A 55,683-nucleotide genomic window follows, 5' to 3' on the forward strand; every position below is an offset into this window, starting at 1 on the left:
TGTCGCGCACGCTCTCGATGCCCAGCAGGCAGGCCGCCTGCAGCTCGATCCGACCGCGCCACTTTTCGCGCATCGTCTCGAACACCGGCCAGGAGATTTCCTCCTGCGGCGCGACACTGTCGAGATGCGTGCGCAAGGCCCTGGTGCCGTGCGCGTAGGCGGAGCGCAGCGAGAAATCCATGCGCCGCGCCACATCCTCCGCGCTCCAGCGCGCGGCGCGGTCGGCGCCCGTGGCATTGAGCGCGCCCATGAAAGTGCCGTCGGGATTTGGCTTGCGCGGCCATATATGGCCCTTGTCGATATGGGTGTGGCAGTCGACGAAGCACGGCAGCACGATGCGGCCGGCAAGATCGATGGCATCGGCCGGCGTTTTCGAGCGACCGCGCGCGACGATGCTGGCGATCTTGCCGTCGGCGACGGCGATGTCGGCGAGCGCGAAGCCGTCGCTGTCCAATGTGGCAGTGAGGCCGGGCGTCAGCGACTGGTGAACGCGGACATTGGCGAGATGGTAAGAACCAGAGGCCGGTATCAAGCCGCAACTCCTCGGATTACGCGGACAGACACCACCCTACCGCTCCTGCTTCAGCGCGCTCTCGTGCCAGCGGCGCAGGATCAGATGCGACACCAGCGACAGCACCAGGAAAATCAGGATGCCGGTGAGCGAGATCAGGATGAGTGCCGCGAACAGGCGGGGCGCGTTGAGCCGATAGCCGGCCTCGATGATACGCGAGGCGAGCCCCGACGACTGCCCCTGCGCGCCGGCGACAAACTCCGCCACCACCGCGCCGATCAGCGACAGGCCGCCGGCGATCTTCAGCCCGCCAAGGAAATAGGGCATCGCCGCCGGCAGGCGCAGATAGCGCAATTGCTGCCAGCGGGTCGCGCCGTTGAGCTTGAACAGGTCGCGCAGGTTGCGGTCGACGGAATTCAGGCCAAGCGTGGTGTTGGAGAGGATCGGGAAGAAGGCGACGATCCAGGCGCAGAGCAGCAGCTTGGTCGTCTGGTTGTTGATGTAGATGTTGATCAGCGGGAAGATGGCGACGATCGGCGTCACCTGCAGCACGATGGCGAAGGGGAAGAACGACATCTCCACCCATTTCGACTGTGCGAACAGCACCGCCAGCCCGACGCCGCCGATGACCGCAAGGAGCAGGCTGAGGAAGGTGATCCTGAGCGTCACCAGCAGCGAGGAAAACAACAGACCGGCATCGTCATGCAGCGTCTGCAGGACCACGCCCGGGCGCGGCAGGATGTATTGCGGGATCTCGTTCCAGACGCAGATGCGGTCCCACAGCCAGATAGCCAGCACCATGATCGCCAGCGGCAGCACCCATCTGCCGATCCGTTCCAGCCGCTCCTGGCGGACACGGCGCGCCTCTTCGGGATCAAGCTTCAGGACTGTGTCTTCAATGGCCGTCATGGTGCGGTCCGGCGGTTGAATTGATGGCGTTGACCAGCACGTCGGACGCCTGGCGGCAAAGCGCGGCATAATCGGGCGAGGTTCGGAACACCTCGTCGCGCGGATAGGGAGCGTCGACGGCAAGCTCTCCGTGAACGCGGCCCGGCCGCGCCGCCATCACGACCACGCGACTGGACAAGAACACGCTCTCGAAAACGCTGTGGGTGACGAAGACGACGGTGAAGCGCTCGTCCTGCCACAGTTCCAGAAGGTCGTTGTTGAGTTTGAAGCGTGTGATCTCGTCGAGCGCCGCGAAGGGCTCGTCCATCAACAGGATGCGCGGTTTGGTCACCATGGCCCGCGCGATCGAGACGCGCATCTTCATGCCGCCGGAGAGCTCGCGCGGCACGGCATTTTCGAAGCCGTTGAGATGCACGCGCGCCAGCATGGCCATCACCGCGGGCTCGGCTTTTGCGCGCGACACGCCCTTCAGCCTGAGCGGCAGCCAGACATTGTCGAAGACATTCGCCCAGGGCAGCAGCGTCGGCTCCTGGAAGACGAAGCCGATGTTCGAGCGATCGATGCCGCCGCGCCAGTCGAGCAGCCCGGAGGTCGGCGTCGACAGGCCGGCGATCAGCCTGAGCGCCGTCGACTTGCCGCAGCCCGACGGTCCGAGAAGGCTGAGGAAATCGCCTTCGCGGATTGTCAGGTCGACGTCGCTCAGCGCCGTCACGCCGTTGGAAAAGACCTTGCCGACATTGCGGAGCGCCAACAGCATCGGGCCTTCACCCGATGCCGTTGCCGGCGCCTGCGCCACTTTCTCCAGCTTCACGGTTACTTCTTCAGGTCCAGCCCGACGCCCTTGTTGATGAAGGCCAGCGTATAGGCCTTCTTGATGTCGATGCCCGGCTGCGCCACCTTGGCCTTGACCATCTTGTCGTAGAAGCTCTGGATACGCGCTTCCGTCATGCCGCCGATGCCGAGCTTTTCGGTATCGCCGGAATCGACCACGCCGAACTTCTTCAGCTGCTCGATCGAGAAGGCGATCTGCTCGTCCGTCATATCCGGATTGTCCTTCTTGATCAGATCGTTGGCGGCCTTGTTGTCGCCGTACAGGTAGTTGTACCAGCCCTTGGCCGAGCCATCGACGAAGCACTGCACCACCTCCGGCCGCTTGTCGATCGTGTCCTGCATGACCTCGACGGTGGTCGCGTAGGTATCCCAGCCATAGTCGGCGAGCAGGAACTGGTTCGGAACGAAGCCGCCCGCCTTCTGCACCGCGAACGGTTCCGAGGTGACGTAGCCCTGCTGGATCGACTTCTTGTTGGCGATGAACGGCGCCGGGTTGAACGTGTAGGGGACGCGCTTGGCGGCATCGAAGCCGAGCTCGGTCACCATCCACTGGAAGAAGGTCTGCGCACCCTCGTCGCCGAGGATGTACTGGTCGGCGTTCTTCAGGTCTTCCCACTTGTCCAGCCCCTGCCCGGGCTGGGACATGATGACCTGCGGATCCTTCTGGAAGTCGGCGGCGACGACGCGCATCGGAATGCCCTGCTGCACGGCGTCGAAGGCCGACAGAAGGTTGCCGCCCATGTAGAAATCGATCTTGCCGGCCAGCAGCATCGGCCGGCCGCTGACCTGCGGGCCGCCCTGCATGATGGTGACGTCGAGGCCGCACGCGGCATAGGTGCCGTCGGCGACCGCCTGGTAGTAGCCGCCATGCTCAGGCTCGGCCAGCCAGTTGGTGCCGAAGGTGACTTTCTCGTTGGCGGCCGCGCCCAGCGTGCCTGCCGCAAGCAGGACGACTGCGCCCGCCAGGTTCTTCCGTTTTCCGACCATGAACATCACCCTCAATTTGCTCCGACGCGCTGCGCGCCGGGCTCGACACCATTGGTTCAAGAAGCAAGACACATGCCACCGCCTGGGCCGCCTGCTTGCGCGACAGTCGCTGCGAGGAGCGGACGGGTCATGCTGTACGAGAGGCATCGTGCCTATTTTTTGGACGCCTGTCCATAATCGCAAGGACGATGGGCACAGCCATCTTGAAGGCGTCTTTGATCGTGCCTTACCTAAAGCCCCTCGCGCCTGAACGGCACTTATGCGACGCGCCTTAGGTTGTTGTTTCATGCATGTCGTTATCCCAAAACCGCTGCACACTTTTGGGCGACATGCATTAGGCTGAGACAGGAGATTGCCATGTTCCGATTCCTCGCGCCGAAGTCGATCAAGCCGCCCTTTGCACGCTACAGCCACGGCGTCGAAGTGCCTCCCGGCAAGCGCCTGGTGCTGTGTTCGGGCCAGGTCGCCATGACCGCGGACGACCAGATTCCCGAAGATACCGGGGCGCAGGCCGAACTCTGCTTCGCAAACGTAGCGGCGATTCTCGGCGAGGCCGGACTTGGCCTTTCCGACATCGTGCGCATCAACACCTATGTCACCGACCGTGCCTTCCTCAGGCCCTATATGGAGGTGCGCGACCGGCTGTTCGCCAGCCCGGCGCCGGCCTCGACATTGATGATCGTCTCCGGTTTCGCCCGGCCGGAATTCAAGGTCGAGATCGAGGTGATCGCCGCCGGATGATCGACAGGCGATGCCAGCCGCGCTAGGTCTGGCGCGATGATTTGAAGAGGCACGACATGACCGTTGCGAACAGACGCGTGTGGTGGGGCGACTACCGGACCACCGAATACGCCTCGATCGACCCGGAAGCGACGATCGCCGTGCTGCCGGTGGCGGCGATCGAGCAGCACGGACCGCATCTGCCAGTGTCGACCGACACCTCGATCATGAACGGCATGCTGGACACCGTCATCGCCCGCCTGCCCGCCGATCTCGACATCCGTATCCTGCCCGTCCAGGCGGTCGGCAAATCCAACGAACATCTGCATGCGCCGGGCACCCTCACCCTGCCGGCAACGACCCTGGTCGATGCCTGGACCGAACTCGGCCTGTCCATCGCCAGGGCCGGGGTGAGAAAGCTGATCGTCGTCAACTCGCATGGCGGCAATGAGGAGATCATGGGCATCATCACGCGTGAGCTGCGCGTGCGAGCCAAAATGCTGGCGGTGAAGACGAGCTGGCAGCGTTTCGGCCGTCCGGCCGCCATGTACACCGAGCTCGAGGACCGCCACGGCATCCATGGCGGCGACGTCGAGACCTCGCTGATGCTGCATTTCCGGCCCGACCTCGTCGACATGGGCAAGGCCGACAATTTCGTTTCCAATGTCGGCCGCGCCGAGAAGGAATTCGCCCTGCTGCGCCAGACCGGCACACACGCCTTCGCCTGGATCGCCAGCGACCTCAACCCGAACGGCGTGGTCGGCGACGCCTCGATCGCAACGGCCGAGAAAGGCCGGCTGACCGCCGAGCATCAGGCCGACGGCTTCATCAGCCTGGTCAGGGATGTGCGCAAGGCAAAGCTCGCCGACTGGCTGTCGTAATCCGAAGGGGTTCAGGCTTCGATCTTCAACTCGAAAGGTATGCCCTCGAAAGCGTCGGCGCCGCGCCCGATCGCTTCGATCGCGGCGATCATGCGGCCATCACGGCCAAGCAAGGCATCGGCAACGGCGATCAGCCGCGGATTGGGGGTCGCCGAGGGCGAGAGCGCGCGCAGCGTCTGCGCCAGCTCGACCTCGTCGCGCTTCGGCGCCAGCGCCGCGGCAATGATATAGGCCGAGGCGGTCGAGCGGCTGATGCCGGCATAGCAATGCACGACCAGCGGCTTTGCCCGATCCCAGCGATAACCGAAATCGAGCAGCGCGCGGACATGCTCCTCGCCCGGCATGGTCATGCCTTCCTGGGCCACGGCGATATCGTGCATGACCAGATGCAAGTGGTTTTCCGCCACGATCGAGGCCGGGCGCATCACTTCGGTGCCAGCGGCAAGCAACGACAGCAGGCGCTGCGCGCCGGTTCTCGCCACAGTCTCCTCGACCTTCGACAGCGAACAGACATGGATCATGGGTTGGTTTCCTTCGTCTGATCCTCGCGCAATGAGGCCCAGTCGGCAAGCGCCGCTTCGAGCCGCTGCCATTCGGCCTCATCGCCCGGCAGTCCGGCGCGCAGGACCTGTGGCCGCAGGGCGAAATGCCGGAGCAGGATGCCGCGCTCACCCAGCGCCGAAAACAGGCCGGCGGCTTCGGGCAGGCGCAGATAGCGGAACAACGTGGTGCCGCCGGCCACGGTAGCGCCGAACCGGGCGAACAGCTTGTCGAGCCGCGCCGCGTCCTGCGCCAGCCGCCCACGCATGGCGGCCTGCCAATCGAGGTCGCCAAGCGCGCGGATGCCGTATTCAAGCGCCGGGCCTGCCACCGCCCAGGGTCCCAGTTGCGTCTCCAGCCGCTGGACCGTCAGCGTGTCGGCCAGCGCGAAGCCGAGCCTGACACCGGCAAGGCCGAAGAACTTGCCGAAGGAACGCAGCACGACGATGCCGCCCTGCCCGACATCGCCGGCCAGGCTTTCCCCTCCCGGCCCGACATCCATGAACGCCTCGTCGACGACCAGCAGGCCGCCCTTGGCGCGAAGGTGGGCGGCAAGCTGAAGCAGTCTTTCGCGCTCGACGACGCGACCGTCCGGATTGTTGGGGTTGACGACAACGGCGAGGTCGGCCTCGGCAAGCGCTTCGACATCATCGACGTCGGCCGCCGCATGGCCGGCGATGGCGGCGGCTCGGCTGTGCTCGGCATAGGTCGGCCCGAGCACCAGCGCCTTGCCGGGCTTCACCAGCGAGGCAACGCGCGGCAGCAGGATCTGCGTGCCGGGCGCGGCCGCCACATGCGCCGTCGACGGCGCGCCATAGGCGCCGGCCGCGACCGCTCGAAGTTCGCCGAGCCGCGCCGCTTCCGGCAATCGCGACAGGGTGGTGGCGGGCAATTCGAAAATTGGATAGGAGTGCGGATTGATACCCGTCGAGAGATCGACGAAAGGCCGTGGCGCGTGAGGGAAGAGCGCGCTCGCCCGGCCAAGGGATCCGCCGTGATCCACTGCCGCAATCGCTCCATCAAGAAGCTTCATGTCGATACTGATTGCCTTCCTGTCATTGGTCATTGAGCGGGCACTCGGCTACCCGGACTGGCTGTTCGGGGCCATCGGCCATCCCGTCACCTGGTTCGGCAGGCTGATATCCTTTCTCGATCGCGCGCTCAACCGCGCCACTGATTCCGACGCTCAGCGTCGCCGCCGGGGCGTCATGGCTCTGCTGGTCATTGTTCTGGTGCCGGCGGCCATCGCTTTTGCCGTGCAGCTCCTGCTCTGGCAGATGTTTCCGGTCGGCCTCATCATCACCGCGATCCTGGCGTCGACGCTCATGTCGCAGAAGAGCCTGGCCGATCATGTCGAGGCGGTGGCCGACGCGCTCGACACCGGCGGCCTTACGCTCGGCCGCATCGCCGTCTCGCGCATCGTCGGCCGCGATCCCGAAAAGCTCGACAAGGCAGGCGTTTCCCGCGCGGCGATCGAAAGCCTGGCCGAGAATTTCTCCGACGGCATCGTCGCTCCGGCCTTCTGGACCGGGGTCTGCGGCCTGGCCGGCGGCGTCGCCTACAAGGCCGCCAACACCGCCGATTCGATGATCGGCCACCGCACGCCGCGCCATGAGGCCTTCGGCTGGGCGGCGGCGCGCTTCGACGACTGGATCAACCTGCCGGCATCGCGGCTGACAGGGCTGCTGATCGTGCTGGCTGCCTTCTTCGTCAAAGGCGCGGACCCCCGCAACGCCTGGCAGGCCATGCGGCGCGACGCGAAAAAGCACCGTTCGCCCAATGCCGGCTGGCCGGAGGCGGCGATGGCCGGCGCGTTGGGTCTCGCCCTGGCCGGCCCGCGCAGCTACAGCGGCGTGGTCGTCGAGGATGCCTACATGGGCGAAGGCGGCCGGCGCGAGGCGGAAAGCCTCGACATCAGGCAGGCGCTGAAGCTCTACCAGGTGGCCGACTGGCTGCTGATCGCGCTGTTCGGCATGCTGTCGGCGCTGTTGATCTATCTGACGATGTGATCAGAACTCGATGCCTTGCTGGGCTTTCACGCCCGCCGAGAAATGGTGCTTGGTGAGGCCCATTTCGGTGACGAGATCGGCCGCCTCGACGAGCAGCGGCTTGGCGTTTCGGCCGGTGACGATGATATGCAGGTCAGCACGGCGCGCCTTCAGCGCGGCAACGACCTTTTCCAGATCGAGATAGTCGTAGCGCAGCGCGATGTTGAGCTCGTCGAGCACGACAAGGCTGATCGACGGATCCGCCATCAGCTCCAGTGCTTTTGCCCAGGCGGCCTCGGCGGCGGCGATATCGCGCTTCAGGTCCTGCGTCTCCCAGGTGAAGCCCTCGCCCATCGCATGCCAGACGACGCGGTCGCCGAAGGCGGCGAAGGCGTCCTTCTCGCCGGTATGCCATTTGCCCTTGATGAACTGCACGACGCCGACGCGCCTGCCGTAGCCGAGCATCCTGAGCGCCAGCCCGAAGGCGGCCGTGGTCTTGCCCTTGCCCGGGCCGGTGTTGACGATCAGCAGCCCCTTCTCGATCGTCTTTGCCGCCACCTCGGCATCCTGCACAGCCTTGCGCTTGGCCATCTTGGCGCGGTGGCGCTCGGCATCCTTGTCATCGGTCTCAGTCATCTCACTTCACCTTCAGCGGCAGACCGGCCACCATCAGCAGCACCGTATTGGCGACGGCGGCGACCTGCTGGTTGAGCCGGCCGGCCGCATCGCGAAACCGCCTCGCCAGCGCATTGTCGGGCACGATGCCCAGGCCGACCTCGTTGGACACCACGAACCACGGCCCGCGCGGCCGCGATAGAACATCCACAAGCCGCCGGCATTCCGCATCGAGGTCGCGCTCGGCCAGCATATGATTGGTCAGCCACAGAGTCAGGCAGTCGATCAAGACGGGTTGGTGGTCAGGCAGCGCCTCGATCGCGGCGGCAAGATCGAGCGGCGCGTCGACCGTCGCCCAGCCCTCGCCGCGACGCGCCCGATGCAGCGCGATGCGCTCGCGCATCTCATCGTCATAGGCTTCCGCGGTGGCGATGTAAGCCCATGGCGAGGGACTCGCCGTCACCAGGGTTTCGGCATGCGCACTCTTGCCGGAGCGCGCACCGCCGATGATGAAGGTCAGTCCCCTGCGATCAGGCAAAGCTGTCGCGCAGGCTGGTGGCCGTGCCGGTGAAGCGGCCGCGCACCACGCCGACGGCAGCGCCCAGCACCAGCCAGAACACCAGGTCGGTGACCGTCACCGCCACCACGAACTGGTGATGCAGGCCTTCGGGAATCGGCGTCTCGAAGCTTTCCGGCTGCGGCGCGCCGACGATGTGCGGCGCGACGATCAGGGCCACGGCCAGGATCGCCAGCGGCAGCGACTTGCGGAAAGCGATCAGGCCGAGTCCGGCGGCGGTCGCGACCGCTGTCGCCGTCCACCAGATCTGGCGCGGCAGGAGTTCGGCGGCCGGCATCGCCGGCAGTTCCGGCGGCAGGCCGAGGCCCGGCGCCAGCGTGAACACGGCAAAGCCGGCGAGACCCCAGAACACGCCCTGGCGCCAGTTGCCGATACCACCGGCGAATTCCGAAACCGCGACCAGGATCAGCGCGAAGCCGATGCCGGTGACGATGTTGGCGACGACGTTGAAGGCGAAACGCTCGAAGCCGTCGGCCGGTGCCCAGCCCTCGTCTTCCGCTGGCGCGGCCGCTTCGGCCGGAGCCGGCGCGGAACTCATGGCATTTCCGGCCGGAGCGGCGGAGCTCATGGCGTCGCCGGTCTCGGCAGGCGCCGCGGCATGATCATGATGATGGCCGCCGCCGGCCTGTTCGTAGACTTCCGCCTTGAGGATCAGCGGCACGGTTGCATAGGCCTGCAGGCAAGCGAGAACGACGCCGGCCACGAGCCCTGCAATCGCCGCGATGAACACGACGTTGCGAAACAGGTTCATGATGTCAGGCCCTTGTCAGTGGCAGGGAAACGCCATCGAGTGGCGGTAGTCGTGAGCGGCGTTGTGGACCGCATCGAGATGCGAGAAGCCGACAAAGCCGACGACGAAAATGCCGAGCAACGCGGCCATGGCCAGCTGCATGAAGCGCGACTGCGAGGAGACGGAGGTGCCGAGGGAGACGGAAGCGGTCGTCATGTCTTGTCCTTTCGCCCTCCACCCGAGGGCATAGAATTCAACGTTTCTGTCGCCGGCAGGTCTCCTGGCTCGCGGATCAGCGCCCTTCCCCACCTTCCCGAGGATTTTCCTCAGTGGTCTTGGAGAGGACTACCGCACACAGTTGCGGGGGCAGCCACGGCATTGGACGAATTCGCCCTCACCGCATTCCCTCTTGGCTCCAAAAACGGAACCGACGACGGCAGGACTATAGGCAGAATCGTCGCGCCCGGCAAACCAAATTCCGGCGGCCACCAGCGCAAATGCGCCACCGGGCCTAGCTGTCCGACGCGGCAATCCGCTCGGCAACCAGATGCTGCAGCCGCCACAGATGGCGGTCATGGATGCCGCGCTGCTCGAGGTTCTTCACCGTGTTGTAAAGATAGTCTGCGCCCGATCCCCAGTGCCCGCAGGATGTCGCCAGCCTTTCGACCACCACGCTTTCCTCGAGCGGGCCGGAATAGGTTGTGCCCTTGCGGTTGATGACGAATGCCAGCGCCCGCAACGTGCCGCCGTCGCTCGAAAGGTTGAGCAGGCGCGGATGGTAGCTGGTCGGCTTCAGCGTCACTTCGCGCCGCAGAACCTTGTCGAGCTGCCGGCGCCGGTCGGCGTCGCCAAGCCTGAAGGCGACGCCCTTGCACTGCCCGCCCCGGTCCAGCGCCATCATCAGGCCAGGCTGCTCCCTGGTGCCGCGCCAGCGCGTCATCTTCATGCAGAAGGACCTGTGCCAGCCGCGCGCGACCGCAACCCGTTCCTCGACATGATCGATCTCGGGCTTCCAGATCAGCGAGCCGTAGCCGAACAGCCAGAGCGGTTCGCTGCCAGGCAGCTCAGCCTCCAGCGTGTCCAGCATCGCTTCATAGTCGGCATCGTCCAGATGCATCGCGTTGGGATCAGGCCCGCTGTCCTCGACGACGCGAAAGCAGCGCGCGACCAGCTCCTCGGTGAGCGACATTGTCCTTGGCGGCATGAACTGTCCCTGGGCACCCGACTTGTGAAGCGCCGACCTTAGGGGCGGCGATTGCGTGCCACAATGGCCACGGCGCGAGCGATTGACAAACATCCTGGCCGGGTGTCGGCTGGACCATTCAGGGAGCCGCCTATGCAGCCCAAACCGAGCGACGACCTCTACACCGGCCTGACCAGGCTTGAGCCGACGCTGCCGTCGTCGGCCTATTGGGATGCCGGGGCTTACGGTCGTGACCTCGACGCGATCTGGTACAAAAGCTGGCTGCTGGTCTGCCGCGAGGCCGACCTTGCCCAGCCGCTGGCTTTCAGGACATTCCGCGTCGGCACGCAGGAGATCGTGGTGCTGCGCGACGAGGCCGGCGAATTGCGCGCCTTCCACAACACCTGCCGGCATCGCGGCTCGCAGCTTTGCCAGGAGAGCGAGGGAAGGCTGAAGGCCAGGCTGCTGACCTGCCCCTACCACGCCTGGTCCTATTCGCTGCGCGGCGACCTCGTGCGCGTGCCGTCGAAGTCGCTGCCCGAAGGCTTCGACAAGGCCGACTACCCGCTCTATGGCGTGGCGCTGTCGGTGTGGCGCGGCTTCGTCTTCATCAACCTCGCCGAAGATGCCGCCGGCTCGGCGGAAGCCTCGTTCGACCAGGCTTCCGGCAATCTCGCCAACTGGCCGCTGGAGACGCTGGTCACCGGCCATGCGCTGCGCAAGGTGATGAACTGCAACTGGAAGATCTTTTGGGAGAACTTCAACGAGTGCCTGCATTGCCCCGGCGTCCACAAGGACCTGTCGCGGCTGGTGCCGATCTATGGCCGAGGCCTGATGGCGAGGCACGACGATCCCGAATGGGCGCGCCACGCCGACAATGACGCGCCGGAATTCTCCGGCGGCCTGCGCGCCGGCGCCGAGACCTGGTCGCGCGACGGGCACGTGCACGGTCCGGTGTTTGCCGGCCTGACGCCGGCCGAATGCGCCGCCGGCCAGACCTACGCCACGAGCCTGCCGTCGATGTTCATCGTCGGCCATGTCGACTATGTGCGCACCGTGCGGCTTGTGCCGCTCGGCCCGGAGCAGACGGAACTGTCGGCCGAATGGCTGTTCCCGGCCGAAGCGCTCGCCTCGCCGGAAGCCGACATCGACAACATCGTCGCCTTCGGCAGGCAGGTGCTGGAAGAGGACGCGGCGATCTGCGAGGTCAACCAGAAGGGCCTGCGTTCGATGCGCCACGAGGCCGGCGTGCTGATGCCGGAGGAGTACGACCTGCACCGTTTCCACGAATGGGTGCGCGCGCGGCATCAGGCATTTTCGCCCAAACCCTAGAGCGACTTCGGCAGACGCCGTCAGGTGACAAAGCCACGGCCGCCGCCAGCAGCCCGCCCGTGGCGAACGCTGAACCCAGGCTCGGCCACCCTTCGAACCGCCCGGACGAAAACGGCGGGCAGATTGATGCATGTCACAGCAGCCCCGCCTTCTTTTGTCTGGCTGAACCATGATAGTCGTTTGGCATCACTGAATCGGAATGCGAGACACGATGAGCCTTCAAACGCCGGCCGAACCTGTTCAGGACACGCCGAAGCAAGGACGCATCGTCGCCATCGACATCGTGCGCGGCATCGCGCTGCTGGCGATGGCGAGCTACCATTTCACCTGGGACCTCGAGAATTTCGGCTACACCGATCCCGGCCTCACCGCCTTCGGCTGGTGGAAGATCTACGCGCGCTGCATCGCCTCGACCTTCTTGTTCCTGGTCGGCGTCAGCCTGTTCCTCGCCCATGGAAGGCAAATCCGCTGGCCGGGCTTCTGGAAGCGCTTCGCCATGGTAGCCGTGGCGGCGCTGGCCATATCGTTGATCACCCGCATCGCCACGCCCGATGGCTTCATCTTCTTCGGCATATTGCACGAGATCGCGCTCGCCTCCCTGCTCGGCCTCGCCTTCCTGCGATTGCCCTCGCTGCTGACCATCGCCGTCGCGGCGCTTGTGATCGCCGCCCCGCTCTATCTGCGCTCGCAAGCCTTCGACCACCCGGCGCTGTGGTGGGTCGGCCTGTCGGCGACCAATCCGCGCTCCAACGACTATGTGCCGCTCTTACCTTGGTTCGGCGCCGTGCTGCTGGGCATTGCCGCGGCGAAACTTGCCTCAACGTCCGGCGTGCTCGCCCGGCTGGCGAAGCTGGCGCCCGGCCGCTGGTCCAACCCGCTGGTCTTCATCGGCCGCCACAGCCTGGCCTTCTACCTGATCCACCAGCCGCTGCTGTTCGGTTCGGTCTGGCTGTTTTCGCAGGTGATGCCGGCGGCGCCGCTGGACCAGGACGCCAGCTTCCTCAAATCCTGCCAGATATCCTGCGAGCAGCAGCGCGACAGCAAATTCTGTACGAGCTATTGTGGCTGCATGCTCGATACGCTGCAGGGCGAAGGGACGCTGGACAGGCTCTACGACGGCGACCAGACACCGGAGTTCAAGGCGCATCTCGCCGATCTCGCCGGCGCCTGCACGGCGAGCACTGACGACGCGACGGAGGGAGGACAGCAATGACCGACAGTCAGCCGAAACCCGGGCTCATCCCGTGGCCGCCGCTGATCTATGTCATTGCCATCGCCGCCAGCGTCGCGCTTGGCCTCTTCTTTCCGCTGCCGTGGATCGGCGACCTGTTGGGCGACCTTATGTTTGCCGCCGGCTGGGTGGCGCTGTTCTTCGTCGCCGCGCTTTGGTTCACGGCGATCCGCGTCATGCTGCGGGCGAGGACGACCTTCAATCCCAACGCGGTGCCCGACCATCTCGTCACTTCGGGTCCGTTCTCGATCACCCGCAACCCGATGTACCTCGCCAACACGCTGCTGTTGATCGGCGTCGCCTTCATCACCGGGATCGCCTGGTTCCTGCTGTTTGCCTTCATCGCCGCCTTCGCCACGCAGAAGCTGGCGATCGAGAAGGAGGAGAAGGTGCTGGCGGCGAAATTCGGCAAGAAATACCGCGACTACGCCAAGCGGGTGCGGCGCTGGATTTGAGCCTCGCGGGCAAGCGCCGCCAGACTTGATCGGGTCCTCGTTTACATGACCGCCCTGGTCTCCCCAGGCCTGCTTTCGAAATCGAAAAGCCTCTGGGTAGCCAATGCGGCAGCGCCACGCGCCCAGGAATCGTCGGCCCAGTCAGGCGTGATCGGCGGCGGGTTCCACATCGCATAGCGCTTCAACGCGTCGCGCATCGGCTCGAACAGATAGTCGCCGAAGCTGACCGCTTCACCGCCGCCGACGATGACCTCCGGATCGATGATGTTGCAGAAGCCGCCAAGGAACCGGCCTATGCCTTCGCCGGCTTCGCGCAGGATCTCCACGGCGGTCTCGTCACCGGCCTGGGCCGCTTCGAACATGTCATGGCGGGAGGCCTCGCCCGGCAGGCCTTTCGCTTCACGCCACCGCCTCACCAGGGCCGGCTCCGAGAAGAAGGTCTGCAGGCAGCCGCGCCGGCCGCATTCGCATTGTGGCCCGTTCGGATTGTAGATGGAGTGCCCCATCTTGCCCGCGGCACCGCTTGCGCCGTGATGCACGGCGCCGTCGATCACCACGGCGCAGCTGATGCCGGCTCCGATCGCCAACGCGCCGACCGTGCGATGATGCCGGCCGAGGCCGAACAATTGCTGCGCCAGCGCGAAAGCATTGGTGTCGTCGTCAGCCCAGACCGGCACATGCACGAGTTCGGCGAGCATGGCCGCGATTGGTACGTCGATCCAGTTGAACCGGTGGCTGAGCCGGCAAACGCCATTGTCGATGACACCTGGCACCGCGATGCCTATGCCGCTTAGCTGCGCGCCGCTCGGCGCCTTGCGGTCCGCTAGCAATTCCTTGACGGCGGCCGCGCAGGCCTCGACAGTACTTTGAGGCGACGGGTCGGGCACCGCCACCTGCCTGGAGACAAGCGGGGTCGTCGCAAGATCGGTCAGCACGCAATCGATGGCGCCGGCCTTCAGCTTGAGCCCTACGACCAGGCGGCCCGCATAATTTATGCTGATCGGGATAGGCCGCCTCCCCGGCGCCCCCAGGCTGGCTTCTCCCTCGACGAGGATGTTCTCGTCCAAGAGTTCGGAAACCACGAAGGTCACCGCAGCCGGGCTCAGACCGCTGCGCGTCGCCATGTCCGCCCTGCTCATCGGTCCGTCGGCGCGGATCATGTTCAGGATCAATCGTCGGTTCATGGCGCGCGATGTCTGCTGATCACCCTTGAGTTTCATTTCTAGCCTCATTATTAATTTTGTAAATTAACTATTGACCGACTTCATCTGCATACGCTACGACTTGCCCCGGTTCAATCGGAATCCGGCTGCTCTCAGGGAGGAGAAAATAGCCATGGCCATCGACGTCACGACTCTGTCCACGACAAGGCGCCGTTTCCTGAAGGGCACCGGCGCAGCCCTCGCCGCTTCCGCCGCAAGCGGGCTTTGCTTGCCGGCCCTGGCGCAGGCGCAGGAAATCACCATCATCTCCAACCTCAGCAATGTCGGGCAACGCGACATCCTGCACAGGCTGGCGGCCGAATACGAGGCGAAATCCGGCGCCAAGGTCACCATCAACAACATGGATCACGAGGCGCACAAGACCGCGATCCGCAGCTATCTCGTCGTCGGCGCCCCCGATATCTGCTTCTGGTTCTCCGGCAACCGCATGAAGGCGTTCGTCAACAAGGGCCTGTTCGACGACATCTCCGATCTGTTTGCCCGCGAGAACTTCAAGAGCGTGCTCGGCGCCACGACCAGTGCCGTCACTGTCGGCGACAAGCAGTATGGCCTGCCGATGGGCGGCCTGCTCTGGGGCCTGTTCTACCGCAAGGACGTCTTTGCCGAACACAACTGGACCCCGCCGAAGACCTGGACCGACCTTCTCGCCTTCGGCGAGGCCGCGAAATCCGCTGGCATGATCCCGATGAGCATGGGCACCAAGGAGCTTTGGCCCGCAGGTGGCTGGTTCGACCACATGAACCTGCGCATCAACGGTCTCGACAAGCACATCGCGCTGATGGACGGCAAGGTCCAGTACACCGATCCGATGCTGACGCCCGTCTTCGACAAATGGAACGATCTGATCAAGGCCGGTTTCTTCTCGCCCAACCACAGTTCCTTCGGCTGGGAACAGGCAGGTGCGGCGCTGGCGCAAAAGAAGGCGGCCATGCTGGACCTCGGCGGTTTCGTCAGATCCGCCTTCCCGGAGGCCGACGTTCCGCAACTCGCCTATGCGCCGTTTCCCGAAGTCGTCCCCGGCGTCGCCCGGTATGAGGATTTCTCCGTCAACTCCATTCACGTGCCTGCCAACGCCAAGAACAAGCAAGGCGCGCGCGACTTCCTCGCCTATTTCTACAAGCCGGAGAACCTGGGCGCCTTCCTCGCCGCCGAGGGAGCCATCCCGCCGCGCAACGACTGCCCGCCCAGCAAGGATCCGCTGGTCAACGCCGCGGTCGAGGAACTGAAGAAGGTGGTCGGCACGTCGCAATATTACGATCGCGACACGGATCCGGACATGGCCCAGGAAGGCATGACCGGGCTCCAGGAATTCATGGTCAAGCCCGAACGGCGCGAGCAGATCCTCGAGCGGCTGGAAAAGACCCGCAAGAGAATCTTCGGTTAGTCCTCCCGGACCTGACGGGCCGCCGCCTCTCCCGGCGGTCCCGTCTCTCTTTTGGATGAATTCCCATGCCCCGCTTCTGGCGCAGAAATCGTCATTGGATGACACCGGCACTTCTCCTTCTGCCGGGTCTCATCCTGTTCAGCCTGGTGATTCTTGCCGCCTCCTTCGAGACGGTCTGGATTTCGCTGCTCGACTGGGACGGTATCGGCGCGAAGACCTGGGTCGGCCTCGCCAACTATGTCGAGCTGGCCGAAGACCCGCAATTCTACGTCTCGCTCAAGAACAATATCATCTGGCTGCTGATCTTCATGCTGGCGCCGCCGATCGGCCTCGCGCTGGCGCTGATCGTCAACCAGCAGATCGGCGGCATGCGCATCCTGAAATCGCTGTTCTTTGTCCCGCTGGTGCTGGCCACGGTGACCGTGGGCGTCGTTTTCGGTTGGGTCTACGATCCGACCTATGGTTTGCTGCAATTGATCTTCGGCCTGTTCGGCGGCACCGCGCCGGCGCTGCTTTCCGACGAGAATTTCGCCACCTTCGCGGTGGCCACCGCCGGTCTGTGGCCGCAGATCGCCTTCTGCATGGTGCTGTTCCTGGCCGGCCTGAACAACCTCAACGAGGACCTGATCGGCGCCGGTCGCGTCGACGGCGCGCGCGGCTGGCGCATGCTGCGCCATGTGGTCCTGCCGCAACTGTCGCAGGTCGGCTTCATCGCCATCGCGGTCACGGTGATCGGCGCGCTGCGCTCCTTCGACATGGTCGCGGTCATGACCACCGGCGGCCCCTATGGCTCGTCGACGGTGCTCGCCTACCAGATGTACGAGGAATCGATCTTTTCCTATCGCTTCGGCTACGGCGCAGCGATCGCCACGGTTCTCTTCGCCATCATGATCGTCTTCATCGCCTGGTACCTGCGAGGCCTCATCAAGGCCGAACGGAGCAATGCCTGATGTATCGGAAGACGCCAAGCTCCAGCGTGCGCTCTATGTCGGCGGCGTGACCCTGGTCGTCGCGCTGTGGCTGTTGCCGCTCTTCGCCGTGATGCTGACGTCGATCCGCTCCAACGAAGAGCTGATGGCGGGCAACTATTGGGGCTGGCCGCAGAAATTCAGCCTGATCGAGAATTACACGGCGGTCTTCGAACAGACCGCGATGCTGCGCTTCTTCCTCAACAGCCTGCTGATCACCGTTCCCTCGGTGATCGGCGTGCTGATCCTGTCGACGTTGACCGGCTTCGTCCTGTCCCGCTATCCGTTCCGCGGTTCAAACCTCATTTTCGCATTGTTTGTCGGCGGCAATTTTCTGCCGGCCCAGATCATGATGATCCCGGTGCGTGATCTGATGGTGAGGCTCGGCCTCTACGACACCGTCTACGCCCTGATCGTCTTCCACATCGCCTTCCAGACCGGCTTTGCGACGCTTTTCATGCGCAACTTCATCGCCGCCTTGCCCGGCGAATTGTTCCAGGCCGCGCGCGCCGAAGGGGCTTCGCCCTTCCAGGTGCTGCGTCATGTGGTGGTTCCGCTGGTGCGGCCCGCACTGGCGGCGCTCGCCATCCTCACCTTCACCTTCATCTGGAACGACTATTTCTGGGCGATCGTGCTGACCCAGAGCGACGCGGTCAAACCCGTAACTGCCGGGCTCAACAATCTGCGCGGCGAGTGGACGTCGGCCTGGAACATCATTTCGGCGGCAACGATCTTCGTCGCCCTGCCGCCGGTCGTCATGTTCTTCCTGATGCAGAAGCACTTCATCAGCGGCCTCACCATGGGGGCGGTCAAGGGATGATCTTCGCTTCAGGATTTCAGGTCGGACCATACGGACGCAACCGGCAGACACGGAAAGGCGCCTCGCGATGAGCAGCGTGGAATTGCGCAAGGTCGACAAGCACTACGCCGGCTATCATGCCCTGAAGGCGATCGACCTGAAGATCGAAAAGGGCGAATTCGTCGTCATGGTCGGGCCTTCGGGCTGCGGAAAGTCGACCTTGCTGAAGACAATCGCCGGGCTTGAGACCATCAATTCCGGCCAGGTCGTGATCAACGGCCACGATGTCACCCGGGAAGAACCCGGCGATCGCGGCATCGCCATGGTGTTCCAGTCCTACGCGCTTTACCCGCACATGACCGTGGCGGAAAACATGGGCTTCGGCTTGCGGATGGCGAAGCGGCCAAAGGCGGAGATCGATGCCGCCGTCAAGCGCGCCGCCAAAATCCTTCGCCTTGAGGAGCAGCTCGACAAACGACCCAAGCAATTGTCCGGCGGGCAGCGCCAGCGTGTCGCGATCGGCCGCGCCATCACCCGCTCGCCGGAGGTGTTTCTGTTCGACGAACCGCTGTCGAACCTCGACGCAGCGCTGCGTACGCAGATGCGGGTGGAGCTTTCGAGCCTGCATGCCCAGCTCGGCTCCACCATGGTCTACGTCACCCACGACCAGATCGAAGCCATGACCATGGCGGACCGGATCGTGGTGCTGAACAAAGGGCAGGTCGAGCAGGTCGGCTCCCCTCTCGAGCTCTACGCCAACCCGGCCAACATCTTCGTCGCCGGCTTTCTCGGCGCGCCGCGCATGAACTTCATCGAAGCGCGGGTGGAAACCGTCGGCGCGGCCAGCCTGACGCTGACGGCGGCGGGAATGCCGGCATTTGCCTTCGGCGACATTGATCCGGTCGGCATTTCGGCTGGCGACGCGGTGACCGTCGGAATCCGACCGGAAAACCTGCATGTGCTCGAGCGGGCAGACGCAGGCCAGGCATCGTTCCCTGGCCAGGTGCGGCTGGTCGAACATCTGGGACGGGAAACAGTTCTCTACCTCGACGCTTCCCCCCTCCAAGCAACCAATTCGGACAGCGGCACCGGCAATTTCACGGTGCAGCTCAACAAGGTGTCGCCCATCAGTGTCGGCGCCCGGCTGACGGCCGGCTTCGAGATCGCCGGCGCCTATCTGTTCGGACCCGATGGCCGCACGCTGACGTCGCGAAAACCCGTTCCCGCAACCTGACCCTCGCATCCAAGAGTATCATCCGCATGCACCGCAAGAAGCCCGCCCCGCTTTCGGTTTGGCGACCGCTCAATCTCGACCGCTTTCTTCTGGGAGCACCGCACTATCCCGAACATGTCGACGAGAGTTGCTGGCGACGCGATGCCGAGCGCATGCTTGCCGCCGGCGTCAACACGGTCCGGATGGGGGAGTTCGCCTGGCATATTTTCGAGCCCTATGAAGGCAAGTTCGACTTCGATCTGTTCGACCGGGCAATCGAGGTTCTCGGCGCGGTCGGAATCGACACGATCATCTGCACGCCGACAGCGACGCCGCCGCGCTGGCTGACCGTCAACTATCCCGAGGTGTTGCGCGTCGACGTCAACGGCCACCGCGCGAGCCATGGATCGCGTCAGCACGCCGACACCACCAGCCCCGTGTTTCGCGCTCACAGCCGCCGCATCACGCGCGCCATGGCCGAGCACTACAACAACAATCCTCGCGTCATCGGCTGGCAGACCGACAACGAGCTCAACACGACGGTTTCGGAGTCGTTCGCGCCTTCGACGCGGCTGGAATTCCAGAAATTCCTGCAGCACAAATACGGCGCGATCGGCGCGCTGAATTTCGCCTGGGGCGGCCATTTCTGGGCGACGGCCTACGACGATTTCTCGCAAATCGACCTGCCGCGGCCGCTGATGCCATCCTATCCGAGCCCCGGGCAGGTGCAGGACTACCATCGCTTCCTGGCCGCGGCGACGGCGGCTTTCCAGCACGACCAGGTCGAGATCCTGCGCGCCGCCAATCCGGACTGGTTCGTCTTCCACAATCTCGGCCAGCTCGCCGACATCGATTTCCGCGGCCAGTTCGGACAGGACCTCGATTTCATCGGCTTCGACATCTACCCGATGCTGTATGACGAAATGCGGCGCACGGGCGGACACGCGGCCACGCAGGCGCTGCATCTCGACATCTGCCGTGCATACTCCGGCAACTATATCGTGCCGGAGCAGGCCTCCGGCTTTGGCAGCCAGCCGGGCTTCTCGACCATGACACCGGAGCCGGGCGAGATGCGCCGCATGGCCATGACATCGGTGGCACGCGGCGCCGACGGCATCATGTTTTTCCGCTGGCGCCCCGCGCATTTTGGCGCAGAGATCTACTGGATGGGCGTCATCGATCACGACGACGTGCCCCGACGCCGCTACGACGAGGCGAGCCGGTTCTTCCACGACATCGCCGCTATCAAGGATCAGATCCTTGGCACGGTCGTGCGCATGGACATCGGCATCGCCGGCGCGGATTTCGACAACCAGGAAGCGCATAAGACCTATGCCATGGGGTTGCCGAGCCCACTCGACGATGCAACGCTGCTGCACCGGTACTGCTACCGGAACGGCATAGCCTGCGGCTTCATCCACCCCGAGGATGACCTGTCGCGACTTAAGGCGCTCTATGTTCCGCATTGGGTGATGTGGAAGCAGGAATGGAATGCTGCGGTCGAGGCTTTCGTCCGCAGCGGCGGCACGCTGATCCTGTCGGCGCTGACCGGCACAAGGGATGAGAACAACCACATCGTTCGCGAGCAGGCACCCGGGCGCGACCTTTCGGCACTGAGCGGCGTCAAGGTTGCCGAGTTCGGCCGCCTCGTTCCGCAAGGCGGCGCCGGACTGTTTCCCTTGTTCCGCCAGGCCGCGACTGGCGCCCATGTCCCGCCAGCGCCTCTCCCGGCCTCGTCGGCGGAGCGCAAGTATCATTTCACCTTCGGCAACAGGCAGTTTGAGGCCGCGCATCTCTACGAACTGCTCGAGGTCGAGCCGGATACCGAGGTGCTGGGCGCATGGTCGAGCCGCTTTTGCGCCGGGCAGCCGGCAATCACCTCACGCCAGCTCGGCAAAGGCCGCGTCGTCTATGTCGGCACCTATCTGACGCACGAGCTTGCGGAAGCCATCGCCGAGGGCGTTCTGACCAGGGCTGGCGTGGCGCCTCTGCTTCCTGAACTGCCTGATGGAGTGGAAGTGTCGATCCGCGAGGCCGAGGATCGCCAACTGATGTTCGTTCAAAATACCACGGAAGTACCGGTGGCAGTGCCGGGCGTGCCCCAAGGCCTAGACCTACTGACCGGTCGTCCGACCGCGGGGCCCATGCAACTCGAAGCCTATGGCAGCGCGGTGATCTTGCTCAGTTGAGGAGACACCGCCCGACAAGGGACAGCCACGTTCAGGTGTTGACGCCGAGCTCCACCAGGCGTTCGACGCAGGATTCCTCGGCCTGGTCGAGCTCGGCGAGCGTTTCTTCCAGGTCGCGCCGCTTCTGCCTGAGATCCTCGCGCTTTTCCTCGATGCGCTTGATCATCAGCTTGAGCTGGCCGACCTCGCCGGGCGGTTCCTTGTACATCTGGATGATTTCGCGGATCTCGTTGATCGAGAAGCCGAGCCTTTTTCCGCGCATAATCTGGCGGATCAGATGCCGATCGGACGGCCGAAACAGCCTTGTGCGGCCGCGCCGCACCGGCTGCACCAGCCCCTCGTCCTCGTAAAAGCGCAGCGTCCGGGTCGACACGTCGAATTCGCGGGTCAGTTCGGTGATCGTGTAGTATTCCCGCATTGTCGCTCCCGATGCCGATTCTGGGCGCCGTCCGTGGCGTCGCCCCTCCCCTCCGTTCCATGAGCGGAATCGAATGGAACCTGGCCGAACCTCGCACGGCATTTACGTAAAAGTCAATTGAAGACACGATCCCAAACTGGGATTGGGTTGTTGTGTAGGCCGAGCCGGAGTCGAAGACGGGCGCGAAGCGAGCAAAATGGTGGTCTCCGAGAATCGGAGCGGAGCGTACTTAAAGGTACGTGAGCACCGGAAGCGCAGGAGACCGCCATTTGCAGGCCGGCATCACCGGAATATCAACAATGCTCAGGGGACGGCGAACCACCAGGTAGCGAGGCCGAGGAAAGCGAAGAAGCCGACGCAGTCGGTGACCGTGGTGACGAAGACTGCCGACGCCACCGCCGGATCGATCTTGAAGCGGTCGAGCAGCAGCGGGATCAGGATCCCGGCGAGCGCCGCCGCGAACATGTTGATGATCATCGCCGCCGCGATGATGCCGCCCAGGTTGGGATCGCGAAACCAAGCCGCCGCGACGATGCCGATCAGCACGGCGAACACGGCACCGTTGATGAAGCCGACGCCGACCTCGCGGCGGATGATGCGGGCGGCATTGTAGATGTCGATATCTTTCGTCGCCAGCGCGCGCACGGTGACGGTCATGGTCTGGGAGCCGGCATTGCCACCCATGCCGGCGACAATCGGCATCAGCACGGCCAGCGCCACGATATGCTCGATCGTGTGGTCGAACAGGCCGATCACCGAGGCCGCGAGGAAGGCCGTCAACAGGTTGACCAGAAGCCACGGCACACGCGAGCGCGAGGTCGCGAGCACCGTGTCGGACAGTTCCTCGTCGCCGACGCCGCCCATGCGCAGGAGATCCTCCTCTGCCTCCTGCTGGATGACGTCGACGACGTCGTCGATGGTCAGCACGCCGACCAGCCGCTCGTTCTCGTCGACCACGGCCGCCGACAGGAGGTCGTATTGCTCGAAATCGCGCGCCGCTTCTTCCTGGTCCATGGTGGCCGGGATGGCGTGCCTCGTCTCGTGCATCACATCCTCGACCTTCACCGCCCGCTTGGTGCGCAGGATCTGGTCGAGATCGATGGCGCCAAGCAGCTTGAAGCTCGGATCGATGACGAAGATCTGGCTGAAGCGGTCGGGAAGGTTTTTGTCCTCGCGCATGTAGTCGATGGTCTGGCCGATGGTCCAGAACGGCGGCACGGCGACGAATTCCGTCTGCATGCGCCGGCCGGCCGACTCCTCCGGATAGTCGAGCGACCGCCTCAGCCTGATCCGCTCGGTGAACGGCAGCTGCGACAGGATCTCGTCCTGGTCCTCCTGGTCGAGGTCCTCAAGAATGTAGACGGCGTCGTCGGAATCGAGCTCCTGCACCGCCTGCGCGATCTGCTCGTTCGGCAGATTGTCGACGATGTCGAGACGGATCGCCTCGTCGACCTCGGTCAGCGCGGAAAAGTCGAAATCGGAGCCGAGCAGCTCGACCAGCGCCCGGCGCTGCTCGGGATGCAAGGCCTCGAGCAGATCGCCGAGCTCCGACTGGTGCAGGTCGCCGACGTCACGCTTGAGCGTGAGCGTGTCGCGGTCGGCGATCGCCGCGCCGACATGGGCCAGGAAAGACGACAGGACGGCGCCGTCCTCGCCATAGATGTCGGCGTGGGCCTCCTCATGCGGCCTGGCGTCGGTCGTCTGATTGTCCTGGCCTTCCACCAGCGCCTCCCGCCGTCAGGATTCCGGAAAAGCTAGAGCAATTCCAGGAAAAGTGTGTAACGGTTTTCCGTTCGGAATTGCGCAGAAGCAAATAGTCTAGAGTTCAGGTCTAGAGCATCGAACCCAAAGGGGAAACCGCATTTGGGAAATCCGAAGCTCGAAGGAATGATGGTTCGGCAGCACGATTCGATTTGCGAACCTATCGCTCTAACGCTCAGGAATATCAAACGAAATACGCCCTTCCCGCCCGATCAATTCCGTTGGCAGGAGACATCGTCCGGTAAGCCACCGGGAATGGCGATACCATCAAAAAGGAACGCCGGTCCGGCTTCAGGCGACGCGACAGCGCATGTCGCTGGGGAAAGAGCACGCCCGCGCGGTTGCGGCAGAATTGTCAGCATAGAGGACCACGGCCGGGCTCGCCCGGCCGCAAAGAGAAAAACCGGGAACCCTTGACGACGAAGCCGGAGAGAGGAAACGGGTCAATTGAGGAACGACGCGTTCGCGTGATCGTTGCCGAACGCAATCCGCTCGTCATCTCGGCCCTTCGCGAAATGCTGGAATGCGACGGGCGCTTCGAGCTTCTGGCCACCGTGCAAAGCGGCAAGCAATTCCTGGAATTCGCGGCGGAGCCTGACTTCGACGTCGCCCTCATCGGCTGGAAGCTCGCCGACATGGATGGCGCCGACATCCTGGCCGAGGTCCAGAACCGTGGGCTCGACGTCCGCATCACCGTCTTTTCCAACGACCACGACATCGGCATCCTGAAGCAGTGCGTGCGGCTTGGAGCCCAAGGCTATTGCTTCCAGTTCGACGACCCGCCGATCATCTTCGAGACCATCCTGGCGGTCGCGCACGGCCGCATCTGCATCCCCTATATCGACATCAACAAGGTCAACGACACGCCCTTGTCGCAGCTCACCGTGCGCGAGCGCGAGCTGCTGGCGGTGCTTTCCGACGGCTGGACCAACCTGCAGATCGCGACACGGACCGGGATTTCCGAGAATACGGTGAAGTACCACCTCAAGAATCTTTACGACAAGCTCGACGTCCGCAACCGCGCCATGGCGGTCGCGCTCTATTCGAGCGAGAAGCGCCGTACGCCCAAATCACCTATCGGGTAGGACGGCCGGGTAGGCGGAACCTACCCGCGCGCGGCGACAACTTACCCGCCAGAGTGTTGTCGCTCAGGCTCATCGAAACGAAACTTCCTCCACCATCCCAAATGACCGGAGGAGTTCGCGCATGGCTGGGTTCACCCATCTTTTCATCCCAGGGCCCACCAACATTCCGGAGCAGGTCCGGCAGGCCATGAACCTGCCGATGGAGGACATGCGCGCCTCCTCCTTCCCGGATCTGACCTTGCCGCTGTTCGAGGACATCAAGAAGGTGTTCAAGAACGAGACCGGCCGCGTCTTCATCTACCCTTCGTCCGGCACCGGCGCCTGGGAATCGGCGATGACCAACGTGCTTAGCCCCGGTGACCGGGTGCTGATGTCGCGCTTCGGCCAGTTCTCGCATCTGTGGGTCGACATGGCCGAGCGTCTCGGCTTCGAGGTCGACGTCATCGACTGCGAATGGGGAACCGGCGTCCCGCTCGATCTCTATGCCGAGAAGCTGCAGGCCGACAAGGCGCACCGCATCAAAGCCGTCTTCTGCACCCAGAACGAGACCGCGACCGGCGTCACCAGCGACGTCGCCGGCTGCCGCGCCGCGCTCGACGCGGCGAACCACCCGGCGCTCCTCTTTGTCGACGGCGTCTCGTCGATCGGCTCGATCGACTTCCGTCAGGAAGAATGGGGCGTCGACTGCGCCGTCAGCGGCTCGCAGAAGGGATTCATGCTGCCCGCCGGCCTCGGCTTCCTGTCGGTCAGCAAGAAGGCGCTTGCCGCGTCGCGGGTCGCGACCCACCGGCGCTGCTACTTCTCCTTCGAGGACATGATCCGCGTCAATGATACCGGCTACTTCCCCTATACGCCGGCCACCCAGCTGCTGCGGGGTCTGCGCGCCTCGCTTGACCTGATCGCTCAGGAAGGGCTGGAGAACATCTTCGCCCGCCACCATCGCCTAGCCGAAGGCGTGCGCAAGGCGGTCGAGGCCTGGGGCCTGAAGCTGTGCGCCAGGACACCGCAATGGCACTCCGACACGGTCAGCGCCATCCTGGTGCCCGACGGCATCGACAGCGCCAACGTCGTCAAGCGCGCCTACGGGACCTACCAGACATCGCTCGGCGGCGGCCTCAACAAGGTGGCCGGCAAGGTGTTCCGCATCGGCCATCTCGGCTGGCTGAACGAGGTGATGGTGCTGGCCTCGCTGTCGGCCGCCGAGCTGGCGCTGCTCGACTGCGGGGTCAAGCTGGCGCCGGGCTCCGGCGTCGGCGCCGCCATCCAGCACTTCCGCGCCTCGGCCGCCGTGCCGGTCGCCGAAGCGGCCTGAGGAGGACCGACCATGAGCCACACCATCAACCACCTGAAGAAGCTCAGGCTGCAGCGCAGCGAGCTGGCGGTTCCCGGCTCGAGCCCGGAGATGATCGACAAGGCCGCGAACAGCGCCGCCGACTTCGTCTTCCTCGACATCGAGGACGCGGTCGCGCCGCCGGACAAGGAACGCGCCCGCAAGAACATCATCCAGGCGCTGAACGACATCGACTGGCGCGCCAAGGGCAAGACCGTCTCGGTGCGCATCAACGGCCTCGACACCCACTACATGTACCGCGACGTGGTCGACGTCATGGAACAGGCCGGCGACCGGCTGGACACCATCCTGGTGCCGAAGGTCGGCGTGCCGGCCGACCTCTATATGGTCGAGGCCATGGTCAACCAGATCGAGATGGCCAAGGGTTACAAGACCCGCGTCGGCCTCGAGGCGCTGATCGAGACCGCGCTCGGCATGGCCAATGTCGAGGCGATCGCCGCCACGCCGGGCCGGCTGGAAGCGATGCATTTCGGCGTTGCCGACTATGCCGCCAGCAACAAGGCGCGCACCGTCAACATCGGCGGCCTCAACCCCGACTATCCCGGCGACCAGTGGCATTTCGCTCTGTCGCGGATGACGGTCGCCTGCCGCGCCTACGGCTTGCGCGCCATCGACGGACCGTTCGGCGATTTCTCCGACCCCGAAGGCTATAATGCGGCCGCAAGGCGTGCCGCGGCACTCGGCATCGAAGGCAAATGGGCGATCCACCCGTCGCAGATCGCGCTCGCCAACGACGTGTTCTCGCCGCCAGAGAAAGAGGTCACGCGCGCCAGGCGCATCCTCGAGGTGCTGAAGGAGGCCGAGGCGCTCGGCAAGGGCGCGGCAGCACTCGACGGCAAGATGATCGACGCCGCGTCGGAACGCATGGCGCGCAACGTGCTGGTGGTCAGCGAGGCCATCGAGCGCGCCGGCCAGGCTGCGACGCACTGAGAATTACCGGAGGACAAAATGGACATTCACGAATACCAGGCCAAGGAACTGCTCGCCCGCCACGGCGTGCATGTGCCGCGCGGCGGCCTCGCCTACAGCCCCGAGCAGGCGACCTACCGGGCGCGCGAGATCGGCGGTTCGAAATGGGTGCTGAAGGCGCAGGTTCATTCGGGCGCGCGCGGCAAGGCCGGCGGCATCAAGCTCTGCTCCAACGACGAGGAGATCTCCAACGCGGCGGAGGCCATGCTCGGCCGCAAGCTGGTGACTCACCAGACCGGGCCGCGCGGCAAGCTGATATCGCGCCTCTATCTCGAGGAAGCGGTCGACATCGCCCAGGAACTCTATCTCGGCTTCGTGCTCGACCGTAAGGAAGAGCGCGTCATGATCGTGGCGTCGGCCGCCGGCGGCATGGAGATCGAGGATATCTCCGAAAAGAAACCGGATTCGATCATCCGCGCCACGGTCGATCCCGGTGTCGGCATGCAGGGGTTCCAGGCGCGCGAGATCGCCTTCGGCCTCGGGCTCGAGAGCAATCTGATCGGCAAGGCCACCGAAACCATCCTCGGCTGCTACCAGGTGTTCCGCGACTACGACGCCTCGATGCTGGAGATCAATCCGCTGGTGGTGACCCGCGACGGCAGCCTGGTCGCGCTCGACGCCAAGATGTCGTTCGACGAGAACGCCCTGTTCCGCCGCCCGGAGATCTCCGAATTGCGCGACAAGAGCCAGGAAGACCCGCGCGAAACCTTCGCCAGTGACCGCGGCCTTTCCTATGTCGGCCTGGAGGGCAATATCGGCTGCATCATCAATGGCGCCGGCCTCGCCATGGCGACGATGGACATGATCAAGATCGCCGGCGGCGAGCCGGCCAACTTCCTCGATATCGGCGGCGGCGCCTCTCCGGAGCGGGTGGCGAAATCCTTCCGCGCCGTGCTCGGCGACAAGAATGTCGAGACCATCCTGGTCAACATCTTCGCCGGCATCAACCGCTGCGACTGGGTCGCCGAAGGCGTCATCAAGGCGATCCGCGAAGTCGGCGTCGACGTGCCGCTGGTGGTGCGGCTCTCCGGCACCAAGGTCGAGGAAGGACGCAAGATCCTGGCCGATTCCGGCGAGGCGGTGATCGTCGCCGAGACGCTGGCCGAAGCCGCCGAAAAGGCCGTCGCCGCCTGGCGCGCGGCCGCCAAGAAGAAAAAAGCAGCCTGAGGGAGGTCTAAAAAATGGCAATCCTGCTCAATCGCAGCACCCGCGTCATCGTCCAGGGCTTCACCGGCAAGATCGGCAGCTTCCACGCCGAGGACATGAAGCGCTACGGCACCAAGCTCGTCGGCGGCGTCACCCCCGGCAAGGGCGGCCAGACCCATCTCGGCCTGCCCATCTTCAACACCGTCAAGGGTGCGGTTCGCGAGACCCGCGCCGAGGCCAGCATCGTTTTCGTGCCGCCGCCCTTCGCGGCCGATTCGATCATGGAAGCGGCGGACGCCGGCATCAAGCTCTGCGTCTGCATCACCGACGGCATCCCGTCGCAGGACATGATGCAGGTCAAGCGCTACATGCGCCGCTACCGCTTCGAGGACCGCATGCGCCTCGTCGGTCCCAACTGCGCCGGCGTCATCACGCCGGGACAGGCGCTGATGGGCATCATGCCCGGCAGCATCTACCTGCCCGGCCGGGTCGGCATCGTCGGCCGCTCCGGCACGCTGGGCTACGAGGCTGCCTCGCAGATGAAGGCGCTCGGCATCGGCGTGTCGACCAGCGTCGGCATCGGCGGCGACCCGATCAACGGCTCGTCGTTCAAGGACATCCTGCAGCTCTTCGAACGCGACGAGGATACCGATGCCGTGGTGATGATCGGCGAGATCGGCGGCCCGCAGGAAGCCGAAGCCGCGATCTGGGCGCGCGACAACATGCGCAAGCCGCTGATCGCCTACATTGCCGGCCTTTCCGCGCCGAAGGGCCGCCGCATGGGCCACGCCGGGGCCATTATCTCCGCCTTTGGCGAGTCGGCGCAGGAAAAGGTCGAGATTCTCAAGGAAGCCGGCGTCGTCATCGTGCCGACTCCCGCCTCGTTCGGCGAGGTCGTGGCCGAGACACTGGCGCGGTCCAAGAAGGCGGCGTGACGCCGGCGAAGGCCGCATAGCAAATGTGAAATCTGGGCCGGCGCAGGCATCGCGGCGGCCCGTCGATCGGCAGGAAATTCGATGAAACCGCGTTTGATTGTCACCCGCAAATGGCCGGCCGCCGTCGAGGCGATCCTCGCAGAGCGCTTCGACGCGACGCTCAACGCAGACGATACGCCGCTGAGCGCTGCCGCGATGACGTCCGCCTTCGCGGATTTTGACGCGATCCTGGCGACGGTCAGCGACCGCTTGCCGGTCGCGGTGTTTCCCGAGAGCGCCCCCCGTACCCGCATCATCGCCAATTTCGGCGTCGGCTTCAGCCATATCGATGTCGCGGCGGCCCGCGACCGCGACATCGTGGTGACCAACACGCCTGGCGTGCTGACCGATTGCACCGCCGACCTTGCGCTGAGCCTGATGTTGGCGGTCGCGCGCCGGACCGGTGAAGGCGAGCGGCAGCTGCGAGCCGGAGAGTGGCACGGCTGGTCGCCGACCCACATGGCCGGCGCGAAGGTTTCGGGCAAGACCTTGGGTATTGTCGGCATGGGGCGCATCGGCAAGGCGACGGCCAGGCGCGCGCATTTCGGCTTCGGCATGAAGATCGTGTTCTTCAACCGGTCGCCGGTCGATGATGAGGAAACGCGCGCCATGGGCGCGGTGCAGATGCAGACTCTGGAAGGTGTGCTCACGGCATCCGATTTCGTGTCGCTGCACTGCCCGGGCGGCGCGGAAAACCGCCACCTGATCGATGCCCGAAGCCTGCGGTTGATGAAGGGTAGCGCGTTCCTGATCAACACCGCGCGCGGCGACGTCGTCGACCAGGACGCCCTGATCGGCGCGCTGCAAAGGCGCGAGATCGCCGGCGCTGGCCTAGACGTCTTTGCCGAGGAGCCGGCCGTTCCGGAGGCGCTGAAGCAGTTGGAGAATGTCGTGCTGCTGCCGCATCTCGGCAGCGCGACCGAGGAAACGCGGGTGGCAATGGGCATGAAGGTGGTGGAGAACCTGACCGCCTTCTTCGAGGGGCGTCCGGTTCCCGACCGGGTCGCCTGACAGCCGGCGCCACCCTCGATTCAGGGCGCGGCTACAGCGGCGGTCGATGCCGACGGATCAGGAGAGCGCCTTGGAACAGAGCAGACGCATCAAGTTTCGCGAGGACGAGCGCAGCCTTTTGTTGCGCCTGCTGCTGCAGGTCGCAAGCGCCCGCGAGCCGGAGATCGCCGCCGTTCTGAGCGGACGCAGGTCGCTTGGCTCCCTCGCCCCTGGCCAGCGCATCCCGGCGCTTCAGGCGACAGGCGTGTGGTTCCAGCTGCTGACGATCGCCGACGAGTTGCTTGCCATGCGGGCGCGACGCGAACTCGAACAGGGCGCCGGCGTCGACGAAGTGCCCGGCTCCTTCGCCAGCGTGATCGCGCAGATGGCGGCCAACGGCCACTCGGCGCAGGAGGCCCAGGCCGCGCTCAATGAGCTTTGCGTCGGCCCGACCATGACCGCTCACCCGACGGAGGCCAAGCGCGTCACGGTGCTGGAGATCCACCGCCGCATATATCGCAAGCTGACCGAGCTCGACCAGCCGCGCTGGGCGCCGCGCGAACGCGACCTGCTGGTCGCCGATCTGGAAAGCGAGATCGAGCTTCTGTGGATGACCGGCGAGCTGCGGCTGGAGCGCCCGACGGTCGAGCGCGAGATCGCCTGGGGCCTGCATTTCTTTCGCGAAGTCATCTTCGAGGCGACGCCGCAGCTCTATGGCAAGCTTCAGGGCGCCTTTGAGCGTCACTATCCGGGCGAGCCGATAAGAATTCCCTCCTTCATGCGTTATGCCTCGTGGATCGGCGGCGACCGCGATGGCAATCCCAACGTGACGGCCGCGGTCACGGCCCATGCCATGGCCGAGTACCGCAACACCGCCATAGGCTGGTATCTGGCGCAGATGCAGCGGCTGGTGTCGGTGCTCAGTGCCAGTTCGAACGTCATCGACCTGCCGGCCAGCTTCGAGCCGGTGCTGCAAACGGCGCTCGATAGAAGCGGACAGGCCGACGAGATCGCCGCCCGCAACCCTGACGAACCGCTTCGCCAGTTCGCCTCGGCCCTGCTTGCCCGGCTGGACGCGACGCGGGATGGCAGTACGGCGGCGTACCCCTCGGCGGAGGCGTTTCGGGCCGATCTCAACGCCCTATCTTCGGTCCTCGAAGCAATCGGAGGGCGCGCGGTGGCCAGGCGTTTCGTCCAGCCGCTGCTTTGGCAGGTCGGAAGCTTCGGCTTCCGCACGGTTTCGCTCGACGTCAGGCAGAACTCCACCGTCGTCAACCGCGTGCTGGCCGAGCTGTTTGCCCTGGCAAATCCCGCCGATCCGGTGGCAGCCGGCACGCCGCAATGGTCGGCGCGCATTCGCGCTGCCTTGAGCCAGGGCGAGCAGCTGGAGATCGACGCAGGCCGGCTCTCGCCTGAAGCAGGCGAACTGCTTTCGACATTCTCGGTCATCGCCAGGCACATCTCCGGATCGGATGGCGATGCTGTCGGCGCTTTCGTTCTCAGCATGACCCGCTCGGCAGACGATCTGCTCGCGGTCTATCTGCTGGCGCAATATTGCGGACTTTCGACCGCGCCCAGTGGCGGCGGCACAATCCGGCTGCGGATCGTGCCCTTGTTCGAGACCATCGCCGATCTGCAGGCCGCCCCCGCCATCCTGGACGGGTTGCTCGGCGTTTCGCTGGTCAGGCGCACGGTGCGGGATTTCGGCGCGCGCCAGGAAATCATGCTCGGCTATTCGGACTCCAACAAGGATGGCGGTTTCCTCGCGTCCAATTGGGAACTGGCGAAAGCGCAAAAGCGCCTCGCTGCCGTCGGCCGCAAGCACAAGGTCAGGATCAGCTTCTTCCACGGCCGCGGCGGCTCCGTCAGCCGTGGCGGCGCGCCGACCGGCCGGGCGATCGCCGCACAGCCGCAAGGCACCGTCGCGGGAACCATGCGGGTGACCGAGCAGGGCGAGGTCGTCTCGTCGAAATTCGCCAATCGCGGCACCGGCCTCAACCAGCTCGAGATACTCGCCGCCGGCGTGCTGGCCCATAGTGTCGGATCGCCCGGCGATGTCGAGAAGAAGGAAACGCCGGAATTCGACGAAGCGCTGGAAGCGCTGGCAGGCATGTCGCAGGCATCCTATGCCGGGCTGATGGCCGAGCCCGGCTTCCTCGCCTATTTCAACCAGGCGAGCCCGGTCGCGGAGCTGGCGCTCCTGAAAATGGGCTCACGACCGGATCGCCGTTTCGGCGCCAGCGGCATTGCCGACCTGCGCGCCATTCCATGGGTGTTCGCCTGGAGCCAGAACCGTCATCTGTTGACCGGCTGGTATGGCATCGGCAGCGCGATGAGTTCCTTCGTCACCGTGCGCGGCGAGGCCGGGCGCGACCTTCTGGCCCGCATGTTCGAGCATTCGCGCTTCTTCCGCCTGATCGTCGACGAGGCCGAGAAGACGCTTTACCAGTCCGACATGGAGATCGCGCGCCTCTACGCCGGCCTAGTGTCCGACAGCGATGCGGCCGGCCGAATCCACGCCCGCATCGGTGCCGAATACGAGTTGACGCGACGCCTGATCGGCGACCTCACGGGAGGCGACCTTTCCGCGCGCTTTCCGATGTTCAAGCGGCGTTTCGACAATCTGCGACGACAGATGGACGACATCCACCGGCTGCAGGTCGATCTGCTGCGGGAAGTCCGGGCAACTACCGGCACAGCGGATCAAAAGCGAGCGACCGACGCCCTGCTCGTCTCGATCAACTGCATCTCGGCCGGCCTTGGCTGGACGGGATAGCGCCGGCGACGGTCCCAGTCGGGGCAGATCTGCAAAATCAGCCTACAACGACGCGATGTCGCAGACGAAGCGCCCTCATCGGGATCTCGACGAGACTGTGCGTCAGCACGGCGAGAGCCATCGACAGGACAGCCGTTACGAACAGGGTTGGAGCCCAGCCATAGGACTGCTTCATGACGTTGGCGATCGGGTAATGCCAAAGGTAGATCGAATAGGAAAGGACCCCGACCCGCACCAGCATGGGGTGGGACAAGAGGCGATGAATTTCACTCCTGCTGTCCGTCGCCACGACAACCAGGGCCGCTGCCGAAACCTCGACCAGAGGCTGCATGATCAGCAGCGAGACCGGCGTGAATATCTGCGTGCCTACCATGAACGGCAGGATTGTGCCCGCGGCCGTTCTGCCGATGCTGTCCAGTTGGGATAGGTCTTTGAACTCCGGCTTTGCCAAAGCCACGATCGCACCCGCAAGCAAGCCTGTCAGGCGGGCGTCGGGACGATAGTAGACCCATTCGCTCGGCAATTCCTGCAGCAGCACGATCCTCCAGGTTGTCGCGATGCAAAACATGGCGACAACCACGGCAGCCGGTCGAGGCAGGCGCAATATGCCCACCAACAGCAACGGCCATACCAGGTAGAATTGCTCTTCCACGGCCAGCGACCAGGTGTGCCGCAGGACACCGTAGAAGTGCTCATAGGGCGCGAAGAAATCGGTCAGGTAGACGGCTGCGATGAAGATTTTTCGAGGCGTCTCCAGACCGATGAGCAGGATTGCCGCCAGCATCAGATAAAGGGGCGGAGTGAGGCGTACCAGCCGGTTCCAGTAAAAGCGGCCGAGATCGATGCTGTTGGTCTCGTCAAGTTCGTTGCGCAGCATGGTGGTGATCAGAAAGCCGCTAAGTACAAAAAACAGATCGACCCCGAAGAAGCCGCCATGCAGCAGCGGCACCTCGCAGTGGAAAGCCAAAACAGCCAGGATGCTGATGGCGCGCAATCCATCCAGCGCAGGATTGTAAGGCAAAGGAACCTCCCCCGGAACAGCTGGCGAAGGTACTTTGGCATTCTTTAAATTGGGTTTCCTTGTGGTTGCATTTTGCTTGCAATGACAACCTTTGCTCGCGGGTTGCCGCGCCTGACATAGCAACGCAGGAGCTTAGCCGCCAAACCGGCGCGCACGCCTCAAACAGCGGCCTGACCGGGCAGGCTACCCGACGTCCCGGCGGCTGGTTGGGCTCTTTGCCGCAACCGTTGAAAATTCAACAGGGAGATTTTGGTGCGGTCGAGAAGACTCGCAAAAGTCCCGCGAACGGCAGAAAACAAGGGGCAAGGTGTCCCATGCTCTGCAACGAACGGGCGTTCTTGGTCAATAGGTTACAGGATGGGTGTCCCACGACTTCATCCACAGAAACCGTCGCCTGTGGGTTCCCCTCTTCTCGTACAAAGGAGCTAGGAAATGGCTGAGACGTACCCGAAGGTGAAAGAGAATGCCGTGATTGAGTGGAAGGTCGCGGCGACCCACCGGGAGCCAACGTGGCCGCTGGCGGGATATGCACCGGGCGGCTATATGGGCAAATGCGTGCGCTGCCAGGGGCACTTCCTGGATATGGATAAGCGCGCCATCCACTGCCTCCCCTGCGCCGTGGATGCCGTCAAGGAGAGCCTGGAACAATATCGCCTTGAGACCCGGCGCATTGAGGAGGAGAACAAGACACTGAGGGCAGCGATCGCCATCGTTCAGCCTCCAGTCGCCAGCCAGGATAGCCCCGCATGATCTCGCACCCTCAAGCCCGCTTCACTTTCTTGCTGGTGAAATACATTGGACTGCCATTGGTGGTGGTTGGGGTTGTTTATAGGGTGGGGGAATGGGTTGGTGTGTGGTAGGAGATGAGGCGGGCCGGGTGCTCCCGACTGGCGGCACGTTTAAGCCGCTGTACTGCGATGCTATCGAAGCCACCGCCTCCAAGACGCTCCGGCCATTGATGGGCATATCGCGTTATGCAGCCCAGTGCATGGTTTTTCCGGCACACCGTCCCGCCGAAATATGTAGCAGATTCAACGGGAAAATGCTAGGGTTTCCGCATGAAAACGAACGTTGTTGCCTTCCCAAAATTCACCAAATTTGGCCCGAGTCCTCATACAAAAAATGGTCGTGATCACCGCGCAAGGTTGGCGAGACTTTTCGCGGGGAAAACCATCGCTGATATGCGCCGCCTATGGGACGCCATTGATGATGAAACGTCTTTCAGCGGTCCATACGATTGCGCCGACATTCACTCATACATGAACATGCTCGGCGACGGCCGCTACTGTGCGGTCTAATATGGGAAAGGCGAGGCGAACAGTGAGAGAATTGCTACTGTTTTGGATGGCATTCTGGTCTTTGGCCGGGCCGATATCGTTCTTAGTGTGGACGGATTTCGTCCATAATTGGAGCGGAACAAATCCTGCTGCCACTGCCGCCGCCGCTCTCTCCCCCTCTCCCCAGATAGATGGAGACGCGAAATGAAGCCTGGCACATACATGGTGGCTGGTGGCGCGTTCGGTATGGCGATCTCGCTCATATGCGCGCTGCTACCACAGGTCGCCCCCAGCGCCGTCGTCTGCATCTTCGCTTGCGGCGCTCTCTTCGGCAAGGGGTACGGCATCTGGGAAGAGCGCTCTCGACGGCCTACCGCTTCCTCGGCAGAAACACGGTAACCTTCGCATTCACGCCGTCTTGCCTCAAGGCCTCGATCAGCATATTCGCTTCCTCTACATCCGTTGTCTTCAGCAATACCCGGATGAGGTTGGAGCCGTTGGGCTGCTTTTCGACTATGGAGACTTCGTAGAGGGGCATGCGGAGGGTATAACACGGAAATGAAGATGGACACGCTAGGCGACTACCTGAAGAGCATCGAGGGTGCTGAGACCAGCAGGCGCGGGTTGCCCGGTCAGGCCGTCTATATCCGCATCGACGGCAACCGCTTCTCCAAGTTCACCAAGGGCATGGAGCGGCCATTTGACCGGCGCATGTCGGCCGCCATGATCGAGACCGCGAAAGGGCTGGTGACTGAGTTCGGCGCGGCTCTTGGTTATACCCAGTCCGATGAGATATCGCTAGTGCTTTGGGAGCCGGTGCCGACCAGCGAGCTTGCGCATGGCGGGAAGTTCCAGAAACTTGCCAGCCGAACCGCCTCCAAGGCCACACATCTGTTCTACAGGGCAGCGATGGCCAACGGGCTTGAGGCGTTCGTGGAGCGGCAGTTTCCCGAGTTCGACTCCAGAGCCTTCGCTGTAAGCCTGGAGGACGCCGCAAAGGCCATTTACTGGCGCGAGATGGACGCGAGGAAGAACGCCATTCAGATGGCGGCGCGTCATCACTTCTCGGCCAAGGCTCTGCATGAGAAGCATGCCGATGACCAGTTGGCGATGCTGGCTGGCGCTGGCGTTGACTTCGATGCATTCCCGACTTTCTTCAAGCGCGGGACGCTCATCAAGCGCGTGAAGGTGCTGCGCGAGATGACGGAGGCAGAGCTTGCCAGGATACCGGAGCAGTATCGGCCGACTGGCCCGATAGACAGGACCGATGTCGTTGAGGTTCCGATGCCAGAGCTTCGGGGCGTCGATGATCGAGCCGGCTTGCTGTTCGCCTGATGGGGCATGGGAAGGGATATAGCGCGGGGAGAGGTGGAGTGCGAGGCAGGGCGGCAACTTCCTGCATCTCTTGGTGCCTGGGTCTAGATCAGACCATATTCACGACGCTGCAGCGCCGGACACTTACTAACCGGACGAACCGGTGCGGCGGAAGCCCGTTCCGCCCTCTCGCATCTGATTGCCAGGGAGACGAGAGCAGCCCAGCGAAAATTTGAAAGAACCTGACCGTTCCAGAATTACCTAGCATTTCCAGCGCTCAAACGCAAATCCCCCTCACCCAGCAGGCCAGATAGAGCGGGGCAAGGAGCGGTCAGCCGTTAGCTTCTGCTGGGCTTGGCGGCGGAAATGCAGGCGAGTGGATTCGTCCTCGGCGGCCCAGATGCCAGATGGGTCAGCGAGGTTGAATAGCCATCTCGCCAGCTCGTCCGTCTGGTCGAAGGCTACTTCCTGGGTAGGGCTTCCGTGATCCATCGCAAGCTGCTCATGATTTGCAGGCCAAGCTCCAGCGTCTCGATGTAGGTGAGATCGCAGACCTTGAGGTTATCGACCAAAAGCTCCCAGCAGGGTTGCTTACCATCGGTGGAGACACGGACCCGAACTCTTTCGCTCATAGAACACCTGTCCAGCGCCCGCGTTCATCAAGTGACATTGCTACCGGCACCACGCGGCCATGAACCAGGACAACGGTCCCGAGCTTTTCGGTGCCCTTGGAATAGGAGAAGAACGGATGCCGGGGATCGACAAGGCAGCCGGTGAACGCACCCCAGAAGAACTTCTCACCGATCTTGATATCCGGGGTCGCAACACCAATGCGCGAATGGAAATGCCCGATCAGCAGGGAAAGGTGCCTACCGTGCTCTGCGGGGATTTCCTCAACGATGACGCGCTTGAGGCCAGCGGTGTCTCTGTGGCCGTGGCGGATGAGGATGTCGCCCATCCTGATGGAACTGTGCCAGCTCCAGCCGACCGGCGCGTCCAGAAGATCCTCAACCGGCCGAAGGAAGGCAGGAGGTATGCGCCCGCGTGTTCTGGCTTTAGCCAGGCGGCCCTCAACGTGGTTCGACACGCATGAGACGCCCTCGGGAAACTCCGCATAGAACGCTCGCATGAAGGCTTGCGCGGCGGCCCATTCGCTATGCGATTGATCGACCTCGGGGAGCTTGGCGAAGTCGGAGAGCCAGTTCAGATCGACCTCATCGCCGATGCAGACGGTGTTGAGGGGCTTGAACTTGTCCCGCACCGCGCAGAGGAAGGCCAGCGCGTCTGGATGATGTGCGGGCGCCTGGAGATCGGGAACGATGAGGGTTATCCCCTCTGGGATGGTCCTTGACGTGAAGCTGCCGCGGCCTGGGTCGAAGGTGGCGGCTTGGATGAAATTGCCTTTGATGAGGCGTTCATAGACGGCGTTGTATTTGACTTTCAATCGTCGGGCCGTCTCGCGGATATTGCCGGTCTGCTCCCAATGAAGAAGCAAGTCGGCATCGGAAAACTTGGGTGGAGCACCCATGCGGTTTGGTCCCTATGCTGTTGACGGGAGGGTCTACGGAATAGAGAGGGCCGGAGCCTCTGGCACCTTGGGGGCTTCGTCGGCCGTAGGCGGCGGCTCGCCGTCATACGCGACACCGCCCTCGCCATCGACGGTAGCTTGCACGCCTTGGCCGCCCTCTGCGCCGTCTTGGGCGGCTTGGAGCGCGTTAGCCTGGCTGGTGGAGTACGGCAGCCGATAGTATCGCGGCTCGCCCTTGCCATCGTCTAGAAGGGCATAGATAGCCACGTCAACGTCGATGTGAGCGCCAAGAACTGTGTACTTGCCGGCAGGCGGCGGCGTGAAGCGCGGGCTTCCTGTAGGCACCCAGAGAGCAAAAGCGGCGATGAGGACGGAGAGAGGCAAGAACAGAGCCGCTAGACGTTTTCCCGCGAGCCATGAGTAGAAACAGAGCAGAAGCGACAGGCCTAGCCAGACCGATGCGTGGATCATTGGGCCGACCTCAACGGGACGAAAACTTCGTTGACCGATCCCGGCACAACCTTGCCGCCAGCCAAACGGAACTGCGCTATGGTGCGTTCCTGGCGCTGCTTGATGGTTAGATCGCGTTCGAGAAGCAGGCTAAAGCCGAACTCCCCGCCAAGCCGGATTTCGGCGTGCACCATGACTTCCGGCTGAGTGATGGAAAAACCGTGGATGTTGAACACCCAGCGGCCATCGGGAAGGCCGCGTGCGAACTGGCATTCGGTGCGCGGGCGGGTCAAGGCGTCCTTGCCGATATCATCGCGCACAAGGTCTAGAACCTCGCCGTTCTTGTTCGAGTAGCCTACAGCCTTCTTGTCTTTCGGATCGCCGCCCCATAGATCGACATCATGGCCGCCCTGCCAGAAGATGCAGACCATGATATCGCCGGGCGGCTTGGTGCTGTCAGGGTTGTTCTTGGCGATCGGGTTGATCTGCGCGAGGACCAGCACGACGAGCGCCGTGAGGCCCAAAAGCATGTTCATGAGCAAGTCACGAACGAGAATCGGCGTCATTTGCCGATCACCCAGGCATTGACGCTAATCCAGAGCGCCGAGACGGCCCCTACAAGCGTGCTACAGAAGGCAACGCCCATGCCAGCCAGAAGAGACGCGGCAACCTTCTGGACGCCCTCAGCGGTCCCAAGCGAGCCGGTGTCGATGTTCTGAAGAGCGATGATGAAGCCGACGACGTTGCCGATGAGGCCGAGCGTCACCAGCCAGACCTCTGTGCGCTCCAGATGGCCGGTCTTGCCGAGGAAGACGCCCACCATGGCGGCAGCGAACACCGCCGAGATCAGGTAGCTGATGTGTGACACGTCATGGGTGAAGACGAACTGGACGTAGCCGAGGGAAGCAGCCCATGCCAATCCGCAGAGGCCGGCGAAATTTAGCACAAAAAGTCTGATCATTGCGCTGCCACCGTCATTGGGCATTTCGGAAGCAGCATCTCGGCCGGGATGATTAACATGGTGTTTGTCTCGTCGCCCGCCGTTGGGGATGGGACGCGGACGCGCTTCAGGTATTGGCGCAGGAGGGGCGGCAAACTTTCGAGATAGAGGCTCCATATCTGACGAGCGGACCTTACGGCGGCCTTGGTGCGCAGGACGGTCTTGCGGTCGGCCTTCATCTGGAATGGCTTGTGGAAGCCGAACATCGCGCCAGGATCGGCGCAGGCCTTGATGCCGGTGAATTCCGTAAACAGAAACATGGTACACGCGGACATGCACCAGCCATGGAAATGGATCTCGGTTCCGGCGTTCGAAAGCGCCTTGTAGCGCTGATAGTATTCCGTGACGGAACCGCCGCCGTCGTTGGTGATGTGAACAATGGGCGGGGAAGGCATCGGCGCAGCGTGCGCACGAATGGTCAGGACTACAGACATGAACATGGCCAAGGCCAACGAAGCCAGCAGAATCGAAAACGCAACCCAGAAGCGCGGATGTTCACCCACGGCGGTATTCCTTCGATTTGAGGAGGGTAGGCTTAGTCCCGGTCGCGATCCCGGCCGGAGATTTTCCAGTAGAGCTGGACGAGCAGATACAGGCAGCCTAGGATCGGGAGCATGAGCGCGGCGGCTTGCGACACCTCTGCGAGCGAAGGCAGCCAGAGCGGCGAGATGACGGAGGCGGCGGCTACAGTATTGGTCACTTTTTCCACCGTCATTTTCCCTCCAAAACGGAGGCTGCTTTCGTCAGCGCTCCATGGCGCCGCGAGCAGATTAGCAATGAGGTTCTGTCCTTCGCCCACAGCCGCGCGATTTCGCCCTCTGTGAGGTCGCGCTCAGGGATGGCGACGACGCCGGAGCAGGCTTGCTTGAGCGATTGCGGGATTTTCGCGGTGACGGGCGGCAGGACAGAATGCCTATCCGTCATGCAGCCAGAGAGCGCCAGCGCGCCGCACAGGAGAAGGATTTTCATGGGCGGCCCGTCCTGTTCACAGCTTTGGCAACGCCCTTCGACATCGCCGGCTTCTGGTCCGCGCCTTCGGTGTGGATGGCGGTTTCAAGCGCGGCTTGCGTCTCGGCAAGCTGGCCCTGAAGCGCTAGATTGTCGGCCTCGATCTGGTCTATCTTGCGCTGATCGGCGGCGACCTTAGCGAGCTGCTTAGCCTGGTCCTCTTCGCGCTGCGCTACCCATGCGGCGCGTTCATGAGACGAGCCATCGGCGTAGCCGCTATTGTATTTATGGGCGCTCCAGAGCAAGAAACCGCCACCAGCGGCCAAAGCTATGACCGCATAGACGATTAGGCTGTCTATGCCGAGCGCGCGCGCTATGGCGGCAATCATTTTATCCCCCAGAAGAAGCCCGCAAGAACCCACAGGACGATGAGCAGGCAGACGATGGAGCCTATGGTCGCGAGGCCGGCATAGAGGACGGTTGCGATCATCATCAGCGGAGGCCCTTCCGGCAGAGCGCCGCCTCTTGCAGTCGGCGCGTCACAAGGCCCTTGATGACCCTGCCGCCAGCCTTCACGAACGAACCGAACGTGTTGCAGGCCGCCACATAGTTCCTGGCATTGAGCTTTGCCGGCATGGATGACTTGCAGAAACCACCGACGCCGATGTTGTAGGTGAGCGAGAGTTCCGCGACGTAGATTTCGGCCGGGATGCCATCCGGGTCTTTGAGGCAGGCCCGCATGCCAGCCTCATGCTTGGTCAGGGAATCGATGAACATCACGTCGCACTGCTCGCGGGTGAAGCGCATGCCCTTCTTGATGCCGGCTGTCTCGCCCCTGCAGGCCGTCCAAACCCCGATCACGTCTTGATAGGCCACAAGGCGAAGGCCCTCATAGCCGCCAACCGTGTTGAAGGCGAGCGTGCCAAGCGCCGTCAGCGCCCCGGCCGCGCCAACCAGGCGTGTTCTCGTTCCCATGGGAACCTCTTGAGATCGATGTGAATTGATGCGAGAAAGGCTGATGACAGAAAAAGACACTCTCGAGCCCCGCCCCTCAGTTGACGCTGAGACGTTGAAAAAGATCAGAGAGGGTCGAAAGGCTCCAGCCGAAGGCTCTGGCGCTTGGGGCGATCTGGCTGGATACCCGGAGTACAAGCCAGCAGTCGGTTAAGCCGCCACGCCCTTGATGACGTTGAAGTTGATCACAGGGGTGTCGGACGACGTTCCGCCAGTCGTCCAGAACGTGATGACGAAACTGCCCGCCGCCACGGTGGTCACGAAATAGAAGTACGTATTGGTCGCGCCGGACTTGATGTTGAGAATGATGGTGTCCGTCGCAGCAACCGCAGAATTCGTTACCGTGAACGACGCTGGAGTGGCGGAGCCGGCAGCGGTGAACATGGTAATGGCGCCGCTCACCTTGTTGAGAGTGACACCCGTTGTGCGGGAAGTACCTTGAGTGACAGTGCCACCAGCACCAGTCGCGTAGCCGATGCCGCTAGTAGCGCCTGCCGAAAGCACCGAGCCAGAGAAAGTCAGCACGCCAGAGGTATGGGTGACCGTGTAATTGCCGTTGTTCCAGTTGATCACGCCGCCAGAGGCAAGGAACAGATCCGACCATGATACCGTGGCCGAGCCGAGAGCAAAGGCGTCGTTCGACGGCGGCATGACACCACCCGTCCCCTTGGCGCCGAGCATCAGGTTGATGTTGGTATCGCCGCCAGCCGCAACAAGCTGGACTGCTGCGCCGGGGTTCGAGGCGATCGTGTGGACGTAGTTGCCGGAAGCGCTGGTGTTCGTAGAGATGCGGCTGTAGATGCCGCCACTCACGTTATACATGAAGAAGCCGCCATCCTGCGCGATCCAGTAATGGGAATTGGCGGAGTTGCTGACTTCAGAATGTTGTGTCCATGCATAGTTGCCGAGCGCGTCCGACGTGTACCATTCGACGCGCCCCTTCGTCGGCAGAAGGATTGCGTGCTGGTAGTTGGTCGAAGCGTCCTTGGTGAGGCCATTGCTATAGAACGTCAGGCCGGTGCGGAACTTCGCCCCGTTGTTCCCGATGAAAAATGCCGAGTCAGCATCAGACGGGGAGGCATTGCTACCACCGGATGCCATGAAGATGCCGAAGGTGCGGCCCTGAACATAGGTACTCTCCGGAGAGATGACCGGGTTGACAGGCGTCGAATTGAGGTTCGTAATCTCGACCTCAAGGCCCTGCATAGTGGTGTTCGAACCGGATCGCTTTACCCCTTCGAAATATCCGCCCCAGCCGACCGAACTGCCCGATGTCGCATGACCTGACGAGAAGCCCGCCACACCCCAATAACTGGTCTGACTATCGGCGCCATCAAGCGAACGTGTCGCACCGAGGATGCCGCCATGGGGGAACCCGGCGACAGGGTTTGTCACAGACGACAGTGCCGAGCCGACAAGCAGATACGACATATTGAAGGCCGAACCTGAGCCCTGCTCGTCAAGTAGCCAAGAGCCAGCGCCAGACGATCCCATGCCGGATGAATCACCCATCCAGCCGGTAGCCCCAAGCCCGAGCAAAAGGCGGTCATTGAAACGGTGGAAGTTCGGCGTGCTGATACCGAGGTCCTGCGCTCCTTGCGCCTTGACCCATGCGCCAGCCGTGCCGTCCAGTTGCCCGCCGGTCTTGATGACATAGACGCGCTGGAGCGGATCACGGACCTGCTTCATCGTGAAGTTGGTCGTGCCCGTCAGATTCACTGCCGTGCCAGCAATTGCATCCGTGGGGCTGGCGGCCAGTTTGAAGGTATTCGCATCGATCACGATGGCGTAATAGACGGTGTTCAAAGTCAGGCCGTTGACTGTCGTGGTCGGGACGACGCCTGAGCCGGTCGAGAGCAGATGCCCTGCTTTGGTGATGATCTCCGTACCGCTATCGACTGAGGTCGATGTCACACTTTGGATGACGGTGCGCGTGGACAGGTCAGAGCCATCCCACTTGAACCAGCCCTCCTGCCCGAAGTCGGTCACATAGGCTAGGGCGTCCTTAGTGGTGTCCAGGCCTGGAAGAAGGGCCAGCGTGGTATAGGTCGGGAGGACAAGGTTCAGCCGTGCCGCATCAGCGGCGGTCGCGTTCGTTCCGCCGTTTGCTATTGGCAGCGTGCCGGTGACACCAGTTGTCAGCGGCAGACCGGTCAGATTGGTAGCGACACCAGCCGAGGGCGTTCCAAGATCTCCGTTCTGGAAATAGGCGAGGCCTGTGCCGCTCTCGTCCGTCATCAGTGCGCGGAGGTTGGCGCTCGACGGCGTTGCGGTGAAGGTATCGAAGCCGGCGGCGCGCGTGACGAGCGCCCAACTCGCCAGGTCGGCATCGTATGGCTGAAGCACCTGCGCGAACGCTATACTTGTTGTCCCGATGGTGATCGGGTCGGAAGTCGTAACCTGCCACCAGCCAGAACCAACGGTGCCGCCGACGACATTGACCATCGTCCCAGTCTTGACATCGCGATTGCCGGAGAAATCCTTGGTGCGCGACCAGACGCCAGTCGAGACTTTCCAGATGCCGTTGTCTACGCCCGCCGTCTGGTTCTTCACCAGCACGCGGTCATCCGTGACCACTGCCACCCCGTCGATGGTCTGCTCACCGGAAAGCGTGATGTTCGCGGTCGTCGCGACGAGGCACGGGCCTTTGATCGCGGTCGAGCTGGAGAGCCCGTCAGTGCGGTCGATCTGGATGCTGGTCACTGGGCAGGCTCCATGAATAAACCGCTCCGAGAGAAGCGGCCTTGCGAAATTCTGGGTTTTGGAGTTGAGTGCGCGGCAATGCAGAAATCGGCCGCTTTAGACTTTGTGATCGCCTCGGCTATCGGGGCGGTGCTTCTGGTGATCGTGGGCTTCTTCGCCCAAGGTGATGGACTGTCGTTTTCCTACTGGCTCGCAAGAACGCGAGAGCCGTGGGCCTGGTGCCTTGTCGGCATCCTGATCGGTTCCGGCCTACGGTTTCTGCGCCGTTGAACCAGTTCGTCGCGTTCATATCCTTCGCCGTGGCGTGGTCGCTTGCCGCCAGCCTCTTGATCGGCTCCGTCAATCCGGCTGTGCTATTCGCCGTCTGGCTTCTCGGCTTCCTGTGGGGAACCGGCTATATCGCCGCCGGTCTCCGAGAGGCTGACTTGCTCCTGAAGCGATGGCTCCAGATGATGGCCGGTGTTGCCGTGCTTGCGGTGATAGGTGCCGGCCTGCTCAGTTGAACGGCGTCAGTGGCTTGGGCATGATGCTGCGCTGCCCATATTGCGTGCGCCGCTTGCTTTCAGTCTTGCGCATGAAGCCGGGGCTTGCTGCTTCCCGCATTGAGTTCAGGAACAGAAAATCCAACGCCGGCCGCACATAGAACAGGTTCGCAAACGGCGTGTTCTGTGTCGTGAAGTTCAGCCAGTCGGCGAGCTTCACCTGTTCATCCGCGCTTATGCTGGCGTCCCTCGCCTTCAGGATCAGATCCATCGCATCGAATGCCGTGCCGAGCGCTGGCCCCATGGCGGTCTCTGCGATACCGGAGCCGAAGCGATTGACGCGGCCGAAGAGGTAGTCGCCATAGATGCCGGCTGCGCCGCCTTGAACGAAGGCCGCCTCCCACGTCTTGATGTCGGTCGGGTCTCGCGGTGGCCAATATCCCCTGGTCAAATCCTTCATTGTCATCGCGGCATAGCCGGCCATCGTCAGACCGGCGATGAGCGTGCCGATATGGGCGGTTTGCTCCAATTTTGCGCCTTGCCTGAAGCCGAAGGCGGCGCGGCCGATTACCCGCTGGGAAAAAGCGATCGGAAAGCCCTTGAACTGCATGATGAAGCGGATGCCTTCGCCTGCCAGCGTGCCGGGACGGGTGCCCCACGTCGTCGTGCGGCGAGAGCGCGCATCGGTCTCGATCACGCCATACGATGTCTCATCCGCGACGAAGCGGTGCAGCGCCATTTCCAGATCGTGCCTGGCAGTGTCGGCATCCTTACCCAGACCGGCCACCGCCTCATCGGGCAGATTGCGAACCTGATCCGGCGTGATGTAGGCTTTGCCGCCGATGTCCCGCCCTTCGATCTTGCGGATGGCCTCCCACTGCTTTTCGCCGATGCCATGCAGGCCAAGCACATGGCGATAGTTCGCCGGCAGATCGGCAAAGGCTGCCTTTGCCCTCATGCCCATCTCTGCCGAGATCATACGACCAGCCGAAGCGCGTTGGATGTCGGTCCACCAGGATAGGCCGTTCCAACGGAAGAACGTCTCTTGCGCTTTCGAGAGGCGACCAACTGGGCCGTCCACCGCCGCTGCCGGCGAAACGATGTGGCCAATGATGCCGTCGAAGCCCTCGCCCAGCAGGTAGGATATCTCCGCCATCTCGCCCTTCGGCCTACCATGGCGAAGTCCGTCAAGCTGGGCAACGAAGCCCTTGAAGAAGCCGGAGCCACGGAACTGCGAGGCAAGCCCCGCCGTCACGGTATCCGACATCGAAGACCAGATGGCGGCCCCAAGCTTAGCCATCGACTGGACGGCGCGGATATCGCCGCCGATCTTGGCTGCCGTAACATCAACCGGGCGAGAGATCATGCCGGTTGAGATGTCGATCGCATGCCGCAACTGGCCTGCGTCCGTCGTCAGGCCCTTCATGCGCTTGATCTTCTCGGCCGGCGAGAGGCTTGCGTCTTCCTTGATCGAGCGCTTCAGGCCATCCACCAGTGAGCCGAACATCAATTCCGGATTTGGCCCGAGCGCTTCCATGTTGGCTGCCATCCGGGAGGCAGAGCGCAGATGCGCCACCATGCCAGACGTCGTGGTGCCGAAGCCGAATTCATCGCGGTAGGACAGGGCCGCATCTGCATCCTTGAAATGCAGGACGCGAGACTTACCGAGCGATTTCGCCAGATTGGCCGGGTTGACGCGCTGTCCCAATTCCTTCGGCGTCGGCTTGTTCGGCATGCCGGTAACGAGCGTGTCATAGATGCCGGAAAGCGCCTCTTCTATCTCGCCGGCCGAGCTCACATCGGGAAACGTGCGAGCAAGATCAAGCTTAGGCAGGATGGAAGAAATCCACGCTTCCTTACCAGCTGCGATCATCTTCATGTCGTCATGCGTCTGCGCACCGGCCCAGCCGTCCAGTTTGCCGATCGATGCCCCAAGCTTGTTCAGATCGGTGCGGCTCATCTCGGCATAGGTGGCGAATGTCTTGGCGACGAGCTGCGCGTCCTTGTTGCCGGTGATGCCAGGCTTGCCGCCCTCCTTCAGTTCCGCCATCTCGCGCATGATGTCGGCGTCAAGCTTCGGATCACGCAAGGCATGCATGAGATGCGGCGACTTGGCCTGCAATTCACCGAACAACCCGCCGATATAGCGGGCCTCATAGGCCATGTTCAGCGCGCCGACCGAGTTGCGTCCGCCCTCGATGCCCCGCTGCGTGCCCTCCAGAACGGCAAGGAGCGCCTTGCGCGGCGACATGCCAGCATTGATGAAACCGGTGACGGTCTGGTCAAGACGGTCGCGAACAAGGATGTTCAGGGCGGCGTGACGGCGCTGCATGGCCGCCGCAATCTTGGTGCGCTCTGCTTCCCGTTCGGCAAAGGACTCCAGCTTGTCGGCCATGCCGTCGATGTTGCCGCTGGCCTGTAGCGTCTGCTTGTATTCGGCCATGCGCTGGAAGGCGGCTTCGATCTCTTCGCGGTTGAGCTTTTGGCCCGAAGCTGCGTTGGCCGCATTGAAACAGGCATCGCCGATCTTGTAGCGGATTTTCATGCGGCGGCCATTTCTCGCGGAACAGGTTGGAACCGATGCATCTTGGCTTTTGCTGCGAGATAAGCGGTATGCGCGTCTTGTGGCGTTGGGTAATGTCCGAGGAAGGTGCGCTTTCCTTCCACCGTAATGGTCGCCACCCAAGGCTTCGTTTTATGCTGCTTCCAGTAGACACCCACGTAACCGCTGGTGCAGTTTGTGGGTATTTTCATGTTCTGGAGGTTTTCCGCGTGCGTACATTCGCGAAGGTTACCCCACGCGTTGTTGGCGAAGTCTCCGTCGCTATGGTCCACGCTATCCTTGGGCCACTCGCCCGTCATGTATAGGACGGCCAGCCGGTGGGCCGAATAGGAGTACCCGTCAATTCGGATGGCGATATAGCCTCGATTGGTGATTGACCCGGCGATCTGTCCGGGTTGCCATTTGGAAACATTCTTCCCCGAAGAGCCGCCACGCTTCAAGCGGGTGAAGTGGCCCGTCTCTGGGTCGTAGGAAAACAGTTCCTTCAGCTTTGCTGCTGTCAGAACTTGTTCTTTTTTGTTGGTCATTTTGTGCCTCACAAACAATGAGGAAATCTAGCAGAAATTCGCTGCTATATCAAACAGTTGGCTACCGACTTGAGCGCTTCGGCATAGCCTTCTGCCACCTCGTAATCCATGTGCGCCTGGGCCATTGTCGCCACGTCCTGCTCTGTCAGCCGGCCTTCGTCCGCAAGCTGCGTGATGTCGGCTTCTTCCTTGAAGGCGCCGGTGTTGGCATCGACGCCGTACTGAGCGGCGAGAGTCTTGGCGTCTTCTGGCTTGGCGATGGATGCTTGGGCCTTGGCGTGGCCCTCGGGCAGCGGTTCGGGCGCAGCCTTGGCGGTATCTACGCGCGCTTGGCCTGCATTGCTGCTAGAACGCGCAAATTGCTCGCTATCCGGCGCATTTGTTCCGCGTCGTCCTTGTGCGCCGTTGCTGCCCTGCGCTCCAACATCTTGGCCTGCTCTAGATGCTGAGCCGGGTTCATCGAAGAAGGGGATGTTGAAGGCTGGTTCATTGGAAAATCCTTGGCCGCGCTCATCCATGGCGTCGGCAAATTTACGATAATCCTCATAGATCGCATGTTCAAGTGCGGTCGCTGGATCAAGGTTATCTTGGCCGGTCAGTTGAGCCGCCCGGCGAATTATGTTGTCGTCAACCTTGTGCTCGATGCCGAGCGTATCCAGTGCGCCGTTTACCTCATCAAGCACGCGGCGGTAACTGTCCTGCGCGCCTTGGTCGTGAGCGAACTGTTCATGAGCAAGTTTTCGGCCGCCATCCAGGCGGTTGGAGAAACCGGGCTGTCCGTCACGTTCCGCAGACAGCATGTCCAGAAGGTCGCGGGTCGTTGACTTCGCTACCGCCGTCTCTGGGTCGCCATAGATGTGGTCGAAGAACCCGGCTTCCGCAGCGGCTTCACGCGCATAATCGAGGCCCTTGCCGCGCTTCGTTACGAGCGCGCCACCGCCCGGAACGAACTTGCGGGACAGCCCCATCGTGGCCAACTCGCCGCCATCATCCTTGATGCCGCCCACGCTTTTCGAGGCAAGGAATTGCATAAGGCTGACAGGCTGCGGAGGAGCGGCCCCCACAGGCATGTCCTCGTTGACGATCCGATCAATGGCCGCCTGCCGGCTTTCTGGCGAACTGGGCTCGAACAGCGCTGAAGGCTCTACCGGCCCAAGGCTGTCAGCAACGCGCTGAAGCGGCTCCGTCGCGTTCGGCGACAGATTGACATCCTCGCCTCGGACAACCGCATCAATGCCCTCGTTCAGGGCAATGCGGGCCTCCTGCGTGGTCTTCAGGTCGGACAGGCGCGCATCTGCCTCCGATAGCGCCCTTGCCTCTGCGCGCCCGCCTATGACCCCGTGCAGCGCTCCGAAAGCACCCCCCAGCAATGCAGCCGTGGCAATCTGCGAAATCGTCGTCTGCCAGGATACATCGTCGCCGAACTTGGCGCGCTCGCCGGCCGTGGCAATGCTGGCGACACCAGTATTGATCGCGGCATCGGCCGCCGTCGTCAGTAGCCGGCCGCCGACATAGCCAAACCGCGCCACCTGTGCAGACTGGACTGCCTCACCAAAGACCGGGATATAATTGATCGGGTCAAGGGCCTGCCCGCCAAGTCCGCCGACGAAGGACCAGAAAGGCCGCTTCTGCGAGAAATAGTCGCGCGCCTTCTTTGCATCGTCGGAAGCGGCAAGGGCCTGCGCCCGCGCTTCGGTCATGCCGGGATCGTAGGGGATGTCGTTGCGAAAGTAGGGCGAGGCCTTGTACTGGTCCTCGCTCAAGGCTCCCATTGATTGCCTGCGCGCGGCCAACTCTTCCGGCGTCTCCCAGCGGCTCTTGAGAAAGTCCCGCTCGCCTGGATCGGCTGTAATGCCCGGAGTGGTCGGAGCCTCCTCCGGCATGGTGAAATGCCGAATGGCGGTGCCAAGCCCGAAGGATTCCAGCACACCGGTCTTGGCGCTCTGCTCCAGCGTCGAATAGAGGCTCAACGGCGTGTCGAGCGCATCCTGCATCCATTCTCCGCCAGTGGCGCCGGTATAGGTCGGCCCGCCTGTCATCGAATAGACGCCACTCATTGCGCCATCATCCCGTCACGCAGGCTGGTATCGGGCGAGACATAGGCGTCACCCGTATTGCCGAGGAAGTCGGAAAGCGAGCCGCCCGACTGTGGCTGTGCCGCCTGCAGCGCCTTCGGCTTGAAGATGATCGGGTTGCCAGACTGGTCCGCAACCGCAAGGCTGGTCTTCGGATCGATGAACACATAGCCATCGCCAGAGTTACGGAAGTAGCCGTTCGCCATGATGTCGTCGGTCTTCTGCTGGGCGGCGGCGGTGAGAATGGCTTTGGTGCCATCGGTTGCCTTGGCGTCGGCCGGGACCGCCAGCGCGGTCGTGATGGCCGCGCGCACATCGGGCAGCGCGGCGGTCAATCCAGCGCTCACGGTCGCTGCATCCTCGCTCTTCGGCACAAGGATCTGCATGTTGGCGTCGTCCACCACGGACACATCGCCGTACAGGTCTTTTGACACACCCGCGATTGCTTGGTCCATCGTCTCGCCATTGCGCAGGCGAAGGTTGACGGCGTTGTTGATCAGTTTCGAATCCCGCAAGGCGCGGGTGTAGTTGTCTGCCGTGCCGTTGGACAGGCCGTAGTAGATGTCGCCGATCTGGCCTTGATCCATGACGGAGGCTTGCACGGCTTCATCGATATTCGCCGGCTTGATGTCGCCGGGGATATTGCCCGCCAGTTTGGTCGGATCGACCATGGCAGCTTGGAACAAACGCTGAGCCGCGCCCTGATCGCCGCGCGAAAGCGCCTCGAATGCGCCCTGCGTGATGTCGGGCAGCCCTTCCGCGACCATCTGGTTGAACAACATTTGGCGCTGTGCCGGGTCGTTGGTGGCCATGACGATGCTCGCCACGGCGCCGATGCGATTGGCCTGCGGCTGGGCTTCGTCCTTGAACACGCCGACTGCGCTGGTAGCGATGGCCTTGGGCAGTGGCTGGGGGTCTTTGATGCCGATCTGCTGCTGCGCTGCTATCGAAGCGGCAACCGCCGATTGATAGTTGCCGGCACTCTGCGCGTTGTTCCACTGTTCGTTGACGGCGGGGAAGGCATTGCGCACATAGCTTGCCGGGTCGGCATCCCGCGCCTTGATGGTGGCTTCCTGAGCGCTCGCCAGAGTGTCATAACGCTTGGCCTGCAACGCAGCATCGTCGCCCGAGGAAGTCGGCCTGGCCGCGCTCACCATCGACTGGATGTCTTCTGCCGACATCGTGCGCATGGAGTAGGCTTGCTCGCTCGTCTGCATAGAGGCGACGAACGAGTCATAGCGAGATGCGCCTTCCTGTGGCCCGTAGGCTTGGAAGAACTGCTCCTGGCTCGGCATGGTGCCGGTGTACTGCCCCGTCGAGAGCATCGCGGCCGGGCCGTTGGTGGTCGCGACATCGATGTTGGCGCGGGTCTCGGCGGCGATCTGGTTGTTGCGGGTGTCTACCTCATTGTCGATGACATAGCGCTGCTCTGGAGAAAGCGCCTTGTACCAATCGGGGTTATCGCCGGCCCCGGCCTCATGGATGGCTTTCGCCATCTTGGCGTTTGCCCAGTCCTTCACCTCGCCAACTGTCTTGCCCGCGAGGATCGAGCGATTGGCCGCGATAGCCTGCGGGCTGAAGACGGCGCTCGCCGGAGTATCGTCACTCGCCTTGCCGAGCTTTTCAGCCACGCCATAGCCACTGAAGTGAGCAAGGTAGATTTCACCCGGTGTCGGGTCGCGGCCGAGGTCACGCTTCAACCCGGCGATATTGTCTGCCGTCAGCCTGGCGCCGGCATCGGCGTTGGCTGCCGCATCGAACTTGTTGCGGAGATGGTACTGAGCCGCAGTGCCGTCCACGAACTGGAACAACCCACCGGCAGAGGATGTGCCCGCCTTGGCATTCGGGTTCATCCCGCTTTCGATCTGGGCAATGCCGAGAGCGATTGCCGGCGGAACACCATGCCGCGCTGCTGCTGCCGCTACGATCCCGGCGACCGGTCCTTTCGGCTTCGAGATGATCGAAGGATCTTGATCGACCGCCAGCTTGCCACGGCTGAACTCGGCATCCTCGATATACTGCTTGCGCCGCGCTTCTGCCTGGCTCGGGTCGAGAAGGCCCGCCTGTTGTCCCTGCTGGATCGCTCCGGCAATGTCGGCCTTGGCCTTGGCCCTTACGTCGGCCGGCGTGTTCGGATCGACATAGAGCCGGCGGTTGGTCTCAAGCGCGTTGTCGAAGGCGACGGTTTCGGCCTCGCGCTGGACCGTGACGCCATGATCGTTGATGCCGTTGTTGACGCGGAAGGCATCTGTGCCAGCGCCGATCGACCAGCGCTCGCGCATCTGCGGATCACGGATCAGGTTGGCGGCTTTTTTGACCACATCGCCCGTCAGTGCGGAAGCGCGCTTGTTATAGGTCGCGTAGTCCGGATCGTGTTTGAACTGGTCCTGGACCTCCAGGAGGCCCTTGGTCTTCTCGGCCTCTGCCCGCGCGATATCCACGGTGTTCTGCTGCTGCTGGCGCTCTGCGCCGATCTGCTGGAGATCAGCGCCAAGACTTGCCAGCCCACGACCAATGCCACTCGTATCGATCGAGGCAATGACGCGTTTGGACTGAAGGGCGACCGGGCCGCTAAGGTCCAGTGCGGTTGGAAGTCGAGCCATCAGCCGAACACGCCCGACTTGTAGAGGCCGCTGGCCGTCTGGCCGAAGCCGCCAATGACCGAGCCCAGCAGGGAAGCATTGCCCGAGGCCTTGCGAGCCTTGGCACTATCCCTCAACCCGGCAGAGCGGGAATAGCCGCCGTACATGGCCGTCTGGGCATTGTAGTCAGCCTCGCCCGCAGTTTGCCCCATCAGCTTGACGATGGTTGGCGCATCCGTTCCGGCGCCACCACCCGAGGCAGCCGCGATAGCTTGGGCGCGGGAATTGAGGATCGAGCCCTCCCTGCGCTTGGCTATGGCGTCACGCTGGGATGCGGCAACCTCTTCCTTGGCCTTCTGCTCCATCTGTGCGGCCTCGAAGTCGGCGGCGCGCTTTTCGGCAACGCCTGCCGCGACCGTGCCGACACCGGATACGACACTGCCGATCGCGCCGAGCGTCGAGCCCGCCGAAGCGGTGCCTGCCGCCGCCGTGCCGCCACTAAGCAGGGCACTAAGAGCCGCCAATGCTGCCATCAGACCATCACCCAATTTCGCATCGAAAGATTTCCTGTCCGTCCTCGATCGCAAAGAACTCGAAGCCCGCCAGCTTCATCAGTTTGGGCGAGGTTTCGTATTGCGGATCGCGGATCGCATAGACGTAGCGCTCACCCAGTTGGGCGGCCTTTTTCTTGAATTTGCGCATCATGCAAAGAACGGGCAGCGCATATTGCGGCTTCGGCTCCAGAATGGAGAACCAGACCCAACACCTGTCATTGCCCCATGCCAGGCCACCGGAGCCCACCAGAGCGTCATCATCGATCCCGACATAGGCAATGGCCGGCCAGTCGATCACGACGTTCAGAGCCACCGCCACGCTGTACGGGTCGGCATGGTGGATGGTGAGCATCAGCCGTTGGTCGTGACCGATATAACCATAGAGATCAGTGTCGCCGTGTTCGGGCTGGCGCACTCGACGCAAACGCGGCTGTCTGTGTTCCACTCGCCTGGGAAGACGAACGGCTCCTCGTCATCCACATCACTGAGAACGATAGCCGGCGCCGTGGTCCCACCCTTTTGGACTGGCGGCGGGAACAATGGCCTTTCCGCATTGTCGAACTGAGATCCATAGCGGATGCCGGCCCGAACGAAATCAGTCATGATCAGGCCGACCTCATCGACCTTCTTCTTCTGGAGCATCGCAGTCCCACCGGCAGCGCCATAAGCCAGCTTTGACGACTTGTAGCGCGCGGTGTAGGGAAGCCCTGCAACCCAGTCCGTCACCGCCGAGCCAACCGTGATGTTGCCACTGCCGTTGACTGTGTAGGTGTTCGGCACGGTGTAGCCGTTGACCTCTGTCACCAGCGGTTCGCCATCAGCCCAGACCACAACGCTTTCGCCCTGAAGATGCGTGCCGACATGGATGGTTGTGGAAGCGGGGCCATTCGTGCCGTAGGCGAATGCATCCATCACCTTGCATTGCGTCATCGGCTTGACGTCGGTATCGAGCGCCATCTTCTCGATGTAGCGAACCGTCGAACCGTTGATGGTGCGGTTGACCACGAAATAGACGCGATCCTGATCGTCGGCGGGCAGGACTGCCACACTTTCGAAATCGCCATCCGTCTCGATCGGGATGAAGGCTAGCACTTCCTCAAGCGGCTCATAGACGATGCAGACGCAGGAGCCGTCGTTGTTGATGACCCAGATACGGGTATCCGGCCGGCGCTGCACCGAAAGCGTCTTGATGCCCGAGGTGAACAGGTCCGTCGCCAGCTTGCTCATCTGCGTGGCGTTATAGTCGGAGCTGGTCCCATCGAAGGAGAGTTCGAACAGCGCCTTGCCAGAGCGATCGACAAACACGCCCCTGGTATCGACGCGGGCCGGATCAACGGAGGAAGCCCCGGTCGAGGAGGAATCCTTGATCGAAAGATTGGTCGGCGTCAGCGGCTCATCGAACGATGACGACTTGACGGTGGAAACCGCGCCCTCCGTGCCCACAAGCAGCCTCTGGAGGGCAAGGAGCCATTGCGTGTCGTTGACACCACCCGTGGCGATGGAACGCGAGATAGGCCCGCTGTCGCCCTCTACGGTGTCGTCAAAATCCTCGAAGCCATCCGAGACCGAACCCCACAGCCGGTCATCGCCAGACCACCACAGGCGACCCTCTGCGAACGAAACGGCAGACGGCCATATCTGATTGGCCGACCATTCGCATTCGCGCCAGTTATCGGTAGCCTTTGCGGCGTGGAACGGCTGCAGGATCTCGATATCTACCGAAGTCGCGCTATTGTAGGCGGTGACGCGGCAGATACCGGAGCCGCCCCCGCCGTCATAGTCAACGGTGATCGTTGCCACGCCAGAGGTGTACGAGCCCTCTTCAAACCCAAGCTTGTAGTAGATGACCGCGTTGTCGTCCTCGTCGTCGTTATTGGATGTGCCGAGGTTTCCGGTGATGTCGATCGTTGATGTGTTGTTGAGGTATGGGAACCGCTTAAAGCCCCGATCCTCGCCGTCAAACGATCTTTGCCAGCGCAGGGTGCCAGCCCATGTGCCGCTAACGGTGTAGGTCCAGTTGCGGTCATTGTAGTCGGTGGCCTGAACCCCCGTCACCCGGAAAGCATCGGTGTACTCACCACCTCCAGCCAGGTTCGTGGAGCACTCGAACCCCTCATGGAAAAGCGAGAACAGCGTGCCAACGTGGTCTGAGTTGAAGAAAGGAGCCGAGGCGGTAAGTGTGCCGTTCCCTTCCCCGACGCTTGGCGTCAGTTTGATATCCCTGGTAGTGCCAACAGTGAAGGGTCCGTTGCTTGGCTGATACCGGACAACCGACCAGGAGCGGGTGGAGCGGCGCTCGATGCGCTGCGGCCTGTAACCATCGCAGGCAACAAACACCACGTCAGCCGACTGGGCGAAGCGCATCTTGAACAGATCGGCCTCAAGCCATTGCGTCGGCAAGGTCATGATGCCGGCCGCTTCAACCGTCACACTATCGACGCGCTTCAGCTGCTCCAGTTCGGATTGGAAGAGCAGATAGAACGAAGCCCCAGATGGCGTGAACGCAAGGGAATGCGTGCCCGTCCGAAGAGAGGTTTCATTGATATACTCGTCGCCGCCCGAGGTCGAACCAACCCTGAGCGTTACCGGGCCGCGCTCAACGATGATGCGAAGCGCGTGTTCGGTGCCGATCTGGTTGACGGTGACGGTTTGCGATGCAGAGGCTTTCGAGCCCCGCGCAAGGGCCGTGAGGTTGAGATACCCCCCCGAGACGGTGCTGGTGGCGCCAGAAGTGGCCGTGAGCGTCCATCCCGTGCTGGAGGAGAAATCCCCGCTTGTGACCGCTGCCGTAACGGCCGGCCTGGTGACCGTGACATCATCCACCTTAACCCGCATAAGCTGGTCGGTGAATTCCAGCATGGCGGCATCGGTAGCGCCGAAGACGAACTCCTTCACTCGGCAGATATCGT

The 55,683-nt window shown here is 63.1% G+C and carries 56 protein-coding genes and 1 riboswitch (2 of these 57 only partly in view); of the genes, 23 read left to right on the forward strand and 33 right to left on the reverse strand.

All coding sequences use genetic code 11. The annotated features are described in order from the left end of the window. The 4 genes in view from EN846_RS12805 to EN846_RS12820 are tightly spaced (at most 36 nt apart) and all read right to left on the reverse strand, a layout consistent with a single transcriptional unit that may run on beyond the window. Positions 1–532, reverse strand: partial view of a cytosine deaminase gene (locus tag EN846_RS12805; RefSeq protein ID WP_128346773.1) — the 5' portion only. 767 nt of this gene lie to the left of the window's left edge; only the first 532 of its 1,299 coding nucleotides appear in the window; the start codon lies at positions 530–532; its stop codon lies beyond the left edge, outside the window. 36 nt (positions 533–568) lie between these two features. Further along, complete coding sequence (locus tag EN846_RS12810) at positions 569–1,420, reverse strand: ABC transporter permease (protein ID WP_127284953.1); 852 nt, start codon at positions 1,418–1,420, stop codon at positions 569–571. Beyond that, a complete protein-coding gene (locus EN846_RS12815; protein WP_127393758.1) occupies positions 1,407–2,231 on the reverse strand; it encodes an ABC transporter ATP-binding protein in 825 nt (274 codons plus the stop codon). Before EN846_RS12815 ends, EN846_RS12810 begins: the two co-directional genes overlap by 14 nt. 2 nt (positions 2,232–2,233) lie before the next feature. After that, a complete protein-coding gene (locus EN846_RS12820; protein ID WP_127393757.1) occupies positions 2,234–3,238 on the reverse strand; it encodes an ABC transporter substrate-binding protein in 1,005 nt (334 codons plus the stop codon). Between the two features lie 357 nt (positions 3,239–3,595). Between EN846_RS12820 and EN846_RS12825 the strand changes: the two genes are divergently transcribed. Both EN846_RS12825 and EN846_RS12830 read left to right on the forward strand, forming a co-directional pair. After that, entirely contained in the window at positions 3,596–3,979 is a 384-nt protein-coding gene (locus EN846_RS12825; RefSeq protein ID WP_127393756.1) for a RidA family protein, read from the forward strand. Between the two features lie 56 nt (positions 3,980–4,035). Beyond that, the gene (locus tag EN846_RS12830; protein WP_128346786.1) at positions 4,036–4,839 is read left to right on the forward strand and encodes a creatininase family protein; all 804 of its coding nucleotides are present in this window, start codon (positions 4,036–4,038) and stop codon (positions 4,837–4,839) included. 11 nt (positions 4,840–4,850) lie between these two features. Here the strand turns inward: EN846_RS12830 and EN846_RS12835 are convergent, their stop codons facing one another. After that, positions 4,851–5,360, reverse strand: a complete 510-nt coding sequence (locus EN846_RS12835; protein ID WP_127309397.1) for a tyrosine phosphatase family protein — start codon at positions 5,358–5,360, stop codon at positions 4,851–4,853. After that, the gene (gene cobD, locus EN846_RS12840; protein ID WP_127394131.1) at positions 5,357–6,412 is read right to left on the reverse strand and encodes a threonine-phosphate decarboxylase CobD; all 1,056 of its coding nucleotides are present in this window, start codon (positions 6,410–6,412) and stop codon (positions 5,357–5,359) included. The genes EN846_RS12835 and cobD overlap by 4 nt, the downstream gene beginning before the upstream one ends. On the opposite strand from cobD, the gene cbiB reads away from it, so the two are divergent. After that, the gene (gene cbiB / locus EN846_RS12845; protein WP_127285116.1) at positions 6,411–7,388 is read left to right on the forward strand and encodes an adenosylcobinamide-phosphate synthase CbiB; all 978 of its coding nucleotides are present in this window, start codon (positions 6,411–6,413) and stop codon (positions 7,386–7,388) included. The genes cobD and cbiB overlap by 2 nt on opposite strands. Here the strand turns inward: cbiB and cobO are convergent, their stop codons facing one another. The 5 genes from cobO to EN846_RS12870 form a co-directional block, all read right to left on the reverse strand. Then, entirely contained in the window at positions 7,389–8,003 is a 615-nt protein-coding gene (gene cobO, locus EN846_RS12850; RefSeq protein ID WP_127285117.1) for a cob(I)yrinic acid a,c-diamide adenosyltransferase, read from the reverse strand. A gap of 1 nt (position 8,004) precedes the next feature. Further along, on the reverse strand, positions 8,005–8,520 hold the full coding sequence (gene cobU / locus EN846_RS12855) for a bifunctional adenosylcobinamide kinase/adenosylcobinamide-phosphate guanylyltransferase (protein WP_127285118.1): 516 nt from the start codon (positions 8,518–8,520) through the stop codon (positions 8,005–8,007). Next, the gene (locus EN846_RS12860; protein ID WP_127285119.1) at positions 8,513–9,310 is read right to left on the reverse strand and encodes a CbtA family protein; all 798 of its coding nucleotides are present in this window, start codon (positions 9,308–9,310) and stop codon (positions 8,513–8,515) included. The genes cobU and EN846_RS12860 overlap by 8 nt, the downstream gene beginning before the upstream one ends. Positions 9,311–9,325: 15 nt before the next feature. After that, positions 9,326–9,505 carry a CbtB domain-containing protein gene (locus tag EN846_RS12865; protein ID WP_126054052.1) on the reverse strand — a complete coding sequence of 60 codons (180 nt, stop codon included), beginning with the start codon at positions 9,503–9,505 and terminating at the stop codon, positions 9,326–9,328. A gap of 36 nt (positions 9,506–9,541) precedes the next feature. Then, positions 9,542–9,736, reverse strand: a riboswitch (cobalamin riboswitch). A gap of 64 nt (positions 9,737–9,800) precedes the next feature. After that, a complete protein-coding gene (locus EN846_RS12870; protein ID WP_127393721.1) occupies positions 9,801–10,493 on the reverse strand; it encodes a gamma-glutamylcyclotransferase in 693 nt (230 codons plus the stop codon). Positions 10,494–10,625: 132 nt separating this feature from the next. On the opposite strand from EN846_RS12870, the gene EN846_RS12875 reads away from it, so the two are divergent. The 3 genes from EN846_RS12875 to EN846_RS12885 all read left to right on the forward strand — a co-directional run bounded on the left by EN846_RS12875 (position 10,626) and on the right by EN846_RS12885 (position 13,490). Continuing rightward, on the forward strand, positions 10,626–11,804 hold the full coding sequence (locus EN846_RS12875; protein WP_127393720.1) for an aromatic ring-hydroxylating dioxygenase subunit alpha: 1,179 nt from the start codon (positions 10,626–10,628) through the stop codon (positions 11,802–11,804). A 211-nt stretch (positions 11,805–12,015) separates the two neighbouring features. Next, on the forward strand, positions 12,016–13,017 hold the full coding sequence (locus tag EN846_RS12880) for a DUF1624 domain-containing protein (protein WP_127393719.1): 1,002 nt from the start codon (positions 12,016–12,018) through the stop codon (positions 13,015–13,017). Continuing rightward, positions 13,014–13,490, forward strand: a complete 477-nt coding sequence (locus EN846_RS12885; RefSeq protein WP_127393718.1) for an isoprenylcysteine carboxylmethyltransferase family protein — start codon at positions 13,014–13,016, stop codon at positions 13,488–13,490. Before EN846_RS12880 ends, EN846_RS12885 begins: the two co-directional genes overlap by 4 nt. Positions 13,491–13,531: 41 nt before the next feature. Here the strand turns inward: EN846_RS12885 and EN846_RS12890 are convergent, their stop codons facing one another. Continuing rightward, complete coding sequence (locus EN846_RS12890) at positions 13,532–14,710, reverse strand: ROK family transcriptional regulator (RefSeq protein WP_127285124.1); 1,179 nt, start codon at positions 14,708–14,710, stop codon at positions 13,532–13,534. Positions 14,711–14,825: 115 nt separating this feature from the next. Between EN846_RS12890 and EN846_RS12895 the strand changes: the two genes are divergently transcribed. The 5 genes from EN846_RS12895 (at position 14,826) to EN846_RS12915 (ending at position 21,266) form a co-directional block, all read left to right on the forward strand. Then, positions 14,826–16,097, forward strand: a complete 1,272-nt coding sequence (locus tag EN846_RS12895) for an ABC transporter substrate-binding protein (RefSeq protein ID WP_127393116.1) — start codon at positions 14,826–14,828, stop codon at positions 16,095–16,097. 65 nt (positions 16,098–16,162) lie between these two features. Beyond that, positions 16,163–17,047, forward strand: a complete 885-nt coding sequence (locus tag EN846_RS12900; RefSeq protein WP_127393115.1) for a sugar ABC transporter permease — start codon at positions 16,163–16,165, stop codon at positions 17,045–17,047. Continuing rightward, complete coding sequence (locus EN846_RS12905; protein ID WP_135913908.1) at positions 17,040–17,885, forward strand: carbohydrate ABC transporter permease; 846 nt, start codon at positions 17,040–17,042, stop codon at positions 17,883–17,885. The genes EN846_RS12900 and EN846_RS12905 overlap by 8 nt, the downstream gene beginning before the upstream one ends. A gap of 67 nt (positions 17,886–17,952) precedes the next feature. Further along, a complete protein-coding gene (locus tag EN846_RS12910; RefSeq protein WP_127393114.1) occupies positions 17,953–19,098 on the forward strand; it encodes an ABC transporter ATP-binding protein in 1,146 nt (381 codons plus the stop codon). 26 nt (positions 19,099–19,124) lie between these two features. Further along, on the forward strand, positions 19,125–21,266 hold the full coding sequence (locus EN846_RS12915; protein WP_128346413.1) for a beta-galactosidase: 2,142 nt from the start codon (positions 19,125–19,127) through the stop codon (positions 21,264–21,266). Positions 21,267–21,297: 31 nt separating this feature from the next. Here the strand turns inward: EN846_RS12915 and EN846_RS12920 are convergent, their stop codons facing one another. After that, positions 21,298–21,684, reverse strand: coding sequence for a MerR family DNA-binding transcriptional regulator (locus EN846_RS12920; protein WP_112618641.1), 387 nt, complete (start codon positions 21,682–21,684; stop codon positions 21,298–21,300). Between the two features lie 303 nt (positions 21,685–21,987). Then, entirely contained in the window at positions 21,988–23,406 is a 1,419-nt protein-coding gene (gene mgtE / locus EN846_RS12925) for a magnesium transporter (RefSeq protein ID WP_127285813.1), read from the reverse strand. 452 nt (positions 23,407–23,858) lie between these two features. Here mgtE and EN846_RS12930 point away from each other — a divergent pair, with 452 nt between their 5' ends. The 7 genes from EN846_RS12930 (at position 23,859) to EN846_RS12960 (ending at position 32,736) form a co-directional block, all read left to right on the forward strand. Continuing rightward, positions 23,859–24,530: a response regulator transcription factor gene (locus EN846_RS12930; protein WP_128346862.1), complete on the forward strand. Its 672-nt coding sequence runs from the start codon at positions 23,859–23,861 to the stop codon at positions 24,528–24,530. A gap of 121 nt (positions 24,531–24,651) precedes the next feature. Further along, positions 24,652–25,842, forward strand: a complete 1,191-nt coding sequence (locus EN846_RS12935) for an aminotransferase class V-fold PLP-dependent enzyme (protein ID WP_127285815.1) — start codon at positions 24,652–24,654, stop codon at positions 25,840–25,842. A gap of 12 nt (positions 25,843–25,854) precedes the next feature. Next, complete coding sequence (locus tag EN846_RS12940; RefSeq protein ID WP_127312040.1) at positions 25,855–26,811, forward strand: CoA ester lyase; 957 nt, start codon at positions 25,855–25,857, stop codon at positions 26,809–26,811. 18 nt (positions 26,812–26,829) lie between these two features. Then, positions 26,830–28,017, forward strand: coding sequence for a malate--CoA ligase subunit beta (locus EN846_RS12945; RefSeq protein WP_127285817.1), 1,188 nt, complete (start codon positions 26,830–26,832; stop codon positions 28,015–28,017). Between the two features lie 14 nt (positions 28,018–28,031). After that, positions 28,032–28,931: a succinate--CoA ligase subunit alpha gene (sucD, locus tag EN846_RS12950; RefSeq protein WP_127311843.1), complete on the forward strand. Its 900-nt coding sequence runs from the start codon at positions 28,032–28,034 to the stop codon at positions 28,929–28,931. A gap of 81 nt (positions 28,932–29,012) precedes the next feature. Next, positions 29,013–29,981, forward strand: a complete 969-nt coding sequence (locus EN846_RS12955; protein ID WP_127394206.1) for a D-glycerate dehydrogenase — start codon at positions 29,013–29,015, stop codon at positions 29,979–29,981. Between the two features lie 70 nt (positions 29,982–30,051). Then, positions 30,052–32,736, forward strand: coding sequence for a phosphoenolpyruvate carboxylase (locus EN846_RS12960; protein ID WP_135858726.1), 2,685 nt, complete (start codon positions 30,052–30,054; stop codon positions 32,734–32,736). Between the two features lie 37 nt (positions 32,737–32,773). On the opposite strand, the gene EN846_RS12965 is transcribed toward EN846_RS12960, so the two are convergent. Next, positions 32,774–33,757, reverse strand: coding sequence for an acyltransferase (locus tag EN846_RS12965; protein ID WP_189379711.1), 984 nt, complete (start codon positions 33,755–33,757; stop codon positions 32,774–32,776). Positions 33,758–34,189: 432 nt separating this feature from the next. Between EN846_RS12965 and EN846_RS12970 the strand changes: the two genes are divergently transcribed. The 3 genes from EN846_RS12970 (at position 34,190) to EN846_RS12980 (ending at position 36,369) form a co-directional block, all read left to right on the forward strand. Continuing rightward, positions 34,190–34,507, forward strand: coding sequence for a hypothetical protein (locus EN846_RS12970; protein WP_135913907.1), 318 nt, complete (start codon positions 34,190–34,192; stop codon positions 34,505–34,507). A gap of 308 nt (positions 34,508–34,815) precedes the next feature. Continuing rightward, positions 34,816–35,055, forward strand: a complete 240-nt coding sequence (locus tag EN846_RS12975) for a hypothetical protein (protein ID WP_135913906.1) — start codon at positions 34,816–34,818, stop codon at positions 35,053–35,055. A gap of 543 nt (positions 35,056–35,598) precedes the next feature. Continuing rightward, positions 35,599–36,369 (forward strand): tRNA(His) guanylyltransferase Thg1 family protein, encoded by a 771-nt coding sequence (locus tag EN846_RS12980; RefSeq protein WP_189523692.1) that lies wholly within the window; start codon positions 35,599–35,601, stop codon positions 36,367–36,369. Between the two features lie 440 nt (positions 36,370–36,809). Here the strand turns inward: EN846_RS12980 and EN846_RS35095 are convergent, their stop codons facing one another. The 11 genes from EN846_RS35095 to EN846_RS13030 all read right to left on the reverse strand — a co-directional run bounded on the left by EN846_RS35095 (position 36,810) and on the right by EN846_RS13030 (position 43,991). Continuing rightward, complete coding sequence (locus EN846_RS35095) at positions 36,810–36,980, reverse strand: hypothetical protein (protein WP_189523691.1); 171 nt, start codon at positions 36,978–36,980, stop codon at positions 36,810–36,812. Next, the gene (locus tag EN846_RS12985) at positions 36,977–37,876 is read right to left on the reverse strand and encodes a hypothetical protein (protein ID WP_135913904.1); all 900 of its coding nucleotides are present in this window, start codon (positions 37,874–37,876) and stop codon (positions 36,977–36,979) included. The genes EN846_RS35095 and EN846_RS12985 overlap by 4 nt, the downstream gene beginning before the upstream one ends. Before the next feature lie 33 nt (positions 37,877–37,909). Then, positions 37,910–38,347, reverse strand: a complete 438-nt coding sequence (locus EN846_RS12990; RefSeq protein ID WP_135913903.1) for a hypothetical protein — start codon at positions 38,345–38,347, stop codon at positions 37,910–37,912. Then, positions 38,344–38,892, reverse strand: a complete 549-nt coding sequence (locus tag EN846_RS12995; RefSeq protein ID WP_135913902.1) for a hypothetical protein — start codon at positions 38,890–38,892, stop codon at positions 38,344–38,346. Before EN846_RS12995 ends, EN846_RS12990 begins: the two co-directional genes overlap by 4 nt. After that, positions 38,889–39,287, reverse strand: a complete 399-nt coding sequence (locus tag EN846_RS13000; RefSeq protein ID WP_135913901.1) for a MotA/TolQ/ExbB proton channel family protein — start codon at positions 39,285–39,287, stop codon at positions 38,889–38,891. Before EN846_RS13000 ends, EN846_RS12995 begins: the two co-directional genes overlap by 4 nt. After that, positions 39,284–39,829: a hypothetical protein gene (locus EN846_RS13005; RefSeq protein ID WP_135913900.1), complete on the reverse strand. Its 546-nt coding sequence runs from the start codon at positions 39,827–39,829 to the stop codon at positions 39,284–39,286. The genes EN846_RS13000 and EN846_RS13005 overlap by 4 nt, the downstream gene beginning before the upstream one ends. A 32-nt stretch (positions 39,830–39,861) precedes the next feature. Then, positions 39,862–40,041: a hypothetical protein gene (locus tag EN846_RS13010; protein WP_135908419.1), complete on the reverse strand. Its 180-nt coding sequence runs from the start codon at positions 40,039–40,041 to the stop codon at positions 39,862–39,864. Beyond that, complete coding sequence (locus EN846_RS13015) at positions 40,038–40,295, reverse strand: hypothetical protein (RefSeq protein ID WP_245518719.1); 258 nt, start codon at positions 40,293–40,295, stop codon at positions 40,038–40,040. Before EN846_RS13015 ends, EN846_RS13010 begins: the two co-directional genes overlap by 4 nt. Next, entirely contained in the window at positions 40,292–40,663 is a 372-nt protein-coding gene (locus tag EN846_RS13020; RefSeq protein WP_135913899.1) for a hypothetical protein, read from the reverse strand. The genes EN846_RS13015 and EN846_RS13020 overlap by 4 nt, the downstream gene beginning before the upstream one ends. Positions 40,664–40,766: 103 nt before the next feature. Continuing rightward, positions 40,767–41,249, reverse strand: a complete 483-nt coding sequence (locus EN846_RS13025) for a lysozyme (RefSeq protein WP_135913898.1) — start codon at positions 41,247–41,249, stop codon at positions 40,767–40,769. Positions 41,250–41,438: 189 nt separating this feature from the next. After that, entirely contained in the window at positions 41,439–43,991 is a 2,553-nt protein-coding gene (locus tag EN846_RS13030; RefSeq protein ID WP_135913897.1) for a hypothetical protein, read from the reverse strand. 78 nt (positions 43,992–44,069) lie between these two features. Here EN846_RS13030 and EN846_RS13035 point away from each other — a divergent pair, with 78 nt between their 5' ends. Together EN846_RS13035 and EN846_RS13040 are read left to right on the forward strand one after the other, a co-directional pair. Beyond that, positions 44,070–44,261: a hypothetical protein gene (locus EN846_RS13035; protein ID WP_135913896.1), complete on the forward strand. Its 192-nt coding sequence runs from the start codon at positions 44,070–44,072 to the stop codon at positions 44,259–44,261. Further along, the gene (locus EN846_RS13040) at positions 44,258–44,494 is read left to right on the forward strand and encodes a hypothetical protein (protein WP_135913895.1); all 237 of its coding nucleotides are present in this window, start codon (positions 44,258–44,260) and stop codon (positions 44,492–44,494) included. Before EN846_RS13035 ends, EN846_RS13040 begins: the two co-directional genes overlap by 4 nt. Here EN846_RS13040 and EN846_RS13045 read toward each other — a convergent pair. The 7 genes from EN846_RS13045 to EN846_RS13075 all read right to left on the reverse strand — a co-directional run. Continuing rightward, positions 44,487–47,018: a hypothetical protein gene (locus EN846_RS13045; RefSeq protein ID WP_135913894.1), complete on the reverse strand. Its 2,532-nt coding sequence runs from the start codon at positions 47,016–47,018 to the stop codon at positions 44,487–44,489. The two genes, EN846_RS13040 and EN846_RS13045, sit on opposite strands and share 8 nt — an antisense overlap. Beyond that, positions 47,015–47,563 (reverse strand): HNH endonuclease signature motif containing protein, encoded by a 549-nt coding sequence (locus tag EN846_RS13050; protein WP_135913893.1) that lies wholly within the window; start codon positions 47,561–47,563, stop codon positions 47,015–47,017. The genes EN846_RS13045 and EN846_RS13050 overlap by 4 nt, the downstream gene beginning before the upstream one ends. A gap of 44 nt (positions 47,564–47,607) precedes the next feature. Next, positions 47,608–49,620, reverse strand: a complete 2,013-nt coding sequence (locus EN846_RS13055; RefSeq protein ID WP_135913892.1) for a hypothetical protein — start codon at positions 49,618–49,620, stop codon at positions 47,608–47,610. Next, a complete protein-coding gene (locus tag EN846_RS13060; protein ID WP_189523690.1) occupies positions 49,617–52,079 on the reverse strand; it encodes a transglycosylase SLT domain-containing protein in 2,463 nt (820 codons plus the stop codon). Before EN846_RS13060 ends, EN846_RS13055 begins: the two co-directional genes overlap by 4 nt. A gap of 161 nt (positions 52,080–52,240) precedes the next feature. After that, on the reverse strand, positions 52,241–52,753 hold the full coding sequence (locus EN846_RS13065) for a hypothetical protein (protein WP_135913890.1): 513 nt from the start codon (positions 52,751–52,753) through the stop codon (positions 52,241–52,243). Between the two features lie 7 nt (positions 52,754–52,760). Continuing rightward, positions 52,761–53,126, reverse strand: a complete 366-nt coding sequence (locus tag EN846_RS13070; RefSeq protein WP_135913889.1) for a hypothetical protein — start codon at positions 53,124–53,126, stop codon at positions 52,761–52,763. Beyond that, positions 53,126–55,683, reverse strand: partial view of a hypothetical protein gene (locus tag EN846_RS13075; RefSeq protein ID WP_135913888.1) — the 3' portion only. Its footprint extends 184 nt past the window's final position; only the last 2,558 of its 2,742 coding nucleotides appear in the window; its start codon lies beyond the right edge, outside the window; its stop codon occupies positions 53,126–53,128. The genes EN846_RS13070 and EN846_RS13075 overlap by 1 nt, the downstream gene beginning before the upstream one ends.

It is taken from the genome of Mesorhizobium sp. M4B.F.Ca.ET.203.01.1.1, from assembly GCF_004791025.1.
In the GTDB taxonomy this organism is placed as follows: Bacteria; Pseudomonadota; Alphaproteobacteria; order Rhizobiales; family Rhizobiaceae; genus Mesorhizobium; species Mesorhizobium abyssinicae.

What these genes read in the sequence shown, in the direction of transcription:
- EN846_RS35095 (WP_189523691.1), bottom strand. Translation starts at nt 36,980, where the DNA reads ATGAGCGAAAGAGTTCGGGTCCGTGTCTCCACCGATGGTAAGCAACCC.
- EN846_RS12955 (WP_127394206.1), top strand. Translation starts at nt 29,013, where the DNA reads ATGAAACCGCGTTTGATTGTCACCCGCAAATGGCCGGCCGCCGTCGAG.
- EN846_RS13015 (WP_245518719.1), bottom strand. Translation starts at nt 40,295, where the DNA reads ATGAAAATCCTTCTCCTGTGCGGCGCGCTGGCGCTCTCTGGCTGCATG.
- EN846_RS12830 (WP_128346786.1), top strand. Translation starts at nt 4,036, where the DNA reads ATGACCGTTGCGAACAGACGCGTGTGGTGGGGCGACTACCGGACCACC.
- EN846_RS13035 (WP_135913896.1), top strand. Translation starts at nt 44,070, where the DNA reads ATGCAGAAATCGGCCGCTTTAGACTTTGTGATCGCCTCGGCTATCGGG.
- EN846_RS12910 (WP_127393114.1), top strand. Translation starts at nt 17,953, where the DNA reads ATGAGCAGCGTGGAATTGCGCAAGGTCGACAAGCACTACGCCGGCTAT.
- EN846_RS13025 (WP_135913898.1), bottom strand. Translation starts at nt 41,249, where the DNA reads ATGGGAACGAGAACACGCCTGGTTGGCGCGGCCGGGGCGCTGACGGCG.
- EN846_RS13070 (WP_135913889.1), bottom strand. Translation starts at nt 53,126, where the DNA reads ATGCTCACCATCCACCATGCCGACCCGTACAGCGTGGCGGTGGCTCTG.
- EN846_RS12945 (WP_127285817.1), top strand. Translation starts at nt 26,830, where the DNA reads ATGGACATTCACGAATACCAGGCCAAGGAACTGCTCGCCCGCCACGGC.
- EN846_RS12860 (WP_127285119.1), bottom strand. Translation starts at nt 9,310, where the DNA reads ATGAACCTGTTTCGCAACGTCGTGTTCATCGCGGCGATTGCAGGGCTC.
- EN846_RS12990 (WP_135913903.1), bottom strand. Translation starts at nt 38,347, where the DNA reads ATGATCCACGCATCGGTCTGGCTAGGCCTGTCGCTTCTGCTCTGTTTC.
- EN846_RS12995 (WP_135913902.1), bottom strand. Translation starts at nt 38,892, where the DNA reads ATGACGCCGATTCTCGTTCGTGACTTGCTCATGAACATGCTTTTGGGC.
- EN846_RS12895 (WP_127393116.1), top strand. Translation starts at nt 14,826, where the DNA reads ATGGCCATCGACGTCACGACTCTGTCCACGACAAGGCGCCGTTTCCTG.
- EN846_RS12980 (WP_189523692.1), top strand. Translation starts at nt 35,599, where the DNA reads ATGGACACGCTAGGCGACTACCTGAAGAGCATCGAGGGTGCTGAGACC.
- EN846_RS12900 (WP_127393115.1), top strand. Translation starts at nt 16,163, where the DNA reads ATGCCCCGCTTCTGGCGCAGAAATCGTCATTGGATGACACCGGCACTT.
- EN846_RS13010 (WP_135908419.1), bottom strand. Translation starts at nt 40,041, where the DNA reads ATGACGGTGGAAAAAGTGACCAATACTGTAGCCGCCGCCTCCGTCATC.
- EN846_RS12810 (WP_127284953.1), bottom strand. Translation starts at nt 1,420, where the DNA reads ATGACGGCCATTGAAGACACAGTCCTGAAGCTTGATCCCGAAGAGGCG.
- EN846_RS12920 (WP_112618641.1), bottom strand. Translation starts at nt 21,684, where the DNA reads ATGCGGGAATACTACACGATCACCGAACTGACCCGCGAATTCGACGTG.
- EN846_RS12820 (WP_127393757.1), bottom strand. Translation starts at nt 3,238, where the DNA reads ATGGTCGGAAAACGGAAGAACCTGGCGGGCGCAGTCGTCCTGCTTGCG.
- EN846_RS13045 (WP_135913894.1), bottom strand. Translation starts at nt 47,018, where the DNA reads ATGAAAATCCGCTACAAGATCGGCGATGCCTGTTTCAATGCGGCCAAC.
- EN846_RS12970 (WP_135913907.1), top strand. Translation starts at nt 34,190, where the DNA reads ATGGCTGAGACGTACCCGAAGGTGAAAGAGAATGCCGTGATTGAGTGG.
- EN846_RS12985 (WP_135913904.1), bottom strand. Translation starts at nt 37,876, where the DNA reads ATGGGTGCTCCACCCAAGTTTTCCGATGCCGACTTGCTTCTTCATTGG.
- cobO (WP_127285117.1), bottom strand. Translation starts at nt 8,003, where the DNA reads ATGACTGAGACCGATGACAAGGATGCCGAGCGCCACCGCGCCAAGATG.
- EN846_RS12885 (WP_127393718.1), top strand. Translation starts at nt 13,014, where the DNA reads ATGACCGACAGTCAGCCGAAACCCGGGCTCATCCCGTGGCCGCCGCTG.
- EN846_RS13055 (WP_135913892.1), bottom strand. Translation starts at nt 49,620, where the DNA reads ATGAGTGGCGTCTATTCGATGACAGGCGGGCCGACCTATACCGGCGCC.
- EN846_RS12875 (WP_127393720.1), top strand. Translation starts at nt 10,626, where the DNA reads ATGCAGCCCAAACCGAGCGACGACCTCTACACCGGCCTGACCAGGCTT.
- EN846_RS13000 (WP_135913901.1), bottom strand. Translation starts at nt 39,287, where the DNA reads ATGATCAGACTTTTTGTGCTAAATTTCGCCGGCCTCTGCGGATTGGCA.
- cobD (WP_127394131.1), bottom strand. Translation starts at nt 6,412, where the DNA reads ATGAAGCTTCTTGATGGAGCGATTGCGGCAGTGGATCACGGCGGATCC.
- EN846_RS12835 (WP_127309397.1), bottom strand. Translation starts at nt 5,360, where the DNA reads ATGATCCATGTCTGTTCGCTGTCGAAGGTCGAGGAGACTGTGGCGAGA.
- EN846_RS12915 (WP_128346413.1), top strand. Translation starts at nt 19,125, where the DNA reads ATGCACCGCAAGAAGCCCGCCCCGCTTTCGGTTTGGCGACCGCTCAAT.
- EN846_RS13050 (WP_135913893.1), bottom strand. Translation starts at nt 47,563, where the DNA reads ATGACCAACAAAAAAGAACAAGTTCTGACAGCAGCAAAGCTGAAGGAA.
- EN846_RS12975 (WP_135913906.1), top strand. Translation starts at nt 34,816, where the DNA reads ATGAAAACGAACGTTGTTGCCTTCCCAAAATTCACCAAATTTGGCCCG.
- cbiB (WP_127285116.1), top strand. Translation starts at nt 6,411, where the DNA reads ATGTCGATACTGATTGCCTTCCTGTCATTGGTCATTGAGCGGGCACTC.
- EN846_RS13020 (WP_135913899.1), bottom strand. Translation starts at nt 40,663, where the DNA reads ATGATTGCCGCCATAGCGCGCGCGCTCGGCATAGACAGCCTAATCGTC.
- EN846_RS12940 (WP_127312040.1), top strand. Translation starts at nt 25,855, where the DNA reads ATGAGCCACACCATCAACCACCTGAAGAAGCTCAGGCTGCAGCGCAGC.
- sucD (WP_127311843.1), top strand. Translation starts at nt 28,032, where the DNA reads ATGGCAATCCTGCTCAATCGCAGCACCCGCGTCATCGTCCAGGGCTTC.
- EN846_RS12865 (WP_126054052.1), bottom strand. Translation starts at nt 9,505, where the DNA reads ATGACGACCGCTTCCGTCTCCCTCGGCACCTCCGTCTCCTCGCAGTCG.
- EN846_RS12870 (WP_127393721.1), bottom strand. Translation starts at nt 10,493, where the DNA reads ATGCCGCCAAGGACAATGTCGCTCACCGAGGAGCTGGTCGCGCGCTGC.
- EN846_RS12905 (WP_135913908.1), top strand. Translation starts at nt 17,040, where the DNA reads ATGCCTGATGTATCGGAAGACGCCAAGCTCCAGCGTGCGCTCTATGTC.
- EN846_RS12880 (WP_127393719.1), top strand. Translation starts at nt 12,016, where the DNA reads ATGAGCCTTCAAACGCCGGCCGAACCTGTTCAGGACACGCCGAAGCAA.
- EN846_RS13065 (WP_135913890.1), bottom strand. Translation starts at nt 52,753, where the DNA reads ATGGCAGCATTGGCGGCTCTTAGTGCCCTGCTTAGTGGCGGCACGGCG.
- EN846_RS12935 (WP_127285815.1), top strand. Translation starts at nt 24,652, where the DNA reads ATGGCTGGGTTCACCCATCTTTTCATCCCAGGGCCCACCAACATTCCG.
- EN846_RS12825 (WP_127393756.1), top strand. Translation starts at nt 3,596, where the DNA reads ATGTTCCGATTCCTCGCGCCGAAGTCGATCAAGCCGCCCTTTGCACGC.
- EN846_RS12890 (WP_127285124.1), bottom strand. Translation starts at nt 14,710, where the DNA reads ATGAAACTCAAGGGTGATCAGCAGACATCGCGCGCCATGAACCGACGA.